Here is a 55266-nt window from a genome sequence, read left to right on the forward strand (position 1 = left end):
GCCCTCGGCGAATGCTTACGGATCATCCACCCCAGCATCACCGCATTCACCAGATGCCACATGAAATGCGTGCCTATGGGGAAGATTGCGCAAACCGCATCATCCGCCATTCGAAAGCCCAGCGACACGACCAGCAGCCCTGCCCCGATCAGCAAACCCTTGCCGGTATCGCGGTCATTCAGCCACAAGCCATAACCCGCAATCAACACAGCCACGCTAAGATATAACGCATTTGCCCCCATACCGGGCAGGACCAGACTGACAGCCCAGCCAAAGCCCGCCGCGTATGGGAAAAACAGCAGCGTCACGCCCAAGGCTGCCAGACCAGAGACGCGAAAATAATCCCGCGTCGCGGCAAAGAGGTATAGCAGGATAAACCCCAAGATCGGCAGCACATCCGCCAGCCCCGCCCACTGTGTCGCATGGGTGTGCCACAGGAATGATCCCAGCCCGATCGCCGCCAGCACAACGGCCATTGCACGCGCCAAGGGCAAGCCGGCAGTCTGCCGCCAGACAAGTGCAGCCGCAATCACGAAGGCGGCGTTTGTCACAGCATTGACCGGCTCGCCCCAATACGCAAAGTCTGTGCGTTCACAATAGGCGATAACCTGTTCCTGAAGCATGCTCTCACCTTAAGCGCGCGAAGAAATCCTGTAGCAGGGCTTGCGCATCCTCTGCATCTATACCGTCATACACCTCGGGCGCGTGATGGCATTGCGCATGCGCAAAGATGCGCGGTCCCTGCGTTATGCCCCCCGATTTAGGGTCAGCGGCACCGAAATACAGCCGCCTGATGCGCGCATATGAAATCGCCATCGCGCACATCGGGCAGGGTTCCAGCGTGACATACAGATCATGGCCTGTAAGCCGCTCTTGCCCAAGGGCGGCGCAGGCCGCGCGGATGGCCAGCATTTCAGCATGGGCGGTTGGGTCGCTCAATTCGCGGGTGCGGTTGCCCGCAGCCGCCACAACCGCGCCCCGCTCTGAGACGATAACCGCGCCCACAGGCACTTCGCCCCGCAAGCCTGCGGCGCGGGCCTGCTCAAGGGCCAAAGGCATATATGTTCGAAAGCGGGTCATCTTGTGGCAGTCTTTGCGCTTGGGGGCAGTATATGCAAGCCCTCAATCAGCCTGCGCGCCATCACGGTGTCACGCTGTGCCGCGCGTCCAGATATGGACGATATCCGCACCGACCTGCCGGACGGCGTCCAGCTTGAACTGCGGGGCATCGTGCAAATGCGCCAGTTTCAGCGGCCCCAAAGCGGCGCGCCCCTCTGCGCCGATCATCTTGCCTGCCGAGAAGACGACCAGCTCATCAACCAGCCCCGCGCGCAGCAGGCTGGCTGCCAGATGGCCGCCGCCCTCGCAAAACACCCGCGTGATCCCGCGCTGGCCCAGTATTTGCAGCGTCTCGTCCGGCATCAACCCATCCGGATTGGCAGGGCATTCCAGCAATTCCGCGCCCGCATCGCGCCAGCGCTGGCGCGCGCCCGCATCTGCGCCCGCGCCATGCAGCAGCCAGACAGGCACCTCTTGCGCGCTTATGCCCAAGCGGCCGTGCACCGCGATATCCAGCCGAGGCGCGGCGACAATCCGCACAGGCTGATGCGTGATCCCAAGACCGCGCACGCGCAAATCGGGGTCATCCGCGCGGGCCGTGCCTGCGCCCACCAGCACCGCATCATGGCGCGCGCGCATCGCATGCACCATGCGCCGCGCCTCTGGTCCTGTGATCCAGCGGCTTTCGCCTGTGGCTGTGGCAATGCGCCCGTCCAGTGTCAGCGCCAGTTTCAGCGTCACCCAAGGCCGCCCCTGTTCCAGCCGCATCAGAAAGCCCGCGTTCATGGCGCGCGCGGCTGTCGCCTCGACATTCTCGACAACCTCCAGGCCCGCTGCGCGCAGCATCGCATGGCCGCGTCCGGCCACACGCGGGTCAGGATCGGTCAGGGCGGTGACAACACGAACCACGCCCGAGTTGATCAGCGTCTTGGCACAGGGCGGCGTCAGCCCGTGATGCGCGCAGGGTTCCAGACTGACATAGGCTGTGGCACCGCGTGCATCGCATTTGGCAAGCGCGACCGCTTCGGCATGGGGCCGCCCGCCCGGTTGTGTCCAGCCCCGCGCCAAAATGCGCCCATCGCGCACCAGCACGCAGCCGACCGCAGGGTTGGGCCAGACACGCCCAAGCCCGCGCGCGCCCAAGCCTATGGCCTGACGCATGTAGTGAGTGTCGCGCAAGGCGGTCAAGGTCTACTCTGGCTCTTTCGGTTCTGGCCGTAATTCCGAAACGAACTTGTCGAAATCATCAGCTTCCTGAAAATTCTTGTAGACGCTGGCGAAGCGGACATAGGCAACTGTGTCGATCCGCGCGAGGGTTTCCATGACAATCTCGCCGATCATCTTTGATGGGATGTCGGTGTCGCCCTGACTTTCCAGCCGCCGCACAATGCCCGAAATCATCTGGTCAATGCGCTCATGCTCTATGGGACGCTTTTGCATGGCAATACGGATCGAGCGTTCCAGCTTTTCGCGGTCAAAGGCTTCGCGCCGCCCATTGGTCTTGACCACCACAAGGTCACGCAGTTGCACACGCTCATATGTTGTAAAGCGGCCCCCGCAGGCAGGGCAAAAGCGCCGTCTGCGGATCGCGCCGTGATCTTCGGCGGGGCGTGAATCCTTTACTTGCGTATCGGTGTTGCCACAAAATGGACAGCGCATGTCCTCTCCCTCGGGTTTGATTATGCTTGCTCCGCAAACACTATAGGCAAACCCCGAGGGCTTGGGTAGCAACAAACGCACGCCACCAGATCATGGGGCGCGCCTGTTGCGTATCAGACTCAGGTGTGCAGCGCGCGTCAGTTCACGACGATCACGCGCGTCTGCTCCATCCCCTCGCTGCGGACCATGTCGAAAAACACCCGCGCATTGTCAGGATGCAGGCGCACGCAGCCCGCCGAGGCCGGACGACCAAGCCGGCTGATCTGGTCCGTGCCATGAATCGCGTAATGGCCGGAATAGAACACCGAATAGGGCATGGGCGCATTGTTGTAGCGGCTGGAGCGGTGATTGCGCGACAGGAATTGCGGGCGCCAATCGCCGGTCGGAGTGATTTTGCCGGTGCGGGCCGTCGAGACGGGCCATTCGTATAAAAGCTGTCCATGATGGTAGACATGCATCACTTGTTCACTGATGCTGACGCGCGCCACGACCCTGTCGGCCTGCGCAGGCATTGCCGGGGCAACTGCCAGAAAGAGCGCCAAAACCCAAAATGCGAAGCGTTGACTCATCTTCACCCCCATAATCATTGTTGTTCAAAATGCCCCCCAAGGCCATGCCAGTCGGTCGCAGCCAGAGATTCGAGTCAAGCGGATTCTTGCCAGCAAGATACATGTTTGCGAATTTCACGCTTTGCGCATCAACCCTCTTGCCAATTTTCGCATGAGATGGGACTAGAACGCGCATGACAGAACATCATGAAAAAAGACTCGCCCTGATTACAGGGGCATCGCGCGGGCTGGGGGCAGCCCTTGCCGAAACTCTGGCCGCACAGGGCTGGCATGTGGTCGCCGTCGGGCGCACGCTGGGCGCGCTGGAAGAGCTGGATGACCGCATTCAGGCCAAAGGCGGCAGCGCCACGCTTGCGGCGATGGATATCACCAAAGATGACGCCATGCGCCATCTGTGCCGCGATATTCATGACCGTTGGGGCCATGTGGATTTCTGGGCGCATATGGCGATCCATGCCCCCCCCATGTCGCCTGCCGATCATATCGCGCTGAAAGACTGGGAGAAATCCGTGGCGATCAATATGCGCGCCACAGGCTTTCTGATCCCGATGATTGCGCCTTTGCTGCTGGCCGCACCAACACGCGCCACGGCCCTGTTTGTGGATGACCCAGCCAGCACACAGAAATTCATGGGTGCTTACGGGGCCTCCAAGGCTGCGCAAATGGCGCTTGCACGCGCATGGGCGGCGGAATGCACCAAAACCGGCCCGCGCGTGCTGGTGGAAGCCTGCGCGCCCATGCCAACGGCCACCCGCGCAAGGTTCTTCCCCGGCGAAGACCGCAGCAAACTGACCCCGTGTCTGACCGAAGCCGAACGGCTGGCCGCGCTGATCTGATTGCGCAACAGGGGGCGTCGTGCGCGAATGCCCAGAGGCCCCGGATCAAGTCCGGGGCTATGTCCGCGCAAGCACATCAAAGCCCTGACCTGAATTCCACCATCAGGGCGCGCACCACCTCGCGCAGCCCCTCGTCATGATCCGCGCCCGCTTCGCGCGCGTCAGCATAGGTCGCGCGCTGGCGGTCTGCACTGGTGCCCTGTGCCAGAATATCCTGCGCCCCGCGCAGTTCATTCAGGCACCCCAGCACCATTGCATCTGCCTCCAGCAGCTCGATGAGTTCGGTGACCAGTTGCCCCATCGGAACCACCGCCCCCTTGCCGATGTCCAAAAGCCCCTCGCGCGGGCCATAGCGCTGCGCGCGCCAGCGGTTTTCGGCAATCAGGAACCTGTCATAGATACGCCAGCGCTGGTTGCGGCGGCGCAACTCTACCAGCATCCGCGTGATCGACTGGACCAGCGCGGCAATGGTCAGCGCATGTTCCATGACCGGCATCACATCGCAGATGCGCGCCTCCAGCGTTGGAAACCGGGCCGAGGGGCGGATGTCCCACCAGATCTTCGTTGTATCCTCGATCAGGCCTGCATTGATGATCATATCGACCGAGCGGCGATATTCGGCATGGCTGACAAAATCCGGCGGCAGGCCCGTGCGCGGCAGATTGTCAAAAATCGTCAGACGGTAGCTGTTCAACCCTGTATCCTGCCCGCCCCAAAACGGGGAAGAGGTGGACAGCGCCAGAAGATGCGGCAAAAAATATGTCATCTGGCGCATGATGTCGATGCGCAGATCATCATCGGGCAGGCCCACATGCACATGTGTCCCGCTGATCAGCATGCGGCGCACAACGCCTGCCAGATCGCGCGCAAGGTCATTATAGCGCTGCTTTTCTGTATGTTTGCGGCTGTGCCAATCGGCAAAAGGGTGGCAGGACACGGCCAGCGGGGCCATCCCGTATTGCGCGGCGCAATCAGCAATCGTGCGGCGCAAATGGCCCAGATCGGCGCGCGCCTCTGAAATGTCAGCGCACACCCCTGTGCCCACCTCGATCTGGCAGGCCAGAAACTCGGGCGATACCTTGTCGCCCAAGGCGCGCACACAATCGCGCATCAGCGCATCGGGTACATCGACCAACGCGCCGCTTTGGGCATCGACCAGAAGATACTCTTCTTCAATGCCAAGGGTGTATTCGGGCAGTCCATCTGACATGCGCCAAGCGTATCGCGGTTTTCAAACCTCGCAAGATATAATTGACGCGTCATATCCGGCGGCCTAGCACTATGGCATGACGATCCTGCATGAAGCCCTGCCCTTCGCCCCATGGACCAAACCCGCCGGTCAGCGCCTGCCCGGTGTTATGCCGCTGGCGCGCGCAGACTGGTTATATTGCGATGCACTTTATGCCCGGCAAATGGCCGAACGTGCCGCCCTGCTGGCATCGCGCCCGGATGATGTGCTGGCACTTAGGCCAGAGGCACAGCCCGCGGCCCTTGAAATGCTGGGTGAGGTTTTGCACGATCTGCCCATGCTGGGTTTCTCTGTCGGGCCGGACAGCGTTATGCGCCCCGATGGCGTGGCCATCCCACTTGATGAAACCCGCCCGCTCTGGACTTTGGGGCACTTGCTGCAAGCGGATTTCTGTTTGCTGCAAAAACCTGACGGCGCGCGCGAGCATGTGCTGACAGGGGCGGTTTTGTGCTTCCCCTCCAGCTGGACCTTGTCCGAGAAGATGGGCAAGCCCATGATGCGCATCCATCTGCCGGTGGACAGCTACGACACCCAGATGGGCGCACGGGTGCAGCGCATGTTTGACGCCATGCGCCCCGAACAGCCGCTATGGCGCGCCAATCTTCTGCGCTATACCAACCCCGCGCTGTATCAGCCCAAAGCGGAATTCGCCCCGAAAGAAAAACGCGATGGCGGTGCCTATATCCGGTCAGAGCGTCAATGCCTGTTGAAACTGCCGAAAACCGGCGCGGTGGTGTTTTCAATCCATACTGTCATCGTGCATCGTGACAGCCTGACGAAAGAGCAGCGCGCAGCGCTGGCGCAGATCGAAGGCCTAGCGTAGCCGCGCGCCAGAGCCTTGCATGCGCTGGCGCTGGTCAGGGGCGATCACAGGCCCCCGCAACCGCGCCGCGCGCGCCTGCAAGGCTGCGACACGGGCATCCGGTGCGGCCGTCAGGCGGGCTGTATTCGGCCCGTCGTCAACCTGCCCAAGGATGGCGCTTAGCGGCAGAAGGTGGGGCGTCTCGCCCTGCATGGCCGCTTGGCGCGGCGGCAGGTCACTGGGCGCAAAGCAGGCCGCCAGAACAAAGGGCGCAAGCCATGCGATGCGCCTTGCGCGCAGAGGCTGAAACGGCAAATTCTGAAACATCGCATCCCTGACAAAACCTGCGCGCACGATAGCGCGAGAGGTGCCTCAGGCGCAAGCGGGCTTGCGTCGGGGGCCGTTTCGCGCACAAATGCGCAGATATGGCGCGCAAGAAAAACTCCTCTGCCGATGTGACCGGCCCCCGCATTCGCGCAGCCGCGCTGCGACTGTTCGCGCGTCATGGCTATGCAGCGGTGTCCATGCGCCAGATCGCAACAGACGTGGGCGTGCAGGCGGGCACGCTGTATCTGTACACCGCCGACAAGCAATCCTTGCTGTTTGATCTGATGCACAAGCATATGCAGGACTTGCTGGCGGAACTGGACGCATTGCCACAGGCGCACAACCCGCTGGACGGTCTGGAGCAATTCACACGCTTCCACATCCGCTTTCACCGCGCGCGTAGCGATGCGGTGTTCATTTCCTACATGGAATTGCGCAATCTGGAGCCTGAGAATTTCGAGCGGATCGAGGCAATGCGCAGGCAGTATGAAGCCCATCTGGGCAGCCTGCTTGCGCGCGGCAAGGCCGAAAGGGTGTTTGACATATCCGACACCAAACTTGCTGCATTCGCCGTCATTGCAATGCTGACTGGCGTCAATACATGGTTCCGCGAAAGCGGGCGGCTGAGCCTTGCGGCGGTCGAAGATATCTATTGGCACATGGTGCGCAAAGCCGTGGGCGCGTGACGCGGCCCACCGGCAAACACCCGCCGGATTAAGACTCTGGTCACCTTGCCGGTGTAGTATGTGGCAAAACGCCCTGTCATTCATGCCGCGATTCGATATCATGTGACCGAGTTTGCGAAGCAATTTTCAAAAGCAGGCTCGATCAAAGGGAGAACCAAAATGCTGGACACCAAAGAGCCAGGCTTTCGTGAAAATGTTGATCTGATGTTCCGGCGCGCAGTGTCGCATCTGGACCTGCCGCCGGGGCTGGCTGCGAAAATCCAGATCTGCAATTCCACCTATACAGTGCGATTCGGGGTGCGGTTGCGTGGCAAGATCGAAACCTTTGTCGGATACCGCTCTGTCCATTCGGAACATATGGAACCCGTCAAGGGTGGCATCCGCTACGCGCCCGAAGTGCACCAGAACGAGGTTGAAGCGCTGGCCGCGCTGATGACCTATAAATGCGCGCTGGTCGAAACGCCCTTTGGCGGGGCCAAGGGCGGCTTGTGCATCGATCCGCGCAAATATGAAGAACACGAGTTGGAACAGATCACCCGCCGCTTTGCCTATGAGCTGGCCAAACGCGACCTGATCCACCCGGCCCAGAACGTCCCCGCCCCCGATATGGGCACGGGAGAGCGCGAGATGGCTTGGATCGCCGACCAATATGCGCGCATGAACACCACCGATATTAACGCGCGCGCCTGTGTGACGGGCAAGCCGCTGAATTCAGGCGGGATCAAGGGCCGGGTCGAGGCGACGGGACGCGGCGTGCAATATGCGTTGCAGGAATTCTTCCGCCACCCAGATGATGTGGCTAAGACCGGCCTGACAGGCAGCCTTGCAGGCAAACGGATCATTGTGCAGGGCTTGGGCAATGTGGGCTATCACGCCGCCAAATTCCTGCGCGATGAAGATGACGCCATCATCACCACGATTATCGAGCGCGATGGCGCGGTCAGCAATGCCAACGGGCTGGACCCGGACGCGTTGCGCGACTGGATCGTTCAAACCGGCGGGGTCAAAGGGTTCGAGGGGGCAGAATATACCGCTGATGGCGCCGCAATGCTTGAAGCAGACTGTGACATCCTTATCCCTGCCGCACTGGAAGGGGTGATCAATATCAACAATGCCGAACGCATCAGCGCGCCGCTGATTATCGAAGCGGCCAATGGCCCGATCACAGCCAATGCAGATGATATCTTGCGCGAGAAAGGCATTGTCATCATCCCCGATCTTTATGCCAATGCGGGCGGTGTGACTGTGTCATATTTTGAATGGGTCAAGAACCTAAGCCATATCCGCTTTGGCCGCATGCAACGCCGCAATGAGGAAGCGCATGCCATGACATTGGTGCGCGAGTTGGAACGGCTGTCTGCCGACAAGAATCTGGGCTGGGAATTGTCCCCCAACTTCAAACGCCGCTATCTTCAGGGCGCGGATGAATTGCAACTCGTGCGGTCTGGCCTGGATGACACGATGCGCACCGCCTACCAGTCCATCTCGGAAGAATGGCACCGCAGACCGGACGTCAAGGATTTGCGCACAGCCGCCTTTATCGTGGCCATCGAACGTGTGGCGGCAAGCTACCGCGCCAAAGGGCTTTGATCTGTTTTTTCGGCCTTGCGCGCCTGCACCTGCTGGCGCGCAAAGGCTGAATCGCGGTCGCGCAGCCCCAACAGGTTCGAAACAAGACGCATCAAACCGTCTTCCTGTTCATGGCGTTTGCCATCGGCCAGAATAACCTGCCACAAATCCAGCAGATATTCCGGCCTGTCCTCATAAGGGATCACATCCTTGATCACACGGGTCAGGTGGACGCTGTCGCCAGTCGCCGCTTCCAGCGCCTCGGCCTTGGTGCGCAGGGCTGCCACATCCCAAGGGCCAAGCCCGAAACGGCGCGCCAGCACCGCATCAACTGCATCCACCTGAAGCGCGTTGTAATCATCATTCGCGCGCGCGGCGCGCACCAACAGTGCGGCAAGCGCAACCTCTCCCGCCATAACAGGCTGGGGCGCGGGGGGGCCAAGGGGCGCAAAAAGCCCCTGTATCCATTTGAGTGCTTTTTCTGACATGCCCCTCATATAGACGGTGCTGCAAGAAACCCCAACCCAGCACGATCACAGTTGCTTCAAGCGCCGACAGGGTGCCCTTCAACCTCGCCTGTATCATCAGGGGTAAAGGTCAGGGCCAACCCGTTGATGCAATGGCGCTGGCCCGTGGGGGCTGGCCCGTCATCGAAAACATGCCCCTGATGGCCGCCGCAATTCGCGCAATGCACCTCGGTGCGGACCATGAAGAAGAAAGTACGGTCAATCTGCGTGCCAACCGCCCCCTCGATCGCATCCCAGAAACTGGGCCAGCCTGTCCGGCTGTCATATTTGGTTTCCGACCGATACAGCGCCTGCCCGCAGCCCGCGCAATTATAGCTGCCCACGCGCGCCTCGTTCAGCAGGGGCGAGCGTTCCCCTTTCAGGCTGTTCGAGAACGCAGCTTCTGTCGCATGGTCGCGCAACACTGCATATTGGGCAGGTGTCAGGCGCGCGCGCCATTCCGCCTCTGACAATGTGAAAGGAAATTCCCCGCCAGACGCCGCAGCACGCGCGCCGAACAGCGAAAGCCCCGTCGCCGCCAGAAATGACCGTCGTTTCATCATGCTATCCTTTCCCAATCTGTGGGTGTTACGCATCAAAGCCCATCTTGGTTTAACAAATAGCGCAAGCGGCGATCATGCCTTCAACAACCCTCTGTGATCTGTCATTATAACACCCATGAGTCTTCCCCCCGGTTTTCTGGATGAACTGCGCAACCGTGTTTCGATCTCGTCCATTGTCGGGCGCAAGGTCACATGGGACATGCGCAAATCCAATCAGGCCAAGGGCGATTTCTGGGCACCCTGCCCGTTCCATCAGGAAAAATCAGCATCCTTCCATGTGGATGATCGTAAAGGGTTTTATTACTGCTTTGGCTGCCACGCCAAGGGCGACACCCTGAAATTCCTGTGTGAGACAGAAAACATGGGCTTCATGGAAGCGGTCGAGGTGCTGGCGCGCGAGGCAGGTATGACAATGCCCGCCCGCGACCCGCGCGCCGCCGAAAAAGCCGACCGCCTGACCGAACTGGCAGAGGTGATGGAAGGGGCGGTGCGGTTTTTCAGAACACAGCTGAATTCCGGCGCAGCCAGTGCCGCGCGCGACTATCTGCGCGGACGCGGGCTGGACGCAAAAACGCTGGAGCGCTTCGAGATCGGCTTTGCCCCGGATACGCGCCACGCGCTTTGGGCGCATCTGACAGGCGCAGGCGTCAGCGCCGACAGAATTATTGACGCGGGCCTTGCCATTGCGCCCGATGATGGAGGCAAACCTTATGACAGGTTTCGCGGCCGCATCATCTTTCCCATCCGCGACACGCGCGGGCGGTGCATTGCCTTTGGCGGGCGCGCGATGGACCCGAATGCACGCGCCAAATACCTGAACTCGCCCGAGACAGAGCTGTTTGACAAGGGCCGCTCGCTTTATAATGCGGGGCCTGCGCGGGCGGCTTGCGGCAAGGACCAGCCCCTTGTTGTGGCCGAAGGCTATATGGATGTCATCGCGCTGGTCGAAGCGGGGTTCGCAGCCGCTGTCGCCCCGTTGGGAACCGCGATCACAGAAGACCAGCTGCGCATGATCTGGCGCATCTCACCCGAGCCGGTGATTGCCCTTGATGGCGACACTGCCGGTTTGCGCGCGGGCTACCGGCTGATGGATCTGGCACTGCCGCTGCTAAGCGCCGAGCAATCCTTGCGCTTTTGCCTGCTGCCCGAGAAGATGGACCCCGATGATGTGCTGCGCGCGGGCGGCCCAGGCGCGATGCAAAAACTGCTTGATGGTGCGGTTCCGCTGGTGCAGTTGCTGTGGCAGCGCGAAACCGAGGGGCAGGTTTTTGACAGCCCCGAACGCCGCGCCGCCCTTGATAAGCGGTTGCGCAATGCATTGGCGCATATATCGGACCAAAGCCTGCGCAGCCATTACGCGGAAGAATTGCGCCGCCTGCAATTTGCGTTTTTCAAACCACCGCGCGCCCGACAGGCCCCATGGACGCCCAAAGCGCGCGGCGCAAAAGGGTTTACGCCCCCCCCTGCCCATGCGCTTCAGGCCACACGGGCCACATTGCTGGCCAATGGCGACAGCGGCGATATTGCCGAGAGGATGCGCGAAGAGATCATTCTTGCCATCTTGCTGGCCCATCCTGCCTTGCTTGATCTGTTTATGGCGGATCTGGAACGCGCAGAAATGCGCGCCAGCGGGCATGAAGTCTTGCGCCAAGCCCTGCTTGCCCTGCCCGCCACAAAACCCGCACCCGGCGATGTGTCACCGCTTCTGCCCGACCCTGCCCGCCTAGAGGCGACACGCATTCTGGAACTGGGGCATGTCAGGATTGCGCCGCCTGTGCGCAATCGCAGCGACGACGAATTTGCACGCAAATGCCTGAAGGAAGAATTCGCCAAGCTGTTCTCGCGGCGCGGTGTTGCGCTGGAATTGCGCGAAGCCACCGAGGACATGGCAGAGCTGGCCGATGAAGGGCTGACATGGCGGTTACGTCAGGCCGCAGAATCGCGCAATCGGGCGGAAAGATCACAACTGTCCGATTCCGCCGATCTGGGCGAGGACCGCGCTGCTTTATCAGGTGAATTGCAGCGTCTGATCGAATCAGAAGTCTGGGTAAAACGGAAAAAGTAACCGAATCACGCCACCACCGTGCGGAACTCTGCGCAAAAATGCAGTCGGGAACTAGAAAATCACCTTCGTCTTGCCTAGATAGCACAGTGTAGGGCCGAGATTCGGGGCGATTCGTCGTACCGATTCGTGCATTGTCCTGCCCAAGCAGTTTCGGGAGCTTCCATGGCCGCTAAAGACACTGACGACACTCGCATTGAAGATCAGGAAAATGAAGCTGGGCAGACCGTAAGCCAAGCCTCGATCAAAAAGATGATCGCACAGGCGAAAGAGCGTGGTTTTATTACCTATGAACAACTCAATCAGGCCCTTCCGCCTGATCAGGTTGCCTCCGAGCAGATCGAGGATGTGATGTCGATGCTCTCGGAAATGGGCATCAACATCATTGAAGATGACGACGATTCGGATGAACCCGAAGCCAAATCCGGCGAGTTGGTCGAGATAATCGGCGCGCGCGATGTCACCGTGGCAACCAGCGCGGGCGAAGAGAAGCTGGACCGCACAGATGACCCTGTGCGCATGTATCTGCGCGAAATGGGCTCGGTCGAGCTGTTGTCGCGCGAAGGTGAGATCGCCATCGCCAAGCGGATCGAGGCCGGGCGCAACACGATGATTCTGGGCTTGTGCGAAAGCCCGCTGACCTTTCAGGCGATCACCATCTGGCGCGACGAACTTCTGAACGAAGATGTGCTGTTGCGCGATGTCATCGACCTTGAGACGACATTCGGCAATGCCATGGAAGATGACGAGGATGGCATTCCTGTCACCGAAGGGCTGGCAAATGCCGGTCCCGTCGCCAAGCCCGAACGCCACCATGCGGAACCGGAACTGGATGCCGATGGTAACCCCATCCACAAGGCCGATGATGACGAGGAAGATGACGACCAGTCAAACCTGTCGCTGGCGGCAATGGAAGCGGCACTAAAGCCGCGCGTGCTGGAAACTCTGGACCGGATCGCGCATGATTTCGACCTGCTCTCTCAGATGCAGGAACAGCGCATGAATGCCACCTTGCTGGAAGAGGGCCGTTTTTCGGACGCGCAGGAACAGCAATACCAGAAATTGCGGGCCGAAATTGTGCAATTGGTGAATTCGCTGCATCTGCATAACAACCGTATCGAAGCGCTGGTTGACCAGCTTTACGGGATCAACAAGCGGATCATGTCGATCGACAGCGCAATGGTGAAACTGGCCGATCAGGCGCGGATCAACCGGCGTGAATTCATCGATTCCTATCGTGGCTCGGAACTGGACCCGACATGGTGCGACCGCATGACGGACAAACCCGGTCGCGGCTGGCAGGCCCTGATGGACCGCTCGCGCGACAAGGTCGAGGAATTGCGCGCCGATATGGCACAGGTCGGCCAATATATCGGGGTGGATATCAATGAATTCCGCCGCTTTGTCGGTCAAGTCCAGAAGGGCGAGAAAGAAGCCCGTCAGGCCAAGAAGGAAATGATCGAAGCCAACCTGCGTCTGGTCATCTCGATTGCCAAGAAATACACCAATCGCGGGCTGCAATTCCTTGACCTTATTCAGGAAGGCAATATCGGCCTGATGAAGGCCGTGGACAAGTTTGAATACCGGCGCGGCTACAAGTTCAGCACCTATGCGACATGGTGGATCAGGCAGGCGATCACGCGCTCTATCGCGGATCAGGCCCGCACGATCCGTATTCCGGTGCATATGATCGAGACGATCAATAAACTGGTGCGCACGGGGCGGCAGATGCTGCATGAAATCGGGCGCGAGCCGACCTCGGAAGAACTGGCCGAAAAGCTGCAAATGCCGCTGGATAAAGTGCGCAAGGTGATGAAAATCGCCAAAGAGCCGATTTCGCTGGAAACCCCGATTGGGGACGAAGAAGACAGCCAATTGGGCGACTTCATCGAAGACAAGAACGCGCTTTTGCCGCTGGATTCGGCCATTCAGGACAATCTGCGCGAAACGACAACGCGCGTGCTCTCCTCGCTCACCCCGCGGGAAGAACGGGTGTTGCGCATGCGGTTCGGGATCGGAATGAATACAGACCACACCCTGGAAGAGGTTGGCCAGCAATTCAGCGTGACCCGCGAACGCATCCGCCAGATCGAAGCCAAAGCGCTGCGCAAACTTAAACATCCTTCGCGCTCGCGCAAATTGCGCAGTTTTCTCGACCAATAGTGCCGGTTTGGGGTTGTCGCAGGCTGCGGTGACCCCAAGACGCGCCATCGGGATGATGTATTGCTGGACCAAAGCAAAAAGATTCGTTAACCTATAGCCCTTGGGATGCGAAATTTCGTCGCTCTCCCGCACAATCACAATAGGTTGTAAGATTTTTTGACGATCGTAGTTTTTTTAACCAGCACATCCAAATGAGAGATGATTGTGGACGTTTCAGAGATTTTCAGAGCAAATTTATTGCAAGTGTTAAAAGATAGAAAGATTTCAGCCGCTTCAGTTTCTCGTAAGGCTGGACTCAACATCAGAGCTGTTAAAGACATAGAAGAACGGCGCGCCAAAAGCCCGCGTATTCTGACAGTGTTCAAGTTGGCAGAGGCGCTTGAAGTGCCCCCGCAAGATTTGCTTGGACTGACAAAATGCCCTTGCGCCTCGGCCACGGAAATAAGCGACGCGGTAGAATTCTTCTCGTCCATCCCGGCAGAACAGCGCGACTCAGTTCTATCTGCAATTCGCCAACTGGTCACAGCGGTGAAATAGCGACCTGTCTAAAGCGCGGCAGAAAACATCGCCCATCGCAACGCGTTGGGCAGCTGTCGCCTATGCCATTTTCAATTCTGCGGGCATATTACCGCTTTGCCCTTGGCAACCCTGTGCCTTTGGGCATTTGACGCAACACTCGTGCCAGTTGCAATCGCACACCTTCGCTTGCACAGTCATTCGAGAAGCATACTCCCGTGAATGGGAAATCGGACGCGCACAGATTGCGTGACAGCGCCCCGCAAAAGTCACACGAAACCTGAAAACACTTCGGAATTGTCACAGTTATCCCCAGCAATCTGGGCATGAGACACGATTTTCCTTTACAGATTGATTGTTTCAGCACACCATATTTAGTAGGTGCTCAAAGTAGCGCGTAGATTTGTTGCGGTCTTATCTGTGGCTTGCGGTGCAAGTGACAGTCAACACAAAGAGGTGGGTATGTCAGCAGCAGAGTTCTATTATTCGTCAGACAGCCTTAATCCGATCGACATGGTCGAAACGCTGGCCGAGCATCACGCCTGGGATTTCGACCGTATGAACGAAGACCAGATCGCCATGGCGGTCGAAGGGCAGTGGCGGACATATTCCATCAGCCTGGCGCTTTCTCCGCGTGACAATATGCTGCGCCTTGTCTGCACCTTTGAAATGGACCCGCCGCAAGAGGCGATGCCTGCCCTTTATGAGACCCTCAGCCGTGCCAATGATATGGTCTGGTCGGGCGCATTCAGCTTTTGGGAAACGCAGCGGCTAATGGTATGGCGCTATGGTCTGTTTCTGGCCGAAGACCAGCCCGCCGATATGGACCAGATCGAGCGGATGATCACCGCCGCGCTGACCGCCGCAGAGCGGTTTTACCCTGCCTTCCAACTTGTCGCATGGGCCGATCACAGCCCAGAGGCGGCATTGGACATGGCCCTTGCCGAAGCAGTCGGCCGCGCATAACCCCTGACGCCCCCTTGACCCCCTGACCTGCCGGCGTAACAAAGGGACAAAGCAGGACAGGGATGGCGCGAATGGAATTTGACCGGATTGCCCGCGACGGCATGGTTCTTCTGGGATGTGGGAAAATGGGGTCGGCCATGCTGGCAGGCTGGCTGGCGCGCGGGGTGCCCGCCCAATCTGTTCATGTGATTGATCCCGCGCCATCGGAATGGTTGGTCAAGACAGGCGTACACCTGAACGGCACAATGCCCGATGCGCCTGCGGTGGCAATTGTTGCCGTAAAACCCCAGATGATGGGCGACGCCCTGCCCCGCTTGCAAGCGTTTGGCAATGGCGGGACTCTGTTCATCTCGATTGCTGCGGGAACACCTTTGGCCCGCTTCGCGGAAGCTTTGGGCGAAAAAACCCCCATCATCCGCGCCATGCCCAACACACCCGCCGCTGTGGGCTGCGGGATTACCGCGCTGATCGGGAACATGCATGTGTCCGAGGGGGATATGACGCTGGCCGAATCCCTGCTTGCAGCAGTGGGTGCCACTGTCCGGCTGGAAGACGAGGCGCAGATGGATGCTGTTACAGCGCTGTCAGGCTCTGGCCCTGCCTATGTGTTTCATCTGATCGAGGCGATGGCGCAGGCCGGTGCATCGGCAGGTCTGGCCCCGGATCTGGCCATGCAACTTGCGCGCGCAACCGTTATTGGCGCAGGCCAGCTTGCCGCAGGCGCGGATGAGACAGCAGAGCAGTTGCGCATCAATGTCACCAGTCCCAAGGGAACCACCGCCGCCGCGCTGGAAGTATTGATGGATGCCGAGACCGGCCTTCCACCTTTGATGGAACGCGCCGTCGCCGCCGCCGCCGCGCGCTCTCGGGAATTGGCACAATGAGCGCGCAGATCAGTTTCGACGATTTTCTCAAGGTCGATATCCGCGCAGGCAAAGTTACCCGCGCCGAACCGTTCCCAGAGGCGCGAAAACCTGCAATCAAGCTTTGGATAGATTTCGGGCCCGATATCGGCATCAAGAAATCTTCTGCCCAGATTGCGGCGCTTTATACCCCTGATGACTTGATTGGCCGCACGGTCATGGCCGTGGTAAACTTCCCCCCGCGCCAGATCGGGCCTTTCATGTCCGAAGTGCTGGTTGTGGGCGCCAGCGATTCCATGGGGCAGATCAGTCTGCTGACCCCCGACCATGACGTGCCCACCGGCGCGCGTCTGCATTAAGGCAAAAGCACATGAGCGAACTCTACATCACCCGCACCCTGCCCCAGAAAGTGCTGCGCGCAGCCGAGGCGCATTTCAACGTCACCCTGCGCGCACAGACAACACCGCTAAAAAAGGGCGAGATGCGCGCGGCCCTTGTCCTGTATGATGTGGTGATCCCGACCTTGGGCGACATGTTCACAGCAGATGTGTTTGAAGGCATGGACGATGCGCGCTGCCGTTTGCTGGCAAATTTTGGCGTGGGCTATAACCATATCGATGTGGCAGCGGCCCGCGCCGCAGGCATTGCCGTCACCAATACCCCCGGCGCGGTCACCGAAGCGACGGCCGACATAGCGCTGATGCTGATGCTGATGAGCGCGCGCCGCGCCGCCGAGGGCGAACGGCTGGTGCGCACCGGCCAATGGACAGGCTGGCACCCGACGCAAATGCTGGGCCTGCATCTGGGGGGCAAGACCTGCGGCATTATCGGCATGGGCAGGATCGGTCAGGCCATCGCGCGCCGGGCGCATTTCGGGCTTGGCATGAATGTGATTTATCACAATCGTTCTGCCAAAACGCTGGATATGCCCGCGCGACAGGTCGATTCTTTGGAAGAGCTGTTGAGTGCTGCGGATTGTGTGGTTCTGGCTGTGCCGGGAGGGGGCGAGACGCGCCATCTTATCAGCAAGAAAGAGCTTGCCGCCATGCGCCCGCATGCGCATCTGATCAACATCTCGCGCGGCGATGTGGTGGACGAGGCCGCCTTGATCGCGGCGCTTGAAGGGGGCCAGATCGGGGGTGCGGGCTTGGATGTCTATGAAAAGGAACCGCTTGTGCCAGAGGCGCTGCGCACATTGCAAAATGTGACGCTGCTGCCGCATCTGGGAACCGCCGCGCTGGATGTGCGCGAGGAGATGGGTTTAATGGCGGTTGAAAATGCCATCGCCCATATTGAAGGGCGCGCGCTGATCAATCCGGTTTGACAACCAGCCACGCAGGCTTTCCGAGTTGAAGAAAAAGGGGGCAAACGCCCCCTTTTCCAATTGCGCATCAAGCCCTTGTCACTCCATCGCTTCCAATTCGTCGATGAAGCCCGCGATCATTTCCAAGCCCTTGTCCCAGAACGCAGGATCAGAGGCATCGAGGCCAAAGGGGGCCAGCAATTCCTTATGGTGCTTGGACCCACCCGCCGAGAGCATCTCGAAATACTTGTCTTCAAACCCTTCCGGCGCATCCTCGTAAGCGGCATATAACGCGTTTACCAACCCGTCACCAAAGGCATAGGCGTAAACGTAAAACGGTGAATGCACGAAATGCGGGATATAGGCCCAGAACGACTCGTAGCCGTCCATGTAATCGAACACTGGCCCCAGACTTTCAGCCTGCACACTCATCCATAGCGCGTTGATATCTTCTGGCGTCAACTCGCCCCCGCGCCGCGCGTCGTGCAATTTGCACTCGAAATCATAAAACGCGATCTGGCGCACGACTGTGTTGATCATGTCCTCGACCTTGCCTGCCAGCAAGACCTTGCGTTCGGCCTGTGATTTGGCATTTGCCAGCATCCGGCGGAAGGTCAGCATCTCGCCAAAGACAGACGCGGTTTCCGCAAGTGTCAGCGGGGTAGAGGACAGCAGTTCCCCCTGCCCTGCGGCCAACCGCTGGTGCACACCATGCCCCAGTTCATGCGCCAATGTCATTACATCGCGCGGTTTGCCCAAGTAATTGAGCATCACAAACGGGTGCGCATCGGTCACAGTGGGGTGGGCGAATGCGCCCGGTGCCTTGCCGGGTTTCACGGCAGCATCGATCCAGCCTTGGGTAAAGAATGGCTCTGTCAGCTCTGCCAGCTTGGGCGAAAAGCCTGCATAGGCTTCCATCACAGTGCTGCGCGCCTCGTCCCAGCCGATCTGGCGGGGTGCTTCCAGTGGCAGGGGGGCGTTGCGGTCCCACACCTCCAATGTGTCCAGCCCCAGCCATTTGGCTTTCAGCGCGTAATAGCGGTGGCTTAGGCGTGGATAGGCGGCCACGACCGAGTTGCGCAGCGCTTCAACCACTTCCGGCTCTACATGGTTGGCCAGATGGCGCGCGGTTTGTGGCGTGGGCATCTTGCGCCAGCGATCCTCGATTTCCTTTTCCTTGGCCAATGTGTTGTGCACGCGTGCAAAGAGTTTGACATTCTTGGTGAACACCTCGGCCAAGGCCCGCGCGCCCGCTTCGCGGCGCGCGCGGTCAGTGTCAGTCAGCAGGTTCAGCGTGGCTTCCACCCCCAGCGGTTCTTCCTCGCCCGCGACCTCGAATTCCAGACCGGCCATGGTTTCATCAAACAGCCGGTTCCATGCTGCGGCCCCGACTGTGGACTGGTCATGCAGGAATTTTTCCAGGTCGTCGGACAACTGATAAGGGCGCATGGCGCGCATACGTTCAAACACTGTGCGGTAGCGTGCCAGTTCCGCATTGGCCCCCAGCAACGCATCAAAAGCCGCGTCTTCGATGCGGTTCATCTCCAGCGAGAAGAAGACCAAGGGCGTGGTGGCAACTGTCACCTTGTCTTGCGCATCTGACAGGAATTTCGCACGCTCGGGATCGATCGAGTTCTGGTAGTAGCGCAGCCCCGCAAAAGACATCAGCCGGCCTGCGACGATATCGATCTTTTCATAGCGGCGCACACAATCCAGCATTGCGGCTGCATCCAGTTGCGCAAGCTGGCCTTCATAGGTTTTCGCAAAATCCGCGCATTCTGTTTCCAGAAAGGCGAAATCGCGGGCAACCTCCGGGGCATCGGGCGCGGCATAAAGCGCGCTAAGATCCCAGTCGGGCAAATCGCCAAATTCGGTGGTCGTGCAGCTTTGCTGGTCAAGGGCCATGGACATTCTCCGCTAAGGTTATGCGCTAACACTTAGGTCGCATCTGCCCCGCCCGCAACTGCTCTAACCCATCTCCTTGAAGGGCCACGGCTTGGTATCGGTGGAAACCGACAGATACCGCGCGGCATTGGCCACCCAATCGCCCACCAGACAGCCAAATTCCGCCAGACGCGGATTGGGGGTGCGGTTGTCGATCAGGATAATGATGAACTGGATACAGGCAATCAGGAACAGGACCGATTGCGCGATAGAAACCATCGCAGCAAGGATCAACATATAGATCAGGCGCTTCCACAACTTTTCTTCAGGAAGAAACTGGGGAAGAGCATGGTCAGTATCAATTTCAGGCATGGTCACCTCCATCAATAAATCACGGCGCGCTGATCTGCCCCCCACCGACCGAAGCCGCCACGCCTGTGGTGGTCGGGCAGGATGTGGGAAGCCCACGCGCCACGCGCATGGCCAGATAAGCGAAAGCCTGCGCCTCGATCATGTCGCCGTCAAGCCCTACAGCTTCGACCGGATCAACCGGACAGGGCAGATGGGCGGCAATGCGGGCCATCAGGTCGGTATTGTGCCGCCCGCCGCCACAGACCAGCACCCGCGCAGGCGGCTGCGGCAGATAATCAACCCCTGCTGCGACCGAAGCCGCGCAGCATTCGGCCAGCGTGGCCAGTGCATCGACATCGGACAGATGCGCCACACGGTCCTGCATCGCCGCAAAACTGCGGTCGAGGGATTTGGGCGGCACGCGAAAGAAATACGGGTCATCTAAAAACGCATCCACAATGGCGCGGTCCACTGTGCCTGTTGCGGCCATCGCCCCCCCCTTATCGCACGCAAGGCCCAGTCTTGTGTGACACAGATCATCCATCGGCGCATTGGCAGGGCCAGTGTCAAAGGCCAGCAGCGCGCCCGGCGCGTCCGGTTTGGCCTTGCGCGGGTCTACCCATGTCAGGTTGCCCACACCCCCAAGGTTCAGAAAGACCAGCGGCGCATCGGCCCCGATATGCTGCGCCAGTGCGAAATGATAAAACGGGGCCAGCGGCGCGCCCTGTCCGCCCAGCCTCACATCCGCGCTGCGGAAATCCCACACCACCGGATAGCCAGCGACCATTGCCAGCACCGCACCCGACCCCGCCTGATGCGTGCCGCGCCCGCGCGGGTCATGCGCAAGGGTCTGGCCATGAAACCCTGCAAGCTCGACCCCGTCAAACTGCGCCATGACTTCGGCATGGGCGGACTCGATAATTTCCGCCGCCTCCTCAACCTCGGGCGCATCCGGCCAGCAGCCCATAACCGCGCGCAAAGCCGCGCGTTCGGCATTCGAATAGGGGCGAAAGGCGGTTTGGCCGAACGCATGGATCACCTCGCCATCCGTCTCTAACACAGCGGCATCAACCCCGTCGAAAGACGTGCCAGACATCAACCCCAACACACGCTTGATCTCACTTTTCAACATGGGCTTTCCCTTGGCACGTTGCAGCGATATAGAACGCGCATTCTGCCAGCAGGGACAAGTGCAAATGACCTACACGCCGAAATCAGATTTCATCCTAACGATGCGCGCGCGCGGCTTTCTTGCCGATTGCACCGATCTGCAAGGTCTGGACGAGGCGCTGATCAAGGGCGTTGTGCCTGCCTATATCGGCTATGACGCTACCGCGAAATCGCTGCATGTGGGCCATTTGCTGAATATCATGGTGCTGCGCTGGTTCCAGAAATGCGGTCACAAGCCGATCACGCTGATGGGCGGCGGCACGACCAAAGTGGGCGACCCTTCTTTCCGGTCCGAAGAACGCCCGCTTCTGGATGCAACCGCGATTGACAGCAATATCAACGGCATGCAGCAGGTGTTTGCCAAATATCTGCGCTATGACGACAGCGCCGATGGCGCGATCATGCTCAATAATGCCGAATGGCTGGACGGGTTGAACTACCTCGATTTCCTGCGCGATGTGGGGCGCCATTTCAGCGTCAACCGGATGCTGAGTTTTGAATCGGTCAAATCACGGCTGGACCGCGAACAATCGCTAAGCTTTCTTGAATTCAACTACATGATCCTGCAAGCCTATGATTTTGTAGAAATCTACCGCCGTCATGGCTGCCTGTTGCAGATGGGCGGGTCGGACCAGTGGGGCAATATCGTCAACGGGATCGACCTTGCCCGCCGGATCGCGGATGCTGAAATTTACGGAATGACAACGCCGCTGCTGACCACATCGGACGGGCGCAAGATGGGCAAAAGTCAGGGAGGGGCCATCTGGCTGAATGCCGATATGCTCTCACCCTATGAATTCTGGCAGTTCTGGCGCAACACCACCGATGCCGATGTGGGCCGTTTCCTGAAGCTTTACACCGAACTGCCGGTCGAGGAATGCGACCGCCTTGGCGCGCTCGAAGGGTCCGAGATCAACGCGGCCAAGATCATTCTGGCCAATGAAGTCACAACGCTGTGCCACGGGGCGGCGGCCGCGCAAGCCGCCGAGGCGACAGCCCGCGATGTGTTCGAGCAAGGCGGCGTGGGCGAGGAATTGCCGACATCCGCATTGACCGAACAGGACCTGGCCCAAGGCATCTCGATGGCGCAGTTATTTGTGCGCACAGGCTTGGCGAAATCAGGCAAAGATGCCAAACGCCTGATCATGGAAGGCGGCGCACGGGTGAATGATGCGCCGGTCACAGATGCCGGACAAATGGTCACGCATGCCGATCTGGATGCGCCTTTGAAACTGACAGCAGGCAAAAAACGCCACGCATTGGTGACACGCGCCTAAGCAAACTACTGAAAAACCGGCAGAATTGTCGCATATGGACGATGCGCACGGCCTCGTGACTTGTGTTCCTGCACCGACACAGGGGATACCTGCATCATATTCATATAATATGGAGTGTGAAATAATGTCCAAAAGCGATCAATCGCGCCGCGCGATACTGGTATCGGGTCTAACGGCACTCGGCGGGCTTGCCATGCCCTCGATCCTGAGGGCGCAGGCCGTGCCGGACTATGACAGCGAACCGAGTATCGCCACAACGCGCCGCAATGTGATGGGCTTTCGCAACCATGACTGGCGCGATCATTTCTCGAATCTGCGGCGCGGGGCGATTTTATGCGACACAGATTCGCGCGCGGTGCATTTCTGGTCAGAGGATGAGAGCACCTATCTCGCCTACCCCACCTCTGTGCCCATGACCGAGGAATTCACGCGGCGCGGCCTGACAGAAGTGACCTTGAAGCGCTACCAACCCACATGGGTTCCCACACCCAATATGCGCGCGCGCGACCCATCCCTGCCTGCGCGCGTCGAAGGGGGCGACCCCAAAAACCCGATGGGCACGCGCGCAATGAATCTCAGCTGGCAATATTACCGCGTTCACGGAATTGACGACCCCGCCAAAGTCGGGCGGCGCGCGTCGAATGGCTGTTTCGGGCTGATCAACGCGCATGTTGAAGCGCTGTATGAACTGGTCGAAGTGGGAACACAGGTGCGCGTGATCTGACCTGACGTCCAGTATTCACGCCGCACCACAAAAATCCGGGCATTTTGTAACCGCCCGGCAACACGAAGGCCGTTCCCACGGCCTCGTGACTTGATTATACCATGCCATATAACACATAATTCACAAGAATAATAATTCGGAGATTACAACCATGGCCGATTCCAGACTGTCCCGCCGTATGATTCTCTCGACAGGCGCGGCAACATTGGGGATGCTGGCAATGCCATCTGTGCTGCGGGCACAATCCCTGCCAGATTACGAGCCTGACAATAACGCAGGCACAACACGCCGCAACATCATGGGGTTTCGCAACCATGGCTGGCGCGACCATTTCTCGAACCTGCGGCGCGGGGCGATTTTATGCGACACATATTCGCGTGCGCTGCATTACTGGTCAGAGGATGAAAGCATCTATCTGGCCTATCCTTGTTCGGTCCCGATGACCGAAGAATTCACCCGCCGCGGCCTGACAGAAATCACCCTCAAGCGTTTTGAACCCACATGGATCCCCACACCCAACATGCGCCAGCGTGATCCATCGCTGCCAGAGCGCGTGGAGGGGGGTGATCCCACCAACCCGCTGGGAACACGCGCGCTGAACCTCAGCTGGCAATATTACCGCATCCATGGAATCGACAACCCCGCCAAGATCGGGCGCCGCGCGTCCAACGGGTGTTTCGGCATGTTGAACCAGCATGCCGAGCGGCTGTATGATCTGGCAGTCGTGGGCACTCAGGTCCGCGTGATCTAAAGGATAAGGGGAACACCCCCCGTGCACCGCAGGCCCCGGACTTGATCCGGGGCCTCTTGCTTTGGCATGCCGCCCGAGCAAGGCCCGGCCACTACCCGCGAGAGCGGATCAAACCCACGATCTCGCGGGTCTGCATCAGAATAGGCTCTGCCAGCGCATTGGCGCGCTCTGCGCCCTGCCCCAAAATGCGGTCAATCTCGGCCACATCCTGCATCAGGCGGCCCATCTCGGCGCTGATGGGCGAAAGTTTCGAAACCGCCAGATCGGCCAATGCGGGCTTGAAGGCCCCAAAGCCCTGCCCGCCAAATTCAGCCACCACCTCTTCAGGCGCAATATCTGCAAGGGCTGCGTAGATATTAATCAGATTGCGCGCCTCGGCCCGCCCCTCCAGCCCCTCCAGCGTTTCTGGCAGCGGCTCGGGGTCGGTGCGCGCCTTGCGGATTTTGGATGCAATCGCATCGGCATCATCGGTCAGATTGATGCGCGACTGGTCCGACGGGTCGGATTTCGACATTTTCTTCGTGCCATCGCGCAGCGACATGACGCGCGTGGCCGCCCCCTCGATCACCGGCTCGACCACCGGAAAGAAATCGACCCCGTAATCATGGTTGAATTTGATGGCAATGTCGCGCGTCAGTTCCAGATGCTGCTTCTGATCCTCGCCCACGGGCACATGGGTGGCGTGATAGGCCAGAATATCCGCCGCCATCAGGTTGGGATAGGCGAACAGCCCGACCGATGCCTCTTCCGCATGCTTGCCTGCCTTGTCCTTGAACTGCGTCATGCGCCGCAACCAGCCCATGCGCGCCACACAGTTGAAGATCCACGCAAGCTCTGCATGCGCGGGCACTTGTGACTGGTTGAACAGAATTGAACGCGCGGGGTCGATACCCGAGGCGATGAAGCCCGCCGCCAGTTCGCGTGTCGCGTGGCGCAAATTGGCAGGGTCTTGCCAGACCGTGATCGCATGCAGATCGACAATGCAATAGACTGTCTCGATCCCTTCATCCTGCGCAACAGCAAACCGCTTGAGCGCGCCCAGATAATTCCCCAGCGTCAACCCGCCCGATGGCTGGATACCTGAAAAGATGCGCTGCGCAAAAGCCTTGGTGGGGGCGTCGGACATATGAAAACTCCTGGCTGGAAAAGGCGCCTGCGCTGCATTAGCCTTGGGGGCATGCAACGTCAACCAAAGGCCCCGCGCCCATGACGCAAGACCCACGCGACATGTCCCCTTTCAACCCTTTGCCCTGTGCGGTCTGGGTGCTGGTTCTGGCCATCGCAGGGGTGGAGCTGGTGTTATGGGCGGGCGCGCATGGGCTGGTCAACTGGACCGGCAGTGCGGAATGGCGCGCGCAGGCACTGGTGGCCTTTGGCATCAGCCCGGAATTGCAGGGCTGGATGCTGGAGTCGCGCCAAGCGCCGCCGGAACACCTGCTGCGCTATCTGGGCTATGGTTTCGTGCATCTTGGGCCATTGCAGGCGGGGCTGGTGGTGGTGATTACTGCTGCCCTTGGCAAATACTGCGCCGAGGCGCTGGGGTCTTGGCGGGTGCTACTGGTGCTGGCGCTGGCGCAAGCCATGGGCGGCTTCGCCTTCGGTCTGATCGCACAACCAGGGACATGGTTAATCGGGGGCTATCCGCTGATCTTTGCGCTGGCGGGCTGTTATGCAGGGCTGGTCTGGGCCAGTGCGGATGCGCGCGGCGCGCGCATCAAGGCGCTTGCACTGGTCGGGGTCTTGCTGTCAGGCCGTCTGGCGCTGGCAGCCTTTCTGGGGGGCGGTGCAGACTGGGTGGCCGATCTGGTGGCCTGTGTTGCGGGCTGCGCACTCGGCCACATGCTGCGCCCCGGTCTGGTCGCGCGCCTAAGACGCGTCTGAGCGACGCGCGCGGCTGACCGAGGCGCGCAATTCGCCAAGGCTGAACGCGCCAATCACCTGGGCAACGGTGAAATAGACAGCACCACCGCCCAGAATCAAAGCCAGCAAGGCCAGATAGCGCTTGCCCGATTGCATCAGCCAGTCCGCAAGCAAAATGTTCAGCCCGTATAGCGCCAGCCCCATTGCCAAAGCCGCAACCACAATGCGCCACAACCGCCGTTGCATCTGCGCGTCCAACTGCGCCGCCTGCCCCATCCCGCGCGAGCCATACCAAAGCTGCACAACCATCACCCAAGCCGCCAGCGTCGTAGCCAGCGCCGCGGCCGCAAAGCCCAGGACGGGCATCAGCCCCACCGCGATTGCCGCATTCACAAACATAGACACCACTGCATATTGAAAGGGGCGTTTGGTGTCGTGGCGCGCATAATATAGCGGTTGCAGCACTTTATGCAGAACGAATGCAGGCAGGCCCAAAGCATAGATCGCCAATGCCAGCGCCGTGGCGGCCGTGTCCGCCTCTGTCCAGGCACCGCGCCCATAAAGAACCGACACAATCGGCGCGGCAATGACAACCAGTGCCACCGCAGAGGGCAGTGTCAGAAACAGCGAAAACTCCAACCCGCGATTGAAGCTGTGCTGCCCCGCGCCTTCGTCACCTGCGCGCAGGCGGCGCGACAGTTCAGGCAGCAGAACCACGCCTACAGCAATGCCCACAACCCCCAGCGGCAGTTGATACAGCCTGTCCGCATAAGACAGCCACGACACGGCATTTTCCGTGAAACTTGCCACCTGCCGCCCCACGATCAGGTTGATCTGCACCACCCCGCCCGCCAGCACGGCAGGTGCCGCAATGATGGCCAGCCGCTTCAGTTCCGGCGTCAGCCTTGGGCGGCGGAAGCGCATGGCAAACCCCGCGCGCCGAACCGCAATCCACAGCATTGCAAGCTGTGCCACCCCTGCAACGGGCACCGCATAGGACAAAGTCAGCCCCATCGGCCAGCCCGCGCGGTCAGCCAAGATCATGGCGCAGACAAACACCACATTCAGCAACACAGGTGCTGCGGCGGCGGCAGTAAAGCGGCCCACCGCATTCAGCATGCCCGACAAAAGCGCCACAAGCGAGATGAAGAAGATATAGGGAAACGCCACGCGCCCGAAAACCACGGCCATGTCAAAGCGTTCATCGCGCGCAAATCCCGCAGCCATGCCCCAGACCAGAAACGGCATGGCAATCACCGCAAGGGTCGAGAAGACCAGCAACACCGCCGCCATGCCCCAGAACGCATCGCGCGCGAAACTCTCGGCATCTTCGCCCGCTTCGTGTTTTTTGGCGAATAGCGGCACAAAGGCAAAGTTGAACGCCCCTTCGGCAAAGAACCGGCGGAACATATTGGGCAGCGAGAAGGCCACGAAGAACGCATCTGTCACTGGCCCTGCGCCCAAATATGACGCCATCATTACATCGCGCACAAACCCGAACACCCGGCTAAGCAGCGTCCACAGCCCGACCGTCAGGAACCCCGCCACCAACCGGATGCGTGCCATCAGTCCTGCTTTCCCGAACGGGCGGGACGCCATGCCATGCCCATATACCCCTCGCCTGCGCGCAGTTCCGCCAGCATTTCGGCAATGCGTTTGCTGCGCGTTTCAGCGCGCTTGGCCGCATTTATCCAGATCAGCCAGTCATTGCGCTGGTAAGGCGGGCGCGCATCATAGGCGGCGCGCAATGCCTGCGCCTCCAGTGCCTCGGCCACATCCTGCGGCATGGGTTCGCGGGGACGCGCCATCAGCTGACGGCCCGTTCAGCACCGGCTGCGATGGCGGCACGCAACTTGCGCTCCAGCGCGTCTTGCTTGGGTCTTGCGTGCAGTTTCAAACCGAACATGTCTTTCACATAAAATGTATCGACGGCCTGCACGCCATAGGTGGCAATAACCGCGCTGGCAATATAGATATTGGCATCCGCCAATGTGCGCGCCAGATCAAATAGCAGGCCCGGCCTGTCGCGTGTGTCAACTTCGATAATTGTATATATTTCAGAGCCTTCGTTGTCGAAGCTAATGTTCGTTGGCACACGGAAGGCGCGTTCGCGTTTCTTGACCTTGTCACGATCTGCCAGCGCTTCGCCCGCGACAACCTCGCCCGCAAGTGTTCTCTCGATCATCTTGCGCAGGCGTGGCAGGCGGGCCGAGTCGTAAGGGTGCCCATCGGCATCCTGAATCCAGAACACCGCTGTGGCATAGCCGTCTTTGGTGGTATAGGTGCGCGCATCGACAATATTCGCCCCCACCAGCGCCAGCGCACCTGCAAACCGCGCAAAAATGCCGGGATGGTCGGACAGGACAAAGCAGGTGCGGGTTGCATCGCGGTCAGGGTCGGGGTGCAGATCGACACGGATTTCATCAGCCCCCACGCCTTGCAGCATTCGCGCAAAAATAAGGTGGGTATCGGTTGGCAAGCCTTGCCAGTAAGGCGGGTAATGGCGGGCAATTTCGGCTCGCAGATCGGCGCGCGGCCAGCCTTCAAGCGCCTCGCGCAGGGCACGTTTGGCTTCATCCGCGCGGTTCTCGCGGTTGATCGCCTCTAGCCCGTTTTCAAGCGCATTGGCAGTTTCGCGGTAAAGCGTCCGCAACAGCTGCGCTTTCCAGTTGTTCCAAGTGCCCGGCCCCACGCCGCGAATGTCGCAAACCGTCAGCACAGTCAGCAGATCCAGCCTTTCGCGGGTTTTCACCAGTTTGGCGAAATCGCGCACAGTGCGCGGGTCTGAAATGTCGCGCTTCTGCGCTGTGTCGGCCATCAGCAGGTGATAGCGCACCAACCATTCGACAGTTTCGCATTCCACTTTCTTCAAGCCCAGACGCGGGGCCACACGCCGCGCGATCTGTGCGCCCAAAACCGAGTGATCTTCTGGCCGCCCCTTTCCAATGTCATGCAGCAGCATCGCCACATACAGCACGCGCCGGTTGATACCCTGTTCCAGAATGCGCGAGACGACAGGCAGTTCTTCGCGCAACTCCTTACGCTCGATCTGGGAGAGGTGACTGATACACTGGATCGTATGCTCATCGACAGTGTAATGGTGATACACGTTGAACTGCATCATCGCCACGATCGGCTCGAACTCGGGGATCAGAGCGCCCAGAACACCCAGTTCATTCATCCGCCGCAAGGCCCGTTCGGGGTTGGCGTGCTTCAGCAGCATCCGCAGAAAAATCTTTTTAGCTTCTAGGGTTGTGCGCACATTTTCATCTATCAGATGAAGATTGGCCGCGACCAGCCGCATGGCATTCGGATGCAGCAGAAACCCTGTGACCAATCCTTCTTCAAACAGGCGCAACAGGTTCAGCGGGTCCGCGATAAAGGTTTGCGCGTCTTCTATGTCCAGCCGGTTCTGCACCACTTTCAGGCCATAGCGCATGGTTTTGCGCCGGTTAAAGAAATGCCGCAACAAGGGTTCGCGCTTGACATGGCGCGCTTCCAGCTCGGTCAGGAAAATGCGCGTCAGATCACCCACATGGGTGGCATGGCGGAAATAGTCCTGCATGAAATGCTCGACCCCGCGCCGCCCGCCGTGATCGCTATAGCCCATGCGTTCGGCAACGCCGACTTGCAGATCGAAAGTCAACTGCTCGACCGGGCGACCCGCAAGATGGTGCAGATGACAGCGCACCGCCCAAAGGAAGGTTTCAGCCGCGCGAAATGTCTCGTATTCCTCGGCCCTGAAGAAGCCAAGCCCCACCAGTTCTTCGGCCTGATCCACCTCGTGGATGTATTTTGCAATCCAGTAAAGTGTTTGCAGGTCGCGCAGCCCGCCCTTGCCCTCTTTGACATTCGGCTCCAGCATGTAGCGTTGGTTGCCGATCTTGCTGTGGCGCTCCGCGCGCTCGGCCAGTTTCGCCTCGACGAAATCAGCATGGGTTTTGGCGAACAGCTCAGTCCACAGGCGTGCGCGCAAGGTCTGGGCCAGTTCGGCATTCCCACACAGAAAACGCTGTTCCAGCAAAGCGGTGCGAATGGTCACATCCTCGCGCCCCAGCCGCAAACATTCATTCACAGTGCGGCTGGCATGGCCCACTTTCAGGCGCATATCCCACAGCACATATAAGGTCGATTCGATGACTTTCTCGACCCAGCCTGTCACTTTCCACGGCACCAGAAACAACAGGTCAATGTCGGAATGCGGCGCCATCTCGGCGCGGCCATAGCCGCCCACAGCCAGCACCGCGATCCGTTCGCCCTCGGACGGGGTAGGGTTGGGATGCAGCCGTGTTTGCACCAGATCCAGCACCATTTTCACGATTTCATCGGTCAGCCAGCTATTGGTCAAAACGAAAGACCGCGCATCCCGCGGATGTTGCGCGAACAGCGCCTCTAGGCGCTGCGCGGCATCTTTCAGCGCGGCTTTCAACTCGACCACGATGGCGCTGCGCAGCAGTTTGCCATCGCAGCTGTCGGCTGCGTCCAGTGCGCTGTCTACCCGCGCGCGCAGGCCCGCCAGATCGAGCAGGTCTTCGCGTGGGAATAACGCAGGCGCATCGCGCCCCTGCCTTGGCTGCGGTGTCGTGTGATGCGGCCCGACTGTCACATGTGGTGCGTTCAGGATCCACCCCCTGCGAAACTGCGCGGCGCGGGGCTAAGAACAGACACGCGCTGGTTGCGGATTTCGGCAATCGCCAAGCCACGCTCGTTGCTGCCATCGGCCCGCAGCCGGAAAACCCCGGTCACACCGGCAAAGCCCGACCCTTGCGTGAGTGAGGCGGCAGAGAATGGCGCATTTCCCCCACGGCTTGCAAGCGCACCCACAGCAGCGATCCCGTCATATGCAAGCGCTGCAACCGCATTTGGGGTTGCGCCATAGGCGGCGCGGTAGCGCGATTCGAATTGCGCGGTCAGTGCGGGATCGGGCAGTGCAAACCAGCCCCCTTGCAAGCCACTAAGCTGCAAGGTCGCAGGCGGAATGTCCCAGCGCGTCAGCCCCATATACTGAAAACTGCTGGGCGAAATTCCGTTTTGTGGCAGCAACTCTGCCAGAAGCGGCAACGCGCCAGCAGAATTTGCAGTCAGGAAAACGCTTTGCGCACCAGACGACCGCGCGGCCGATGAAATGCGCGGCAAGGCATCGACAATGCCCTGTTGGGAAAAGGCATAGGATTCAGAGGCAACAATGCTTGCGCCCGTGCGTTGCGCCGCGCTTTGCATCGCGCGCGCGGCAATCTCGCCTGCCTGACTTTGCTCTGACAGGATCATCACCCGCCCCTTGCCCTGCGCTGCAGCATAGCTCAACAGCCGCATGGCCGTCGGCTCGAACATAGGTCCAAGCAGAAAGACATTGCCGCCCGCAACATCGGGGTTGTTGGAGAAACTCAGCACATTGACCCCTGCCTGCGCGGCAACAGGGCCAACGGCCCGCGCCGAGGCCCCAAACAGCGGGCCGACGATAATCTGCGCCCCGTCATTGACCGCGCGCGCTGCCAGGGATGCCGCACGCTCTGCCGAACCGCCCGTCTGATAAATGCGCAGGTCAATCTCGACCCCCCGCAAATCCGCGACCGCAAGCCGGGCCGCGTTTTCAAGATTGCGCGCAAGGGTGTTGCGCTCCTCGTCATTGCCCCCGCCCGGCAGCATCAGCGCGACCGCCACAGGGCGCGACGGGTCTGCAGCAGGTGCGCCACCCATTGCGCCAATCGCGGGAACATCGCAGGCCGCAACTGCCATGGTGGCCGCCGCAGATAACAGAAGCGAGCGCCTTGACAGGCCTGTACTTTCGCTGGTTTGGGACAGAATACGCATCTCACCTCCACTACAAACTTGAATGAACACCCATTGGGTTGCACATTAAGCAAGGGTGCGCTTGAAGTAAACGCTCTCGATACACACAGCCGCCAAAGCGGCAAAGACCTGAAATGAACCCGCCATGCCCGAAGACGAAGACGACATCCTGCCCCAGCTGGCGGATGACCAGCCTGCGGCAAATTTTGCGCCTGCCCTGTATCTGATTGCAACGCCAATCGGGGCGGCACGCGACATCACATTGCGCGCGCTGGATCTGCTGAAAGGATGCGAAATTCTGGTGGCCGAGGACACGCGCAGCCTGCGCAGGCTGATGGAAATTCACGGCATCGCGCTGAACGGGCGCAAGGTGCTGGCCTATCACGACCATAACGGGGCGCAGATGCGCCCCCGCCTGCTTGCGGCGCTGCAACAAGGCAAATCCGTGCTCTATGCCTCCGAGGCGGGCACGCCCTTGGTGGCGGACCCCGGATTTCAACTTGCGCGTTCTGTCATCTCCGAAGGGCTAAGCGTGATCGCAGCCCCCGGCCCGTCTGCCATGCTCGCCGCATTGACGGTGGCAGGGCTGCCCAGCGACCGCTTTTGCTTCATGGGGTTTGCCCCCGCACAGGCAGGGGCCAGACGCAAATTTCTGGAAGAAGCCGCAAAAATTCCCGCAACGCTGATTTTTTATGAATCGCCCAAACGCGTTCATAGATTCTTAATTGAATTATGCGAGATATTGGGCAAGGACCGAGATGCAGCCTTGTGTCGGGAATTGACGAAAAAGCACGAAGAAATCGTGCGGATGCCTTTGGGCGACATGGCAGAAAGCCTTTCAGACAGAACATTGCGCGGTGAAATCGTGCTGGTTGTGGATCGGGGTGAAAAGCAGGTGGCAGATCAGCAGACGCTGGATGAGGCTTTGAAGATTGCATTGGACCAGATGCGCCTGAAAGATGCCGTGGCGCAGGTCGCAACCGAACTCGATCTTCCCCGCAGGCAGGTTTATCAGGCCGCTCTGGCATTGGATAAAGGACAACAGGAATGAGACAGGAACGGAATTACCACGCGGGGCTGGCGGCCGAAACGTCGGTCCTGCGCCAGTATCTTGCAGCAGGATATGCACTACTGGCCCAACGGTTTCGCGGGGACCAAGGCGAGATAGACCTTATCTTGCAACGTGGCGACGATGTGATCTTTGTGGAGGTCAAGAAAAGTCGCACATTTGAAGCCGCCGCATTGCGGCTGGGGTCGCGGCAGATTGCACGCATCCTAGACACGGCCAGCGAGTTTCTGGGCACACAACCGCGCGGCCAGCTGACACCCACACGCTTTGACGTGGCGCTTGTGAACTCGGTTGGGGAAGTGACGGTACTGGAAAACGCATTGGCGCCGTAAAGCCTGGACCCCATTGCAACCACGCGCTGCATCCGTCATCTAGAACAGGGCGGGCCAAACAGGGCCCCAAAGGATGACAAGAGGATCACATGGTGTTGCGTGTTGCCTTTCAGATGGACCCGATAGACGCTGTCGATATTGACGGTGACAGCAGCTTCCGCATTGCGCTGGAAGCGCAAGAGCGTGGGCACGAACTGTTTGTCTATACCCCCGACAAGCTGATCTTCCGCGAAGGCCGCGTGATGGCTTTGGCGCGGTCTGTGACCTTGCAGAAAGTGAAAGGCGCGCATGTCACTTTTGGGCCGGAAGACATGCTTGATCTGGCCGAAATCGATGTGGTCTGGCTGCGCCAAGACCCGCCTTTTGATATGGGCTACATTACCACAACGCATTTGCTGGACATGATCCACCCCAAGACTTTGGTGGTGAATGATCCGTTCTGGGTGCGCAATTACCCCGAAAAACTTCTTGTCCTGCAATTCCCCGATCTGACCCCGCCCACGATGATCGCGCGCGATCTGGCGACAATCCGCACCTTCAAGGCCGAACATGGCGATGTGATCCTGAAGCCGCTTTATGGCAATGGCGGTGCCGGTGTGTTCCGGCTGGACCCGAATGACCGCAACCTTGCCTCGTTGCATGAATTGTTCACAGGCATCAACCGAGAGCCGCTGATCGTGCAGAAATACCTGCCTGCGGTCGCCAAGGGCGACAAGCGCATCATTCTGGTCGATGGCGTGGCCATCGGGGCGATCAACCGCGTCCCTGCTGCGGGCGAGACGCGCTCGAACATGCATGTGGGCGGGCGGCCAGAGGCGGTGAAACTGACCGCGCGCGATGAAGAGATTTGCGCCGCTATCGGCCCGCTCTTGCGTGAGAAGGGCCAGATTTTCGTAGGCATTGACGTGATTGGCGACTACCTGACCGAGATCAATCTGACCTCGCCCACAGGGTTGCAGGAACTGGAGCGGTTTGACGGGGTGAATGGCGCGCGGCTGATCTGGGAAGCCATCGAGGCGCGCCGCGCCACATGAGCTGGCAGCTCAAGGCCCTGCGTGTGGTGATGCGCTACGCTGTCCGCCGGTCATTGGGGCGGCAACGCGACAGCATCGCAGCCCGCGCGTGGTTCGAGCGCGGCGCTTGGCTGAATGCGCGCGGGCGGCCTTATAAGCGCTTCACGTCTGACAGGCTGCACTGCGACGGGCACGACGTGCCCGCATTATGGACTGCCCTGCCCGCCCCTGAACAGCCCTTTTTGCTATATTTCCACGGCGGCGGCTATGTGATGGGCAACCCACGGACCCATGCAGCACTTGCCACCTATCTGACGCGCAAGACCGGGCTGCAAACCTGCCTGCCCGATTACAGGCTTGCACCCGAACACCCTTTCCCTGCGGCCTTTGACGATGCGCTCTGTGTCTGGCGCGCGTTGCTGGCGCGCGGGATTGCACCCCAGTCCATTGCCCTTGGCGGCGATTCGGCAGGGGGCGGGCTGGCGCTGGCCATGCTGGGCCATCTTTGCGCCACAGGCCAACCGCGCCCGTCTTGTGTTTTCACCTTCTCGCCCTTCACCGACCTGTCATTGTCAGGCGGCACGATTACCAGCAATGCGCGCAGCGAATTGTTGCTGCCACCACAACGCCTTGAACAGTTGCGCAACCGTGTTCTGGCCGGTGCCGACCCGCGCGACCCGCGCATCTCGCCCTTGTTTGGCAGCTTCAAGGACGCGCCACCTGTGCTGATCCAAGTTGCGCGCAGCGAGATTTTGCTGGACGATTCGCGGCGCATGGCAGAGGTGCTAAAGCGTGATGGCGCAGCGGTTACAGTGCAGGAATGGGGCAATCTGCCCCATGTCTGGCAGTTTTTTCACGGCTGGTTGCCAGAGGCCCGCAAGGCCCTGACTGACGCAGCCACCTTTATCCGGCAGCAGTATCCGCCAGCCCCAACAGGCGGTAGCTGATCGCCTCGGCCATATGGGGCGCGCGGATGTCGGCCGCCCCGTCCAGATCTGCAATCGTGCGCGCCACGCGCAACAGGCGGTGATAGCCGCGCGCGGTCAGGCCAAACCGTTCGGCGGCGCGCGTCAGCAGGGCGCGCCCTTCGGCATCGGGGGCGGCAATCTCTTCCAGCAGCGCGCCTTCCGCATCGGCATTGACGCGCACCCCCTCATAGGCCGCAAACCGTGCTGTCTGAACAGCGCGGGCTTTGGCCACACGCGCGGCGACACTGGCCGAACTGTCCCCAGAGGGCGGCAGGTCGAGGTCGGAAAAGGCCACCGGCGGTACTTCGACCCGCAGATCGAAACGGTCCATCAGCGGGCCGGAAATACGGCCCATGTAATCCTCGCCGCAGGCAGGCGCGCGGGCGCAGGCGCGGGCAGGTTCGGACAGATAGCCGCATTTGCAGGGATTTGCTGCCGCAACCAGCAAGAACCGGCACGGGTAGCGAATATGCGCATTGGCCCGCGCCACCACAACTTCGCCGGTTTCAATTGGCTGGCGCAGGGTTTCCAGCACCATGCGGGGGAATTCGGGCAATTCATCCAAAAACAGCACACCATTATGCGCCAACGAAATCTCGCCCGGTTTGGCCCCTTTGCCGCCCCCCACAATCGCTGCGACCGACGCTGTGTGATGCGGTTCGCGAAACGGGCGCGCGCGAGAGATACCGCCCTGTTCCAACAGGCCAGAGATGGAATGCACCATCGATGTCTCCAATGCCTCGGCCGCGCTCAGGTCGGGCAAGATGCCGGGCATACGCGCGGCCAGCATGGATTTGCCTGATCCCGGTGTTCCGACCATCAGCATATGGTGGCGCCCCGCTGCTGCAATTTCCAAAGCGCGTTTGGCGCGCTCCTGGCCTTTCACATCGAACAGGTCGCGCGCGGCCATGTCGCGCACCACCTCTCCCGGTGCGGCGGGGGCAAGCGGGGCTTGCCCTGTATAATGGCGGATCACCTGCGCCAATGTGGCAGGGGCAAAAACGCGGGTATCCGCGACCCATGCGGCCTCTGGCCCGCAGGCGGCGGGGCAGAACAGGGTATGCGCCCCTTCGGCGGCGGTCATGGCCGCAGGCAGCGCGCCAGTGACCGCGACCAAGGCACCATCCAGCGACAATTCGCCCAAGGCGACCGTATCGGCCACGTCTTCTGCCGGTATGATCTCCAGCGCGGCCAGAAGCGACATGGCGATGGGCAGGTCGAAATGCGACCCTTCCTTGGGCATATCGGCAGGCGACAGGTTAATCGTGATCCGCTTTGACGGCAGCGCCACAGACAGCGCAGACAGCGCGGCGCGCACACGCTCTCGCGCCTCGGACACGGCTTTGTCGGGCAGGCCCACGATCTGGAACGCAGGCAGACCGGGCGACAGCGCGCATTGCACTTCGACCAAGCGCGCCTCGATCCCAACGAATGCTACAGTCAACGCCCGAGCGACCATCTTGCGTCCCACTAAACCCGAACACATGGTTAACGCATCAACCCTTTCAAAAGGGTTAACGACTACATCTGGGTGCCCCACAAAAGAAAAACACATCGCATGTGAACCAATCGGCGTTTTGCTGCGTAGACAAGACAAACAAACCTGCAGGGGAAAAAATATGGCACTGGATTTTTCCGACGACCGCAGAATGTCACGCAAAGCCATGAAAGCGGAGTTACTGGACGCCGAGACAGAGCTGACACTGGCACGCGCATGGCGCGACCACCGCGATGAACAAGCGCTCCACAGGTTGATCAACGCATATATGCGTCTTGCCATTTCGATGGCGGGCAAGTTCCGCCGCTATGGCGCGCCGATGAATGACCTTATTCAGGAAGCGGGTTTGGGGCTGATGAAAGCCGCCGAGAAATTCGACCCAGAGCGCGGCGTGCGGTTTTCAACCTACGCCGTTTGGTGGATCAGGGCCAGTATTCAGGACTATGTGATGCGCAACTGGTCGATGGTACGCACCGGGTCCACCTCCAGCCAGAAAACGCTGTTTTTCAACCTGCGCCGTGTGCAGGCCAAATTTGAACGCGAAGCAATGGCGCGGGGCGAACGTTTGGACCCGCACCAGCTGCGCGAGATGATCTCGCGCGAAGTGGGCGTGCCGTTGCACGATGTCGAAATGATGGAAGGGCGGTTGTCGGGTTCCGATTTCTCGCTCAACGCCATGCAATCGTCAGATGAAGACGGGCGCGAATGGATTGACGCGCTGGAAGACGACTCGCCACAGGCTGGCGCGGAAGTTGAACAAGCCCATGATACCGCGCAACTGCGCGACTGGCTGATGGTGGCGATGAACGGCCTGAGTGACCGCGAGCGTTTCATCGTGCGCGAACGCAAATTGCGCGAAGAGCCGCGCACATTGGAATCGCTGGGCGAGGAATTGGGCTTGTCCAAGGAACGCATCCGTCAGGTCGAGGCGGCCGCCTTCCAGAAGATGCGCAAAAGCCTTGAGACGCAATCGAAGGAAGTGTTCCACTTTCTCGCATGAAGCATATTTTTGCCTGTGCCGCGCTGGCAGCATTGCCAGCCCATGCCGATATGATCGCGGGCGATCATATCGGCAATTTGCCACCCGCCGATGTCGTCTTTCTGGGCGAGGTGCATGACAACCCCGCGCATCACGACATTCAGGCGCAGGCGATAGCTGCGATTGGCCCCAAAGCACTGGTGTTTGAAATGCTGACGGCCCAGCAGGCTGCGGCCATGCCGGACAGCCTGCCCCTGAAGGATGATTTGCGCATACTTCTGGATTGGGACAGTTCCGGCTGGCCCGATTTCGCCATGTATTACCCGTTATTCACGGCAGCCCCCGATGCGGCCGTGTTCGGCGCAGGCTTGCCCCGAGATGTGGCGCGCGCGGCAATGGGTCAACCGCTGGATCAGGTGTTTGCAGGCGATGCCGCGCGGTTCGGGCTGACCGCCGATTTGCCGGCAGATCAGCAAGAGGCCCGCGAGGAATTGCAGGCGCGCGCGCATTGCGATGCGCTGCCGCAAGACCTGCTGCCCGCCATGGTGGCCATACAGCGCCTGCGCGATGCGATGCTGGCCGACGCGGCCCTGCGCGCGGTTGAACAGACCGGCGGCCCTGTGGTTGTCATAACCGGAACAGGGCATGCGCGCACAGATTGGGGCGCGCCGCATCTTCTGGCGCAGGCCGCGCCGGACCTGGGCATCCTGTCGGTCGGACAGTTTGAAATCGCGGTCGAAGACACACCGCCTTATGACTACTGGACGGTCACCGACCCCCACCCCCGCCCCGACCCTTGCGCGGCGTTTCGCTAACTGCACTGGGGCTTTTGTTTCCTGCGCCAAGCGCGTAAGTCTTGGGCGAAGTTCATCATGCAAGAGGCAGTGCCATGCTGGCCGGAAAACGCGTCACGCTGATTATTGGTGGGGGGATTGCGGCATATAAATGCCTTGATCTGATCCGCCAGTTGCGCCGTGCAGGGGCCGAGGTGATCCCTGTCATAACGCGCGCGGGCACAGAATTCGTGACGCCGCTTTCAGTGGCGGCCTTGGCGGGAACACAGGTGTATCAGAACCTCTTTGACCTGAAGGATGAGGCAGAGATGGGCCATATCCAACTGTCGCGCGCCGCTGACCTGCTGGTGGTTGCCCCCGCAACTGCGGATATGATGGCGAAAATGGCAGGCGGTCATGCCGATGATCTGGCGACAACGCTGCTTCTGGCCACAGACAAACCCGTCCTGATTGCACCGGCCATGAACCTGCGCATGTGGACCCATGCGGCCACGCAGCGCAATCTGGCGCAGTTGCGCGCCGATGGGGTGGCGGTTGTTGGCCCCAATAGCGGCGATATGGCATGCGGCGAATATGGGCCGGGGCGGATGGCGGAACCTGACGAGATTTTGGCCGCCATCGCTGCGCGCCTTGGGACAGGGCCGCTGGCAGGCAAGCGCGTGCTGGTCACATCTGGCCCGACACATGAACCGATTGACCCCGTGCGCTACATCGCCAACCGGTCATCAGGGGCGCAGGGTACGGCCTTGGCCGCAGCACTGCGCGATCTGGGGGCAGAGGTGGTGTTTGTGACTGGTCCCGCCACAGTGCCCCCGCCGGACGGTGTGCACCTGCACCGCGTTGAAACCGCAGGCGAGATGTTATTGGCGGTCGAAGCGGCATTGCCTGTCGATGCTGCCGTGTTTGCGGCGGCGGTGGCCGATTGGCGGGTGGAAAACGATGTCGCGCAGAAGATCAAGAAAAACGCGCACGCCCTTCCAGAAATAAAACTTTCTGAAAACCCTGACATTCTGAAAACTGTTTGCGCCCATGCCAAGCGGCCAAGACTGGTTGTGGGCTTCGCCGCAGAGACAGAAAATGTCATCGCCCATGCCACCGCAAAGCGGCAGCGCAAAGGGTGCGACTGGATCGTGGCCAATGACGTCTCGCCCGCGACGGGCATCATGGGCGGTGCCAACAACACTGTGCACCTGATTTCCGAGGCAGGACACGAAGATTGGCCCTCGCTGCCCAAACAGGAAGTCGCGCGCAGGCTTGCCGCGCGCATTGCCGAGGCTTTGGCATGAGCGTGATCGTGAACTTCCTGCGCCTGCCCGACAGTGACCCGGCAGTGCCCTTGCCCGAATATGCCACTGCGGGGGCTGCGGGCGCGGATATCCGCGCCAATCTGCCGCGAGAGACGCGCATTGACGGCATGACAATTGCGCCAATGGGGCGTGTCGTGGTGCCCACAGGGCTGGCGGTCGAGATTCCGCACGGGTTCGAGATGCAGATCCGCGCGCGCTCTGGTCTGGCGTTGCGCGACGGGATTGCCCTGCCCAACGCGCCTGCCACTATAGACAGCGACTATCGCGGCCCCATCGGGGTGATCCTGATCAATCTGGGCGCAGAGCCGTTTTTGGTGGAACATGGCGCGCGGATTGCGCAAATCATTATCGCCCCTGTCGTGCAGGCCAGATTTCAGGTGGTGGGCACACTGGACGAGACGCCGCGCGGTACAGGCGGCTACGGCTCTACAGGGTTGAAATAAATGGGGTTTGTTCTGTTTCTGATGGCCGCGCTTTGGGCGCTGGGCTGGGTGATGAAAACGCCTGTGCGCGCGCGTCTGGTCATGATCGGATTGGTTTATGTCGCGGTGGTACTGGCGCAGCTGGTCTTGCCAGAAAGCGCCGAGATCCGACAGGCGACAGGCGGCGATGCGCGGCCATGGCTGGTTCTGGGCGGTGTGGCAGGTCTGGGCTACGGCTATTCGCATTTTGTAGCACGTCTGCGCAGGCGCACGGCACAGGCCCCAGCGTCGGCCACAGCGGCGCCAACCGCCTTTCGAGAGGCAGAGTTGAACCGCTATGCCCGCCACATCATCCTGCGCGAAATCGGCGGAACTGGGCAGCGGAAACTGAAGGCCGCAAAGGTGCTGGTGATCGGCGCGGGGGGCTTGGGCTCTCCGGCTTTGCTGTATCTGGCCGCCTCTGGTGTGGGTACGATTGGGGTTATTGACGATGATCTGGTCGATGGGTCAAACCTGCAACGCCAGATCATCCACCGGGATGAGACGATCGACACGCCCAAGGTCTTTTCTGCGCAATCGGCGATGATGGCGCTGAACCCGTTTATCACAGTGCGCCCCTATCAGCGCAGACTGACGCCAGAAATTGCGGCGGACTTGTTTGCCGAATATGATCTTATCCTAGATGGGACTGATAATTTCGACACGCGCTATCTGGTCAACCGCGCCGCTGTCGCGGCAGGCACGCCCCTGATTTCAGCAGCGATCACACAGTGGGAAGGGCAGATCAGCCTATATGACCCCGCAAATAATGCCCCTTGTTTCGAGTGCCTGTTTCCAAACCGCCCTGCCCCCGGTCTGGCCCCGTCTTGCGCTGAAGCGGGTGTAATTTCACCCCTGCCCGGTGTGCTGGGCGCGATGATGGCGCTAGAGGCGATCAAGGAAATTACGGGTGCAGGCACAGGGCTGCGGGGGCGCTTGCTGATATATGACGCGCTCTATGCAGAAACGCGCAGCGTGAGGATCACGCGGCGCGCAGAGTGCAATTGCTGTCAGAAAAAGGTCGATCACCCCGAGGCTACCCCGATCGAATAATTCGGGGGGCGTGCGGGGGGCTGCCTTCAGGCAGGTTCTATCCGGTAGCTTTCGATCACGGTATTTGCCAGCAGCTTGTCGCACATGTTGCGCGCCTGCTCGTTGGCTTTATCCGCGTCCCCTTCGGTCAGGTCCAGTTCGATCATCTTGCCCTGACGCACGCCATTCACCCCCTCAAAGCCCAATGCCGCCAAGGCGTGGCGGATCGCCTCGCCCTGCGGGTCCAATACACCGGGTTTCAGGGTTACAAATACACGCAGTTTCATGGGTACGCCTCTCAATTCATCAACTTGGGTTTTACAATAGGGGTGGGCGATTTGGGCATAACCCCCAAACGGCGCGCAACTTCGGAATAGGCATCTGTCAGGCTGCCAAGGTCGCGGCGGAACACATCCTTGTCCAGCTTCTGGCCGGTTTTCATGTCCCACAGGCGACACGAATCGGGGCTGATTTCATCTGCCACGATCAGGCGCTGCATCTCGCCGTCAAACTGGCGGCCAATCTCGATCTTGAAATCGACCAGCTTGATTCCCACAGCCATCATCACGCCCGACATGAAATCGTTGACGCGCACGGCCAGACCGACCATGTCGTCCAGATCCTGATGGCTGGCCCAGTTGAAGGCAAGAATCTGGTCTTCGGTCACCAGCGGGTCGCCAAGCGCGTCATCCTTGAAATAAAATTCAATGATTGGGCGCGGCAGCGGCGTGCCTTCCTCAATCCCCAGACGCTTGGACATTGATCCCGCAGCGATATTGCGCACCACCACTTCCAGCGGAATAATCTCGACTGCGCGGATCAGTTGCTCGCGCATGTTGATGCGCTTCAAGAAATGCGTTGGCACGCCGATCTGGCCAAGGCCGGTCATGAAGAATTCGGAAAGCAGGTTGTTCAACACGCCCTTGCCTTCGATCACGTCACGCTTCTCGGCATTGAAGGCGGTGGCATCATCCTTGAAATACTGCACCATCGTCCCCGGCTCTGGGCCTTCATACAGGATCTTGGCTTTGCCTTCGTAAATTTTGGTGCGGCGTGCCATCAAGCTCTCCGGTTCTGCTGGGGGTGACGCAATGCTGTGCTGCCCTATAGCCCAGCCGTGTCAACACCGCAAGGACAGCTGTTTGCATGCGGGAGGCGGGATTTAACCTTGCAGCGCAGGGCGGCAAGGGCCATATTTCAACAAACCTTTTGACCATAGCGAGGCAGGATATGAGCACCTTCAACGAGCGTGAACGCGCATTCGAAAACAAATATGCCCATGATCAGGAAATGATGTTCAAGGCAGTTGCGCGCCGCAACAAGAAACTTGGCCTTTGGGCCGCGGGCCTGTTGGGCAAAACCGCGCAAGATGCAGAAGATTACGCGATGGAGGTGATCCGCTCGGATTTTGAGGAAGCGGGGCACGAAGATGTGGTGCGCAAAGTCTCTGCCGATCTGGGCGCACATGCTGACGAGGCGTTGATCCGCGCCAAGATGGACGAATTCTTGTCCGAGGCGAAAGCGGAACTGTCCGAGGGGTGAACCTGCGGTGCTCTCGCACCATCAGACAAAACCAGCGCACTTGCGTTCGTAGATGAAGCTTTCTCATGATCCTTATGCAGAATATGAATTTGCTTCACCCTTAAGGCTGTGACAGGTAACAGGGAAATCGACGCAAGGCCGCAGCCTTGCGTTAGATGACCGTGAAAGGCATGAGATGAGCAACGCATTCACAGAACTGCTGGCACAGCGTGACTGGCTTTTGGCCGATGGCGCGACAGGAACCAATCTGTTCAATATGGGGCTGGCCTCTGGCGATGCGCCGGAATTGTGGAATGTCGATGCACAGGACAAAATCCTTACCCTCTATCGTAACGCGGTCGAGGCCGGTTCGGACCTGTTTCTGACCAATACATTCGGCGGCAATGCCAGCCGCTTGAAGTTGCATGACGCGCAAAGCCGCGTGCATGAATTGAACAAGGCCGGCGCGGAACTGGGGCGCGAGATTGCGGATAAATCCGGGCGTCGGGTGATTGTCGCAGGCTCTGTCGGGCCTACGGGTGACATAATGGCCCCGATGGGGTCGCTGACGCATGAACTGGCTGTCGAGATGTTCCACGAACAGGCCGAAGGGCTGAAGGCAGGCGGGGCGGATGTGCTATGGGTCGAGACGATCTCGGCCCCCGAAGAATACAAAGCGGCTGCCGAAGCCGCCGCTTTGGCAGGCATGCCATGGTGCGGCACGATGAGTTTCGACACGGCCGGGCGCACGATGATGGGTGTCACCTCTGCCGCGATGTCGCAGATGGTGCATAAGCTGAAACACAAGCCATTGGCATTTGGCGCAAATTGCGGGGTCGGCGCGTCTGACCTGCTGCGCACAGTGCTGGGCTTTGTCGAGGCGGACAGCGAGCTGCCCATCATCGCCAAGGGCAATGCAGGCATTCCGAAATACCATGACGGGCATATCCATTATGACGGCACGCCCGCGCTTATGGCCGATTATGCGGTGCTGGCCCGCGATTGCGGCGCGCGCATTATTGGCGGATGCTGTGGCACCATGCCCAACCACCTGCGCGCCATGCGCGAGGCGTTGGAAACCCGCGCCCCCGGCCCGCGCCCGTCGCTAGAGGCGATTACGCAGGCGCTTGGCGGGTTCTCCTCGGCGGTTGATGGCACCGAAGAGGGCGGCGACACCACAGCACGCGCCGCGCGCACAAGCGGACGGCGCCGCCGCAGCGATGCGTAACTTGACCGACGTTTCGTCATAATTCTGTGGGCACGCGTCGTCTGAACGCAGGCCCATGTCGCAATTGGGACAGTGCCATGCGGCATTTTGTCCGAAAGCGGATGCAGTCCATAGTTTAACCGCCCCTACCGGCATGCCTTGAAAGGTTGCTTTCATGTCTGAAGAAGACGACATCATCCTCGCTGATCTGTCTGACGAAGAACTTGTCGAACAGATGATGGATGACCTGTATGATGGTCTGAAAGAAGAGATTGAGGAGAGTGTGAACATTCTTCTCGAACGCGGCTGGACGCCCTATGATATTCTGACCAAAGCGCTGGTGGCGGGCATGACGATTGTCGGCCACGACTTCCGCGATGGCATTCTGTTTGTGCCCGAAGTGCTGCTGGCCGCCAATGCAATGAAGGGCGGCATGTTCATCCTCAAGCCGCTGCTGGTCGAAACCGGCGCGCCGCGCATGGGCAAGATGGTGATCGGCACTGTGAAGGGCGATATTCATGATATCGGCAAAAACCTTGTCGCCATGATGATGGAAGGCGCAGGGTTTGAGGTTGTTGATCTGGGGATCAACAACTCGGTTGAAAGCTATCTGGATGCGCTGGAAAAGGAACAGCCCGACATTCTGGGCATGTCCGCACTTCTGACCACAACCATGCCCTATATGAAGGTCGTGATCGACACGCTGATCGCACAGAAAAAGCGCGATGATTACATCGTCTTGGTGGGTGGCGCGCCCCTGAACGAAGAGTTTGGCCGCGCAATCGGGGCAGATGCCTATTGCCGCGATGCCGCAGTCGCGGTCGAGACGGCCAAAGAATTCGTGCAGCGCAAGCATAACCAGATGGCGGCTGGCTGAATTCTGGCTGGTGGTTTTGAAATTGAAAGCGGGCTGACCGATGGTCAGCCCGCTTTTTTGAGTATTTTTGGCAAGAAAATGAAGCTGTCGTTCAGTCCACAAAGGCTTTTTCGACGACATATTCGGCAGGCGACGAATTCGCCCCCTCATTCAGGCCCGCATCTTCAAGGATTTTCTTGATATCTAGGTTGAAGCCAAGCGAGCCGCAGACCATCGCGCGGTCTATGCTTGGGTCAAGGGGCGGGATGTTCAGGTCGGTGAACACTTTGCCAGAAGACAGATTGTCAGTCACACGCCCCATGCGCACGCTGTCTTCGCGCGTGGTGGTGGGGTAATACAGCAGCTTGTCGCCCACCAATTCGCCAATCAGCGGGTCATCCGGCAGCGCTTCGATCAGATCGCGGCCATAGGTCAGTTCGGCCACCTCGCGGCAGGTATGCATGACGATGACCTGCTCATATTTCTCCCATGTCTCTGGGTCGCGCAGCAGCGAGGCGAAAGGCGCGATGCCCGTGCCTGTGGCCAGCATCCACAACCGCTTGCCCGGCAGCAGCGCATCAAGCACCAGCGTGCCCACGGGCTTGGGCCGCAAGATCAGGTCATCCCCGGGCTGGATGTGCTGCAAGCGCGATGTCAGCGGGCCGTCAGGCACTTTGATGGAATAGAATTCCAACTCCTCATCCCAAGACGGCGATGCGATGGAATAGGCGCGCAAGAGGGGTTTGCCATTGTCGCCCAGCAATCCGATCATGACAAACTCCCCCGAGCGGAACCGCAAAGACCGGGGCCGTGTACAGCGAAAGGCAAACAGATGGTCGGTGTAATGGGTCACCGATGTGACGGTTTGCGCATCTGGCAAAGTGGGGGTCGGTTTGGGGGCGATTGCGCTATGTTCGGTCATTCGGTCTGCTTTCCCTTGAAAGGTGGCGCATCATCCTGCGCGGGGCATTTGGCCTTGGCTATCTGTCACGGCGTATTTACGCCTTGATTCACATCAAGATCAAGTCAGGGCTTTTTCATAAATCGCCGCGCATGTAAAATATAATTCCACAACCCTTGCAGTCACCTTGCAAATATCAGAATAATTTTCTATCCACCTGCGAAATGATAGAAAGGATTACGCAAGTGGCCCATGATCTGGATGAATTGGATCGCCGGATTCTGATAGAATTGCAACAAGATGCCAGCCAGTCACTGGATGATATCGCGCGCAAGGTCAGTTCCAGCAAGACACCTGTGTGGAATCGCATCCGAAAATTGCGCAAGGCGGGCATTATCACGCGCGACACTGTGCTGCTGGACCCGGAGGCGCTGGGGCTGGAGGCCTGTTTCTTCGTTCTGGTGCGCACCTCGGCGCATGAGGCCGACTGGCAGGCGCGGTTTCTGCATGCCGTGCGCGCCCGACCAGAGGTGATGGAGGCCCACAGGCTTGCAGGTGATATCGACTATTTGCTGAAAGTGCGCGTGCCCAATGCACGGGCCTATGACCGCTTCTATCAGGCGCTGATCTCAGAGGTGACGATTCACAATGTCACCGCATTGCTGTCGATGGAAGAGATCAAATTCACAACCGAATTGCCGCTTGAGCACACGAAAAGCTGATCGGCGCGGCGCATAAACCCGATGGCAGATTGCATGATCTGGCCTATGCTGAGGGCGTTTAAACATGCAGGAGGGCGCGATGCGCTATTTTTTGGCCCCTTTCATTTTCATGGCCACATTGGGCGCCGCACAGGCCCAACCGTTTCCGCAATTGTATGATGTGCAGGATGTGGCCGCCAGTGATGCGCTGAACATCCGCGCAGAGCCATCAGCCAGCGCCGCGATTATCGGCACATTGGCGCATGATGCGCAAAGCATCGAAGTCGTGGAAGGCAACGAAACTGGCAATTGGGGGCGTGTGAACAGTGGCGAAGGAGCGGGCTGGGTCAATCTGCGCTATATGAGCGCGCGCGGGGTACATATTGACAATTACAACCTGCCCGACGGGCTGTTTTGCTTTGGCACCGAGCCGTTCTGGTCTGCCTCGAACATTGGTGGTGCCTTGCATTATGACACGCCAGATGCGCCCGGTCAGGATATGCCCGTGTGGATTGCACAAGATAGCGGCATTGCAGATGATCTGCGGCGCATGGTGCATATGGGCGGGATCGGCGGGCAGGCAACGGCCTTTATCTACCCCGCAAGCTGCAATGACGGGATGAGCGACCGCTCATACGGGCTGGCGATCAGCCTGATGACCGCGCCCGACGCGCCCCTGCGCAGCGGGTGTTGCACGCTTAGTCGCTAAGCGCGGGACGGTCCAGCGCGGCGATCCACCGCTCTAACCGCGCGCGGTTATTGCCCATGTCGGAATGGCCAAAGCGCGCCCGCGCAAAGCCCAGCAGCATGGCCCCCTCGCCTGCCGGTTCGATCAGGATCGAGGTGTAATCGGGAAAGCCCATCAGGGGGGTGCGCGTGACATAGGTCATGTGATGCGCCTCCACAGACCCTGCAAGTAGCGTAGCCCCGTCTGCGCGCGCCACTTCATCCAGCCGCGCGGCCAAGGCGTCGGGGGGCATCTGAAACACTTGTGGCATGGCGTCGCCCCCCACCATGCGGATCAGGTGAAAATTCGGCGTGCCGGGCCGCGACACAAGGCGCGGGTCTTCGTGCCAGCGCGCAGGGTCTGACGGGGCAAGGCGGATATAAGCCGCAAGCGCCACAGCGGCCACCACAGCCCCCAGAAGTATAAGCTTGATCATGCGCAGCCCTTTTCCTGCAAACCCCGACAATAGAGGCAAATCAACTCCATGCCCACATGCGCGCCCATAATCGCGGTCACGCCCGCAGGGTCATGGCCGGGTGACACTTCGACCACGTCGCCACCCTTCATGTTGATCCCTGACAATTCGCGCAGGATGACGGCCACCTGATTGGGGGTCAAGCCGTTCCAGACAGGGGTGCCGGTTCCGGGCGCAAAGGCGGGATCGAGTGCGTCAATATCGAAACTCAGGTAGCATGGCGTCTGCCCCACGATGGCGCGCAGCTTTGCCGCCACCGCCTTTGGCCCGATCTCATGCGCCTCGAACGCGTCGATCACATGCAGGCCCAGATAATCCGCGCATTCGGTGCGAATCCCGATCTGGACCGACGTGGCCGGATTGACCAGCCCTTCGCGCACCGCCTTATACATCATCGTGCCATGGTCGATGCGCGCGGGGTCATCATCGGGCCAGAGGTCGGAATGGGCATCGAACTGGATCACACTAAGCGGGCCGAACTTTGCCGCATGGGCGCGCAGAATGGGCAGGGTGATGTAATGATCCCCCCCCAGCACAAGCGTGCCCGCGCCCCCGTCAAGGATCGTGGCAATATGCGCGCGCAGGGTTTCGGGGAAGTCCTGAATGCGGGCAAAGTCAAAGGCCAGATCACCGTAATCGATGATGCTATACTCTGTCAGCGGGTCGAACCCCCAGCCATAGGGCGGGTAGCAGGGTTGCAGGCTGCTGGCCTCTCGGATCGCGCGCGGCCCCATGCGTGTGCCGGGACGGTGCGACGTGGCCTGATCGAAAGGCACGCCGGTGACCGCCAAATGAACGCCTGTCAAATCCTTGGTATATCTGCGCCGCAAGAAGCTGGTCGCGCCGCCAAATGTGTTTTCAAAGGCCAGCCCTTGCAACGCTTGCCGCTGAAACGCGCCGTCAACTTCGGTGCCGGGTTTTTCGAATGCCATTTTGTTTTCCTCTGCCCTGACTTCAGTTATCTCTGCCAAAAGGCCGAAGGACAAGCAAATGCTGTATGAAGCGACAGGGTATGAGCCCACGACATGGCCAGACAGCTATTGGCGTGCATCCAGCGCCCGCCTGCCCGGTTTTCCGCCGCTGGACGGCCAGACGCGCGCGGATGTGGCCATAATCGGCGCAGGCTATGCGGGGCTGAATGCCGCGCTGGAACTGGTCGAGGACCACAGCGCAAATGTCGTCGTGCTGGAAGCCGCCCAACCCGGCTGGGGTGCCTCGGGGCGCAATGGGGGGTTTTGCTGCCTTGGCGGCGCGCGGCTGGATGCGGGCCAGATCACGCGGCGCATGGGGCGGGATGCAGCGCAGGATTGGGACAGGTTTGAACATGCCGCCATCGCACGGGTGAAGGGCAATCTGGCGCGCTACCAGATTGACGCGCAAACGACCGAGCCGGGCGAGATGTTGCTTGCCGCAACCCCCCGCGCATGGGCGCAGATGCGAACACAGCCACTGCCACAGGGCGGCGCGCTGCTGGACCGCGATGATCTGTGCGCGCAAGGACTGAACACCGGCACCTACTTGGGCGGTCGATATGTTCCGCAGGGCTTTGGCCTGCACCCGTATGCCTATGCCACAGGGCTGGCACGCGCGGCGCAACAGGCGGGCGTGCGGCTGCATGGCGAAAGCCGCGTGACGCAGATTGCGCCAAATCCCGAGGGTTGGCGGCTGAGCACTGCGACAGGGGCGGTTGTTGCGCGGCAAGTGCTGATTGCCAGCAACGGCTATAGCGACGAGCGCCTTGTCCCGTGGCTTGCGCGGCGCATTCTGCCTGCCATCTCGAACATATTGGTAACACGCCCCCTGACAAAGGCAGAGCTTCAGGCACAGGGCTGGACGCGGCATCTGATGGCCTATGACGACCGCATCCTGCTGCATTACTTCCGCCTGTTGCCGGATAACCGCCTGATGTTCGGCGCGCGCGGGGGGCTGTCGTTTGAACCGGCCTCTGTCGCGCGCTTTGGCCAGCGCGCGCGGGCAGAGTTTGACCTGATCTTCCCGCAGTTCCGTCAGGCGGAAACCGAATTTGCATGGAACGGGCTGGTCTGCCTGACGGCCTCTCGCGCGCCCTATATCGGCCCGGTGCCGGGGGCAGAGGGGCTTTGGCTGGCGCTTGGCTGGCATGGCAACGGGGTGGCGGCGGCATCCGAAGGGGGGCGCTGTGCGGCGCGCGCCATTATGGGCGATGCGGGCGCACCCCCTGCCCTTGTGCGCCGCCCGCCCCCGCGCTTTGTGGCCCCGCGCAAATGGGCACTGGCTGCGGACATGGCCCTAGCTGGGCTGGTCGATGGCCCGATGCGCGCGCGCCCGAATTAAGCTGCGGCTTGCAACATCCCCTCGCGCTGCAAATGCGCATGGGTCTGGTCCAGCGTCTTGCGCGCCCGTGCGACCAATGCATCCATGTCATCTGTCGAGATCACCAAGGGCGGCGCGATGATCAATCGGTCCCCCACATGGCGCATGACCAGATTGTTGCCAAAGGAATATTCGCGCGCAATATATCCCACAGTCCCTGCCTCTGCAGCAAAGCGCGCGCGGCTGGCCTTGTCCGGCGTCAGCGCAAGGCTGGCCATCATCCCGCGCGAGACAGCCTCGCCCACCAGCGGGTGATCCGCCAGCGCCCCCCATGCCTGCGCCAGATAGGGTGCCGCCTCGGCCCGCACGCGCGCAATAATTCCTTCCTCTTCCAATATGCGCAGATTTTCCAGCGCGACCGCGGCCGCAACAGGATGGCCGGAATAGGTATAGCCGTGGTTGAACTCGTCTTGCGCAATGGTATGCGCCACCTCGTCACACACGATCGAGCCGCCGATGGGCTGGTAGCCCGAACTTAGCCCCTTGGCGATGGTCATGATATGCGGGCGGATACCATAGCTTTGCGACCCGAACCAATGGCCCAGGCGGCCAAAGCCGGTGATCACCTCATCCGCGATCAGCAAGATGCCGTATTTGTCCACAATACGCTGGATTTCGGGCCAGTAGCTGTCGGGCGGGATGATGACCCCCCCTGCCCCTTGCACCGGCTCGGCAATAAAGGCGGCGACGTTTTCGGCGCCCAGCTCAAGGATTTTCTCCTCCAGCTGGCGCGCGCGGGCCAGACCAAAAGCCTCGGGCGTCATCTCGCCTCCCTCACCCCACCAATAGGGCTGGTCGATATGCACGATGCCCGGAATTGGCAGCCCGCCTTGCGCATGCATGCCCGCCATACCGCCCAGACTGCCCCCCCCCATGGTCGAGCCGTGATATCCGTTATGGCGCGCAATGATCGTGCGGCGCGCGGGCTGGCCTTTCAGCGCCCAATACTGGCGCACCATGCGGATATTGGTGTCATTCGCCTCTGAACCGGAGCAGGCGAAAAACACATGGTTCAGATCGCCCGGCGCAAGCTCTGCCAGTTTGGCCGCCAGCGTCAGGGCGGGCACATGGCTGGTCTGGAAGAAAGTGTTGTAATAGGGCAGCTCGCGCATCTGGCGCGCCGCCGCCTCGGCCAGTTCCTCGCGCCCATAGCCGATATTGACACACCACAGGCCTGCCATACCGTCAATCAGCTCGGCCCCGTCGCTATCTGTCAGGCGCACGCCCTTGGCGCGTGTGATGATCCGCGCGCCCTTCGCGCCCAAAGCCCCGTTTGCGGTGAAAGGGTGCATGTGATGGGCCGCATCCAGCGCCTGCAATTCAGCAGTCGGCGCAGTGTTGCTTAATGTCATGTGAATTTACCTTTTCAACGCAGATTTACGCGACAGGATACGCCGCGCCAAAGTCGCGTCAAGCAATTTGATCAAATTATTGCGGCGCGCCGAACAGCCCCGCATCCAGCCCTGCGCGAATATTGGCCACCCCTTGCGCGATATCGGCAGAAATCGCATCCGACAATGCCGCGCCATCGCCCGCTTCAATCGCCGCCAGCGCGCGTTTGTGGTTGTCGGGCTGGCGCAATGGCGCGCCCAGACACACCACACGCAATGACGGGCCAAAGCGCAGCCACAAAGACGCCGCCAGCGCCTCCAGCACCTGCGCGCCTGCACAGGCATAGAGGGTGAAATGAAACCCGTGGTTTTCGCGCAAATAGGCTGGTATATCCCCGCGCGCAATCGCGCGGTCCAGACGCGCATCAATCGCACGCAATTGCCCCAGAACCGCCATATCACAGTCCAATAGCGCCTTTTGCGCAAGCCTCACCTCGACCGCCTCGCGCGCATAACCCAGATCTTCCAGCGCGCCCATATCCAGACGCGGCACGCAAACCCGACGATTGCCCAACAGGTGCAGCGCGCCTTCGGCGATCAAGCGCCGGATTGCCTCGCGCACAGGGGTCATCCCCAAGCCCAACTGGCCTACCAACCCTTCAATCGTCACTGCGGCACCGGGTGCAAGGTCGCCAAACAACACCATGTCACGCAACCGCTCATATGCGATCTGATGCGCGGGCAGACGGTCATTCATGCGTCACGGCCCCAAAATCCCCAGATGCCACAGTATTCATTTTCTTGCTCCAAATACTCAAAAAACGCCGGACACAGGCCCGGCGCTTCCATATTGCCCCGTCCTGCAAATGCATTCAGAAAAACGCCTGCAACCCGGTCTGCGCGCGGCCCAAAATCAGCGCGTGAATATCATGTGTGCCTTCATATGTGTTCACGGTCTCCAGATTCATCATGTGGCGGATAACCTGATATTCCTCCGCGATGCCATTGCCGCCATGCATGTCGCGGGCCATGCGCGCAATCTCCAGCGCCTTGCCGCAATTGTTGCGCTTGATCAGACTGATCATTTCGGGCGCGCCCTGCGCCTCGTCCATCAGCCGCCCCACTTGCAAGGCCGCTTGCAGGCCAAGGGTAATTTCTGTCTGCATATCGGCCAGCTTTTTCTGGAAAAGCTGGGTCTGTGCGATGGGCTTGTCGAATTGCTTGCGGTCCAGCCCGTATTGGCGCGCGGCGTGCCAGCAGAACTCTGCCGCCCCCATCACCCCCCATGCAATGCCATAACGCGCGCGGTTCAGACAGCCAAATGGCCCTTTCAGCCCTTCGACATAGGGCAGCAGCGCATCCTCGCCCACCTCAACCCCGTCCATCACAATCTCGCCGGTGGTCGAGGCGCGAAGCGACAGTTTGCCCTCGATCTTGGGCGCAGACAGCCCTTTCGTGCCTTTTTCCAGCACAAAGCCGCGGATTTTGCCGCCATGTGCGTCGGATTTGGCCCAGACCACAAAAACATCGGCAAAGGGGCTGTTCGAGATCCACATCTTGGCGCCGGTCAGCCGGTAGCCGGTCGCGGTTTTTTCGGCGCGGGTTTTCATGCCTGCGGGGTCCGAGCCTGCATCGGGTTCGGTCAGCCCGAAACAGCCAATCAGCGCCCCCGAGGCCAGTCCGGGCAGGTATTTCTGGCGCTGCTCTTCCGACCCGTAGGCATAGATCGGATAGATCACCAAAGACGATTGCACCGACATCATCGACCGGTAGCCCGAATCCACGCGCTCAATCTCGCGCGCGATCAGGCCATAGGTGACATAGGACGCGCCAAGCCCGCCATATTCTTCGGGCAAGGTTGCGCCCAGCAAGCCCGCCTCGCCCATCAGGGCGAACAATTCGGGGGCCGATGTCTCATTGCGGTATGCTGCGATGACGCGCGGTTGCAGGGTGGATTGCGCAAAACCGGCGGCCGCATCGCGCAGCATGCGTTCATCCTCGGTCAGCTGGCTTTCCAGACGCAGCGCATCTTCCCAGACGAATTTGCCCAGATCGGGGGCATCTTTGGCCTTCAGGGCGGGTTTATCGAGTGGCATGGCAACCTCCTTGCGTCGCGTATCGGTCAGGAAGAGATATATAGAAGCTTGCCCCCATAAGAAAGGTGATGGCGTGTGATTTCGTGCAGGCGCGATGGTGCTTGCGATGGCGCGCAACGATTGTAATAACGCGCCATGGTCAAAGCACTTCCCCAATTCTCTTGCACCGCCTGTGGCGCAACCCACCGCAAATGGGCGGGGCGTTGCGAAGCTTGCGGCGCATGGAACAGCATTGTCGAGGATCAGCCCCTGTCCAAAGGGCCGGGCACACGGGTGGGCAAGGGGCGCAGCATCGCACTCAGCACGCTTGCCGACTCGGAAGCACCCCCCCCGCGCAGCGCGTCCAATATCGCCGAGCTGGACCGCGTGTTGGGCGGCGGGCTGGTTGCAGCATCGGCCATTCTGGTGGGCGGTGACCCCGGTATCGGCAAATCCACACTTTTGCTGCAAGCGGTGGCCGCTTTCGCCAATTCCGGCCTGAACTGCATGTATATCTCGGGCGAGGAGGCGGCGGCGCAAGTCCGGCTGCGGGCCGCGCGGCTGGGGTTGTCGCAGGCCAAGGTGCAACTGGGGGCCGAAACCAGCCTGCGCGATATCCTGTCTACGCTGGACGCAGAACGCCCCGATCTGGTGGTGATCGATTCGATCCAGACAATGTGGCTGGATACGGTCGATTCGGCACCCGGTTCCGTCTCTCAGGTGCGGGCGGCAGCGCATGAGCTGGTCAGTTTCGCCAAACGGCGCGGCGTGTCGGTGGTGCTGGTGGGCCATGTCACCAAGGAAGGCCAGATCGCAGGGCCGCGCGTGGTTGAACATATGGTCGATACGGTCTTGTATTTCGAGGGCGAGCGCGGGCACCAGTTCCGAATCTTGCGCGCGGTCAAGAACCGTTTTGGCCCTGCCGATGAAATTGGCGTATTCGAGATGACGGGCGCGGGGCTGGCCGAGGTTGCCAACCCGTCGGCGCTGTTTTTGTCCGAACGCGGCACCCCTGCCCCCGGTTCTGTTGTTTTTGCCGGAATCGAGGGCACGCGCCCCTTGCTGACCGAAATTCAGGCGCTGGTTGCCCCTTCTACCCTTGGCACGCCGCGCCGGACTGTGGTGGGGCTGGATTCGGCGCGCCTGTCCACCATTCTGGCAGTGTTGGAGGCGCGTTGCGGCATTCCTTTTGCGGGGATGGATGTGTTTTTGAATGTCGCGGGCGGTATCCGCGTGCATGAACCTGCCGCCGATCTGGCAATTGCCTGCGCGCTGTTATCGGCGCGCGAAGACATCGCAGTGCCAGCCGACACAGTGGTTTTTGGTGAAATCAGCCTGTCTGGCGCTCTCAGACCCGTTAACCAGACCGAAAACAGGTTGAAAGAAGCGCAAAAACTTGGTTTCTGCGCAGCTATTGCGCCCCGGCTACTGAAACCTGCCTCAACACCGGGAATTGTTTTGAAGGAAATGCCCGATCTGGCAGAAGTTGTCGGGCAGATTTTTGGCGCCGGTTGAGTGTGGCGCAAGGTATAGGAGACGGGCATGGAAGGCTTTAATATCGTCGATGCAGGCGTTGCGGTGGTGATAATCGTATCGGGCATTCTGGCCTATTCGCGCGGCTTCATGCGAGAGGCGATGGCGATTCTGGGGTGGGTCGCAGCCGCAGTGCTGGCATATATCCTGGCCCCTGCGGTGCAGCCCCTTGTGCGCGAAATCCCCTATTTGGGCAGCTTTCTGGGCGATAGCTGCGAATTGACGGTCATTGCCTCTTTTGCGGTGGTCTTCGCAGTGGTGTTGGTGCTTGCCTCGCTGTTCACGCCGTTGTTTTCATCTTTTGTACGCAATTCCGCGCTTGGCGGCATTGATCAGGGTGCGGGCTTCCTGTTTGGCATCGCGCGCGGAATTTTGCTTGTGGCCATTGCCCTGCTGGTCTTTGACCGCGCGGTTCCAGCGGGATCGGTTGAACAGGTTGAACAATCGCGCTCTGCATCCGTGTTTGCGCAGCTTTCGGGCAACCTGAACGAGGCCGTGCCAGATGACGCCCCGAACTGGCTGGTTCAGAAATATGAAGATTTGGTTGCCAATTGTCGGTGATCCCTTGCGTTCGGCGCGTGACAGTGCCTGCCAGATGCGTTAGGAGGGCCGCATCTGCAAATGACATG

58 protein-coding genes are annotated in these 55266 nt (G+C 60.2%); 32 read left to right on the plus strand and 26 right to left on the minus strand.

Annotation, left to right across the window (positions count from 1 at the left end):
- From BG455_RS12255 to BG455_RS12275, 5 genes are all read right to left on the minus strand, one after another.
- The coding region (locus tag BG455_RS12255; protein WP_071470296.1) for a hypothetical protein at positions 1 to 623 on the minus strand (623 nt) is incomplete at its 3' end.
- 4 nt (positions 624 to 627) lie between these two features.
- Positions 628 to 1059 (minus strand): nucleoside deaminase, encoded by a 432-nt coding sequence (locus BG455_RS12260; protein WP_245735544.1) that lies wholly within the window; start codon positions 1057 to 1059, stop codon positions 628 to 630.
- Positions 1060 to 1149: 90 nt separating this feature from the next.
- Positions 1150 to 2220 carry a bifunctional diaminohydroxyphosphoribosylaminopyrimidine deaminase/5-amino-6-(5-phosphoribosylamino)uracil reductase RibD gene (ribD, locus tag BG455_RS12265; RefSeq protein ID WP_071470298.1) on the minus strand — a complete coding sequence of 357 codons (1071 nt, stop codon included), beginning with the start codon at positions 2218 to 2220 and terminating at the stop codon, positions 1150 to 1152.
- A gap of 30 nt (positions 2221 to 2250) precedes the next feature.
- The gene (nrdR, locus tag BG455_RS12270; RefSeq protein ID WP_071470299.1) at positions 2251 to 2718 is read right to left on the minus strand and encodes a transcriptional regulator NrdR; all 468 of its coding nucleotides are present in this window, start codon (positions 2716 to 2718) and stop codon (positions 2251 to 2253) included.
- Between the two features lie 137 nt (positions 2719 to 2855).
- On the minus strand, positions 2856 to 3287 hold the full coding sequence (locus BG455_RS12275; protein ID WP_071470576.1) for a L,D-transpeptidase: 432 nt from the start codon (positions 3285 to 3287) through the stop codon (positions 2856 to 2858).
- Between the two features lie 173 nt (positions 3288 to 3460).
- Here BG455_RS12275 and BG455_RS12280 point away from each other — a divergent pair, with 173 nt between their 5' ends.
- Positions 3461 to 4123 carry an SDR family NAD(P)-dependent oxidoreductase gene (locus BG455_RS12280; protein ID WP_071470300.1) on the plus strand — a complete coding sequence of 221 codons (663 nt, stop codon included), beginning with the start codon at positions 3461 to 3463 and terminating at the stop codon, positions 4121 to 4123.
- A gap of 76 nt (positions 4124 to 4199) precedes the next feature.
- Here BG455_RS12280 and BG455_RS12285 read toward each other — a convergent pair whose 3' ends face one another.
- On the minus strand, positions 4200 to 5333 hold the full coding sequence (locus tag BG455_RS12285; protein ID WP_071470301.1) for a carboxylate-amine ligase: 1134 nt from the start codon (positions 5331 to 5333) through the stop codon (positions 4200 to 4202).
- Positions 5334 to 5409: 76 nt separating this feature from the next.
- On the opposite strand from BG455_RS12285, the gene BG455_RS12290 reads away from it, so the two are divergent.
- Positions 5410 to 6195 carry a heme-dependent oxidative N-demethylase family protein gene (locus BG455_RS12290; RefSeq protein ID WP_071470302.1) on the plus strand — a complete coding sequence of 262 codons (786 nt, stop codon included), beginning with the start codon at positions 5410 to 5412 and terminating at the stop codon, positions 6193 to 6195.
- Here BG455_RS12290 and BG455_RS12295 read toward each other — a convergent pair.
- Positions 6187 to 6501 (minus strand): hypothetical protein, encoded by a 315-nt coding sequence (locus BG455_RS12295; protein WP_111361128.1) that lies wholly within the window; start codon positions 6499 to 6501, stop codon positions 6187 to 6189. The genes BG455_RS12290 and BG455_RS12295 overlap by 9 nt on opposite strands.
- Before the next feature lie 98 nt (positions 6502 to 6599).
- Here BG455_RS12295 and BG455_RS12300 point away from each other — a divergent pair, with 98 nt between their 5' ends.
- Both BG455_RS12300 and BG455_RS12305 read left to right on the plus strand, forming a co-directional pair.
- On the plus strand, positions 6600 to 7187 hold the full coding sequence (locus BG455_RS12300; protein WP_071470304.1) for a TetR/AcrR family transcriptional regulator: 588 nt from the start codon (positions 6600 to 6602) through the stop codon (positions 7185 to 7187).
- A gap of 159 nt (positions 7188 to 7346) precedes the next feature.
- The gene (locus BG455_RS12305; protein WP_071470577.1) at positions 7347 to 8777 is read left to right on the plus strand and encodes a Glu/Leu/Phe/Val family dehydrogenase; all 1431 of its coding nucleotides are present in this window, start codon (positions 7347 to 7349) and stop codon (positions 8775 to 8777) included.
- Here the strand turns inward: BG455_RS12305 and BG455_RS12310 are convergent.
- Entirely contained in the window at positions 8756 to 9244 is a 489-nt protein-coding gene (locus tag BG455_RS12310) for a tellurite resistance TerB family protein (RefSeq protein WP_071470305.1), read from the minus strand. The genes BG455_RS12305 and BG455_RS12310 overlap by 22 nt on opposite strands.
- A gap of 56 nt (positions 9245 to 9300) precedes the next feature.
- Positions 9301 to 9822, minus strand: a complete 522-nt coding sequence (gene msrB, locus BG455_RS12315) for a peptide-methionine (R)-S-oxide reductase MsrB (RefSeq protein WP_071470578.1) — start codon at positions 9820 to 9822, stop codon at positions 9301 to 9303.
- Between the two features lie 118 nt (positions 9823 to 9940).
- Here msrB and dnaG point away from each other — a divergent pair, with 118 nt between their 5' ends.
- The 7 genes from dnaG (at position 9941) to BG455_RS12350 (ending at position 17719) form a co-directional block, all read left to right on the plus strand.
- Entirely contained in the window at positions 9941 to 11890 is a 1950-nt protein-coding gene (gene dnaG, locus BG455_RS12320; protein ID WP_071470306.1) for a DNA primase, read from the plus strand.
- A gap of 162 nt (positions 11891 to 12052) precedes the next feature.
- The gene (gene rpoD, locus BG455_RS12325; protein ID WP_071470307.1) at positions 12053 to 14050 is read left to right on the plus strand and encodes an RNA polymerase sigma factor RpoD; all 1998 of its coding nucleotides are present in this window, start codon (positions 12053 to 12055) and stop codon (positions 14048 to 14050) included.
- A 198-nt stretch (positions 14051 to 14248) separates the two neighbouring features.
- Positions 14249 to 14587: a helix-turn-helix domain-containing protein gene (locus tag BG455_RS16965; protein ID WP_084386369.1), complete on the plus strand. Its 339-nt coding sequence runs from the start codon at positions 14249 to 14251 to the stop codon at positions 14585 to 14587.
- A gap of 441 nt (positions 14588 to 15028) precedes the next feature.
- Complete coding sequence (locus BG455_RS12335; protein ID WP_071470309.1) at positions 15029 to 15532, plus strand: type III secretion system chaperone family protein; 504 nt, start codon at positions 15029 to 15031, stop codon at positions 15530 to 15532.
- Between the two features lie 71 nt (positions 15533 to 15603).
- Positions 15604 to 16416, plus strand: coding sequence for a pyrroline-5-carboxylate reductase (gene proC, locus BG455_RS12340; RefSeq protein WP_071470310.1), 813 nt, complete (start codon positions 15604 to 15606; stop codon positions 16414 to 16416).
- Entirely contained in the window at positions 16413 to 16754 is a 342-nt protein-coding gene (locus BG455_RS12345; RefSeq protein WP_071470311.1) for a tRNA-binding protein, read from the plus strand. Before proC ends, BG455_RS12345 begins: the two co-directional genes overlap by 4 nt.
- Positions 16755 to 16765: 11 nt before the next feature.
- On the plus strand, positions 16766 to 17719 hold the full coding sequence (locus tag BG455_RS12350; RefSeq protein ID WP_071470312.1) for a 2-hydroxyacid dehydrogenase: 954 nt from the start codon (positions 16766 to 16768) through the stop codon (positions 17717 to 17719).
- A 78-nt stretch (positions 17720 to 17797) separates the two neighbouring features.
- Here the strand turns inward: BG455_RS12350 and BG455_RS12355 are convergent, their stop codons facing one another.
- From BG455_RS12355 to BG455_RS12365, 3 genes are all read right to left on the minus strand, one after another.
- The gene (locus BG455_RS12355; RefSeq protein ID WP_245735545.1) at positions 17798 to 19603 is read right to left on the minus strand and encodes a M3 family oligoendopeptidase; all 1806 of its coding nucleotides are present in this window, start codon (positions 19601 to 19603) and stop codon (positions 17798 to 17800) included.
- Between the two features lie 63 nt (positions 19604 to 19666).
- Positions 19667 to 19954 carry a DUF4389 domain-containing protein gene (locus BG455_RS12360; protein WP_245735546.1) on the minus strand — a complete coding sequence of 96 codons (288 nt, stop codon included), beginning with the start codon at positions 19952 to 19954 and terminating at the stop codon, positions 19667 to 19669.
- A 19-nt stretch (positions 19955 to 19973) separates the two neighbouring features.
- Positions 19974 to 21065, minus strand: coding sequence for an anhydro-N-acetylmuramic acid kinase (locus BG455_RS12365; RefSeq protein WP_071470315.1), 1092 nt, complete (start codon positions 21063 to 21065; stop codon positions 19974 to 19976).
- Positions 21066 to 21129: 64 nt separating this feature from the next.
- Between BG455_RS12365 and tyrS the strand changes: the two genes are divergently transcribed.
- From tyrS to BG455_RS12380, 3 genes are all read left to right on the plus strand, one after another.
- The gene (gene tyrS / locus BG455_RS12370) at positions 21130 to 22380 is read left to right on the plus strand and encodes a tyrosine--tRNA ligase (RefSeq protein WP_071470316.1); all 1251 of its coding nucleotides are present in this window, start codon (positions 21130 to 21132) and stop codon (positions 22378 to 22380) included.
- Between the two features lie 124 nt (positions 22381 to 22504).
- The gene (locus BG455_RS12375) at positions 22505 to 23104 is read left to right on the plus strand and encodes a L,D-transpeptidase (RefSeq protein WP_071470317.1); all 600 of its coding nucleotides are present in this window, start codon (positions 22505 to 22507) and stop codon (positions 23102 to 23104) included.
- Between the two features lie 151 nt (positions 23105 to 23255).
- Positions 23256 to 23855, plus strand: coding sequence for a L,D-transpeptidase (locus BG455_RS12380; RefSeq protein WP_071470318.1), 600 nt, complete (start codon positions 23256 to 23258; stop codon positions 23853 to 23855).
- A 91-nt stretch (positions 23856 to 23946) separates the two neighbouring features.
- On the opposite strand, the gene trpS is transcribed toward BG455_RS12380, so the two are convergent.
- Entirely contained in the window at positions 23947 to 24981 is a 1035-nt protein-coding gene (gene trpS / locus BG455_RS12385; RefSeq protein WP_071470319.1) for a tryptophan--tRNA ligase, read from the minus strand.
- Positions 24982 to 25061: 80 nt separating this feature from the next.
- On the opposite strand from trpS, the gene BG455_RS12390 reads away from it, so the two are divergent.
- Positions 25062 to 25736 carry a rhomboid family intramembrane serine protease gene (locus BG455_RS12390; RefSeq protein ID WP_084386371.1) on the plus strand — a complete coding sequence of 225 codons (675 nt, stop codon included), beginning with the start codon at positions 25062 to 25064 and terminating at the stop codon, positions 25734 to 25736.
- Here BG455_RS12390 and murJ read toward each other — a convergent pair.
- From murJ to BG455_RS12410, 4 genes are read right to left on the minus strand one after another with little or no spacing between them, the layout of a single operon-like run.
- Positions 25722 to 27281 (minus strand): murein biosynthesis integral membrane protein MurJ, encoded by a 1560-nt coding sequence (murJ, locus tag BG455_RS12395; RefSeq protein ID WP_071470321.1) that lies wholly within the window; start codon positions 27279 to 27281, stop codon positions 25722 to 25724. The two genes, BG455_RS12390 and murJ, sit on opposite strands and share 15 nt — an antisense overlap.
- The gene (locus BG455_RS12400; RefSeq protein ID WP_071470322.1) at positions 27281 to 27523 is read right to left on the minus strand and encodes a YdeI/OmpD-associated family protein; all 243 of its coding nucleotides are present in this window, start codon (positions 27521 to 27523) and stop codon (positions 27281 to 27283) included. Before BG455_RS12400 ends, murJ begins: the two co-directional genes overlap by 1 nt.
- A complete protein-coding gene (locus BG455_RS12405) occupies positions 27523 to 30321 on the minus strand; it encodes a [protein-PII] uridylyltransferase (protein WP_084386372.1) in 2799 nt (932 codons plus the stop codon). The genes BG455_RS12400 and BG455_RS12405 overlap by 1 nt, the downstream gene beginning before the upstream one ends.
- 11 nt (positions 30322 to 30332) lie before the next feature.
- Positions 30333 to 31526, minus strand: a complete 1194-nt coding sequence (locus BG455_RS12410; RefSeq protein ID WP_071470323.1) for a penicillin-binding protein activator — start codon at positions 31524 to 31526, stop codon at positions 30333 to 30335.
- Positions 31527 to 31650: 124 nt separating this feature from the next.
- On the opposite strand from BG455_RS12410, the gene rsmI reads away from it, so the two are divergent.
- The 4 genes from rsmI to BG455_RS12430 all read left to right on the plus strand — a co-directional run bounded on the left by rsmI (position 31651) and on the right by BG455_RS12430 (position 34866).
- Positions 31651 to 32556, plus strand: a complete 906-nt coding sequence (gene rsmI, locus BG455_RS12415; RefSeq protein WP_084386374.1) for a 16S rRNA (cytidine(1402)-2'-O)-methyltransferase — start codon at positions 31651 to 31653, stop codon at positions 32554 to 32556.
- Positions 32553 to 32906 carry a YraN family protein gene (locus BG455_RS12420; RefSeq protein WP_071470324.1) on the plus strand — a complete coding sequence of 118 codons (354 nt, stop codon included), beginning with the start codon at positions 32553 to 32555 and terminating at the stop codon, positions 32904 to 32906. Before rsmI ends, BG455_RS12420 begins: the two co-directional genes overlap by 4 nt.
- Positions 32907 to 32995: 89 nt before the next feature.
- The gene (gene gshB, locus BG455_RS12425) at positions 32996 to 33940 is read left to right on the plus strand and encodes a glutathione synthase (protein ID WP_071470325.1); all 945 of its coding nucleotides are present in this window, start codon (positions 32996 to 32998) and stop codon (positions 33938 to 33940) included.
- Positions 33937 to 34866: an alpha/beta hydrolase gene (locus BG455_RS12430; RefSeq protein WP_071470326.1), complete on the plus strand. Its 930-nt coding sequence runs from the start codon at positions 33937 to 33939 to the stop codon at positions 34864 to 34866. Before gshB ends, BG455_RS12430 begins: the two co-directional genes overlap by 4 nt.
- On the opposite strand, the gene BG455_RS12435 is transcribed toward BG455_RS12430, so the two are convergent.
- Positions 34823 to 36346: a YifB family Mg chelatase-like AAA ATPase gene (locus BG455_RS12435; protein WP_071470581.1), complete on the minus strand. Its 1524-nt coding sequence runs from the start codon at positions 36344 to 36346 to the stop codon at positions 34823 to 34825. The two genes, BG455_RS12430 and BG455_RS12435, sit on opposite strands and share 44 nt — an antisense overlap.
- Before the next feature lie 160 nt (positions 36347 to 36506).
- Here BG455_RS12435 and BG455_RS12440 point away from each other — a divergent pair, with 160 nt between their 5' ends.
- The 5 genes from BG455_RS12440 to BG455_RS12460 all read left to right on the plus strand — a co-directional run bounded on the left by BG455_RS12440 (position 36507) and on the right by BG455_RS12460 (position 40979).
- Positions 36507 to 37385 (plus strand): RNA polymerase factor sigma-32, encoded by an 879-nt coding sequence (locus BG455_RS12440; protein ID WP_071470327.1) that lies wholly within the window; start codon positions 36507 to 36509, stop codon positions 37383 to 37385.
- Positions 37382 to 38179, plus strand: coding sequence for a ChaN family lipoprotein (locus BG455_RS12445; protein WP_071470328.1), 798 nt, complete (start codon positions 37382 to 37384; stop codon positions 38177 to 38179). The genes BG455_RS12440 and BG455_RS12445 overlap by 4 nt, the downstream gene beginning before the upstream one ends.
- A 74-nt stretch (positions 38180 to 38253) precedes the next feature.
- Positions 38254 to 39444, plus strand: a complete 1191-nt coding sequence (gene coaBC / locus BG455_RS12450) for a bifunctional phosphopantothenoylcysteine decarboxylase/phosphopantothenate--cysteine ligase CoaBC (RefSeq protein ID WP_071470329.1) — start codon at positions 38254 to 38256, stop codon at positions 39442 to 39444.
- A complete protein-coding gene (dut, locus tag BG455_RS12455; RefSeq protein ID WP_071470330.1) occupies positions 39441 to 39908 on the plus strand; it encodes a dUTP diphosphatase in 468 nt (155 codons plus the stop codon). The genes coaBC and dut overlap by 4 nt, the downstream gene beginning before the upstream one ends.
- Complete coding sequence (locus tag BG455_RS12460; RefSeq protein WP_071470331.1) at positions 39909 to 40979, plus strand: HesA/MoeB/ThiF family protein; 1071 nt, start codon at positions 39909 to 39911, stop codon at positions 40977 to 40979. It abuts the gene before it with no gap.
- A 26-nt stretch (positions 40980 to 41005) separates the two neighbouring features.
- On the opposite strand, the gene purS is transcribed toward BG455_RS12460, so the two are convergent.
- The gene (purS, locus tag BG455_RS12465) at positions 41006 to 41245 is read right to left on the minus strand and encodes a phosphoribosylformylglycinamidine synthase subunit PurS (protein ID WP_071470332.1); all 240 of its coding nucleotides are present in this window, start codon (positions 41243 to 41245) and stop codon (positions 41006 to 41008) included.
- Between the two features lie 11 nt (positions 41246 to 41256).
- Positions 41257 to 42018 carry a phosphoribosylaminoimidazolesuccinocarboxamide synthase gene (gene purC, locus BG455_RS12470; RefSeq protein ID WP_071470333.1) on the minus strand — a complete coding sequence of 254 codons (762 nt, stop codon included), beginning with the start codon at positions 42016 to 42018 and terminating at the stop codon, positions 41257 to 41259.
- 170 nt (positions 42019 to 42188) lie between these two features.
- On the opposite strand from purC, the gene BG455_RS12475 reads away from it, so the two are divergent.
- The 3 genes from BG455_RS12475 (at position 42189) to BG455_RS12485 (ending at position 44563) form a co-directional block, all read left to right on the plus strand.
- Positions 42189 to 42500, plus strand: a complete 312-nt coding sequence (locus BG455_RS12475; protein WP_071470582.1) for a DUF1476 domain-containing protein — start codon at positions 42189 to 42191, stop codon at positions 42498 to 42500.
- Between the two features lie 175 nt (positions 42501 to 42675).
- On the plus strand, positions 42676 to 43707 hold the full coding sequence (gene bmt / locus BG455_RS12480; RefSeq protein WP_071470334.1) for a betaine--homocysteine S-methyltransferase: 1032 nt from the start codon (positions 42676 to 42678) through the stop codon (positions 43705 to 43707).
- 154 nt (positions 43708 to 43861) lie between these two features.
- Complete coding sequence (locus BG455_RS12485; protein WP_071470335.1) at positions 43862 to 44563, plus strand: corrinoid protein; 702 nt, start codon at positions 43862 to 43864, stop codon at positions 44561 to 44563.
- A 91-nt stretch (positions 44564 to 44654) separates the two neighbouring features.
- On the opposite strand, the gene BG455_RS12490 is transcribed toward BG455_RS12485, so the two are convergent.
- On the minus strand, positions 44655 to 45464 hold the full coding sequence (locus tag BG455_RS12490; RefSeq protein ID WP_071470336.1) for a ferredoxin--NADP reductase: 810 nt from the start codon (positions 45462 to 45464) through the stop codon (positions 44655 to 44657).
- A 203-nt stretch (positions 45465 to 45667) separates the two neighbouring features.
- Between BG455_RS12490 and BG455_RS12495 the strand changes: the two genes are divergently transcribed.
- On the plus strand, positions 45668 to 46165 hold the full coding sequence (locus tag BG455_RS12495) for an Lrp/AsnC family transcriptional regulator (RefSeq protein WP_071470337.1): 498 nt from the start codon (positions 45668 to 45670) through the stop codon (positions 46163 to 46165).
- Positions 46166 to 46244: 79 nt separating this feature from the next.
- Positions 46245 to 46853: a COG3650 family protein gene (locus BG455_RS12500; protein ID WP_071470583.1), complete on the plus strand. Its 609-nt coding sequence runs from the start codon at positions 46245 to 46247 to the stop codon at positions 46851 to 46853.
- On the opposite strand, the gene BG455_RS12505 is transcribed toward BG455_RS12500, so the two are convergent.
- Together BG455_RS12505 and speB are read right to left on the minus strand one after the other, a co-directional pair.
- Complete coding sequence (locus tag BG455_RS12505) at positions 46843 to 47307, minus strand: DUF1499 domain-containing protein (RefSeq protein WP_084386378.1); 465 nt, start codon at positions 47305 to 47307, stop codon at positions 46843 to 46845. The genes BG455_RS12500 and BG455_RS12505 overlap by 11 nt on opposite strands.
- Positions 47304 to 48278: an agmatinase gene (gene speB, locus BG455_RS12510; protein WP_071470338.1), complete on the minus strand. Its 975-nt coding sequence runs from the start codon at positions 48276 to 48278 to the stop codon at positions 47304 to 47306. Before speB ends, BG455_RS12505 begins: the two co-directional genes overlap by 4 nt.
- 58 nt (positions 48279 to 48336) lie before the next feature.
- Between speB and BG455_RS12515 the strand changes: the two genes are divergently transcribed.
- Entirely contained in the window at positions 48337 to 49659 is a 1323-nt protein-coding gene (locus BG455_RS12515) for an NAD(P)/FAD-dependent oxidoreductase (RefSeq protein WP_071470339.1), read from the plus strand.
- On the opposite strand, the gene BG455_RS12520 is transcribed toward BG455_RS12515, so the two are convergent.
- From BG455_RS12520 to BG455_RS12530, 3 genes are all read right to left on the minus strand, one after another.
- Entirely contained in the window at positions 49656 to 51050 is a 1395-nt protein-coding gene (locus BG455_RS12520) for an aspartate aminotransferase family protein (protein WP_071470340.1), read from the minus strand. The two genes, BG455_RS12515 and BG455_RS12520, sit on opposite strands and share 4 nt — an antisense overlap.
- A gap of 76 nt (positions 51051 to 51126) precedes the next feature.
- The gene (locus BG455_RS12525) at positions 51127 to 51786 is read right to left on the minus strand and encodes a GntR family transcriptional regulator (protein WP_071470341.1); all 660 of its coding nucleotides are present in this window, start codon (positions 51784 to 51786) and stop codon (positions 51127 to 51129) included.
- A gap of 115 nt (positions 51787 to 51901) precedes the next feature.
- On the minus strand, positions 51902 to 53125 hold the full coding sequence (locus BG455_RS12530) for an acyl-CoA dehydrogenase (protein ID WP_071470342.1): 1224 nt from the start codon (positions 53123 to 53125) through the stop codon (positions 51902 to 51904).
- 135 nt (positions 53126 to 53260) lie between these two features.
- Between BG455_RS12530 and radA the strand changes: the two genes are divergently transcribed.
- A complete protein-coding gene (gene radA, locus BG455_RS12535) occupies positions 53261 to 54619 on the plus strand; it encodes a DNA repair protein RadA (protein WP_071470343.1) in 1359 nt (452 codons plus the stop codon).
- A gap of 27 nt (positions 54620 to 54646) precedes the next feature.
- Positions 54647 to 55198 (plus strand): CvpA family protein, encoded by a 552-nt coding sequence (locus BG455_RS12540; RefSeq protein ID WP_071470344.1) that lies wholly within the window; start codon positions 54647 to 54649, stop codon positions 55196 to 55198.
- Positions 55199 to 55266 lie beyond the last annotated feature (68 nt).

Origin of the sequence: Roseinatronobacter thiooxidans (assembly GCF_001870675.1) — a bacterium.
Lineage (GTDB): Bacteria > Pseudomonadota > Alphaproteobacteria > Rhodobacterales > Rhodobacteraceae > Roseinatronobacter > Roseinatronobacter thiooxidans.

Excerpts from the sequence above, each read along its gene's own strand:
- BG455_RS12260 (WP_245735544.1), bottom strand. The coding sequence starts at position 1,059 with ATGCCTTTGGCCCTTGAGCAGGCCCGCGCCGCAGGCTTGCGGGGCGAA.
- ribD (WP_071470298.1), bottom strand. The coding sequence starts at position 2,220 with ATGCGTCAGGCCATAGGCTTGGGCGCGCGCGGGCTTGGGCGTGTCTGG.
- nrdR (WP_071470299.1), bottom strand. The coding sequence starts at position 2,718 with ATGCGCTGTCCATTTTGTGGCAACACCGATACGCAAGTAAAGGATTCA.
- BG455_RS12275 (WP_071470576.1), bottom strand. The coding sequence starts at position 3,287 with ATGAGTCAACGCTTCGCATTTTGGGTTTTGGCGCTCTTTCTGGCAGTT.
- BG455_RS12280 (WP_071470300.1), top strand. The coding sequence starts at position 3,461 with ATGACAGAACATCATGAAAAAAGACTCGCCCTGATTACAGGGGCATCG.
- BG455_RS12285 (WP_071470301.1), bottom strand. The coding sequence starts at position 5,333 with ATGTCAGATGGACTGCCCGAATACACCCTTGGCATTGAAGAAGAGTAT.
- BG455_RS12290 (WP_071470302.1), top strand. The coding sequence starts at position 5,410 with ATGACGATCCTGCATGAAGCCCTGCCCTTCGCCCCATGGACCAAACCC.
- BG455_RS12295 (WP_111361128.1), bottom strand. The coding sequence starts at position 6,501 with ATGTTTCAGAATTTGCCGTTTCAGCCTCTGCGCGCAAGGCGCATCGCA.
- BG455_RS12300 (WP_071470304.1), top strand. The coding sequence starts at position 6,600 with ATGGCGCGCAAGAAAAACTCCTCTGCCGATGTGACCGGCCCCCGCATT.
- BG455_RS12305 (WP_071470577.1), top strand. The coding sequence starts at position 7,347 with ATGCTGGACACCAAAGAGCCAGGCTTTCGTGAAAATGTTGATCTGATG.
- BG455_RS12310 (WP_071470305.1), bottom strand. The coding sequence starts at position 9,244 with ATGTCAGAAAAAGCACTCAAATGGATACAGGGGCTTTTTGCGCCCCTT.
- msrB (WP_071470578.1), bottom strand. The coding sequence starts at position 9,822 with ATGAAACGACGGTCATTTCTGGCGGCGACGGGGCTTTCGCTGTTCGGC.
- dnaG (WP_071470306.1), top strand. The coding sequence starts at position 9,941 with ATGAGTCTTCCCCCCGGTTTTCTGGATGAACTGCGCAACCGTGTTTCG.
- rpoD (WP_071470307.1), top strand. The coding sequence starts at position 12,053 with ATGGCCGCTAAAGACACTGACGACACTCGCATTGAAGATCAGGAAAAT.
- BG455_RS16965 (WP_084386369.1), top strand. The coding sequence starts at position 14,249 with ATGATTGTGGACGTTTCAGAGATTTTCAGAGCAAATTTATTGCAAGTG.
- BG455_RS12335 (WP_071470309.1), top strand. The coding sequence starts at position 15,029 with ATGTCAGCAGCAGAGTTCTATTATTCGTCAGACAGCCTTAATCCGATC.
- proC (WP_071470310.1), top strand. The coding sequence starts at position 15,604 with ATGGAATTTGACCGGATTGCCCGCGACGGCATGGTTCTTCTGGGATGT.
- BG455_RS12345 (WP_071470311.1), top strand. The coding sequence starts at position 16,413 with ATGAGCGCGCAGATCAGTTTCGACGATTTTCTCAAGGTCGATATCCGC.
- BG455_RS12350 (WP_071470312.1), top strand. The coding sequence starts at position 16,766 with ATGAGCGAACTCTACATCACCCGCACCCTGCCCCAGAAAGTGCTGCGC.
- BG455_RS12355 (WP_245735545.1), bottom strand. The coding sequence starts at position 19,603 with ATGGCCCTTGACCAGCAAAGCTGCACGACCACCGAATTTGGCGATTTG.
- BG455_RS12360 (WP_245735546.1), bottom strand. The coding sequence starts at position 19,954 with ATGCCTGAAATTGATACTGACCATGCTCTTCCCCAGTTTCTTCCTGAA.
- BG455_RS12365 (WP_071470315.1), bottom strand. The coding sequence starts at position 21,065 with ATGTTGAAAAGTGAGATCAAGCGTGTGTTGGGGTTGATGTCTGGCACG.
- tyrS (WP_071470316.1), top strand. The coding sequence starts at position 21,130 with ATGACCTACACGCCGAAATCAGATTTCATCCTAACGATGCGCGCGCGC.
- BG455_RS12375 (WP_071470317.1), top strand. The coding sequence starts at position 22,505 with ATGTCCAAAAGCGATCAATCGCGCCGCGCGATACTGGTATCGGGTCTA.
- BG455_RS12380 (WP_071470318.1), top strand. The coding sequence starts at position 23,256 with ATGGCCGATTCCAGACTGTCCCGCCGTATGATTCTCTCGACAGGCGCG.
- trpS (WP_071470319.1), bottom strand. The coding sequence starts at position 24,981 with ATGTCCGACGCCCCCACCAAGGCTTTTGCGCAGCGCATCTTTTCAGGT.
- BG455_RS12390 (WP_084386371.1), top strand. The coding sequence starts at position 25,062 with ATGACGCAAGACCCACGCGACATGTCCCCTTTCAACCCTTTGCCCTGT.
- murJ (WP_071470321.1), bottom strand. The coding sequence starts at position 27,281 with ATGGCACGCATCCGGTTGGTGGCGGGGTTCCTGACGGTCGGGCTGTGG.
- BG455_RS12400 (WP_071470322.1), bottom strand. The coding sequence starts at position 27,523 with ATGGCGCGTCCCCGCGAACCCATGCCGCAGGATGTGGCCGAGGCACTG.
- BG455_RS12410 (WP_071470323.1), bottom strand. The coding sequence starts at position 31,526 with ATGCGTATTCTGTCCCAAACCAGCGAAAGTACAGGCCTGTCAAGGCGC.
- rsmI (WP_084386374.1), top strand. The coding sequence starts at position 31,651 with ATGCCCGAAGACGAAGACGACATCCTGCCCCAGCTGGCGGATGACCAG.
- BG455_RS12420 (WP_071470324.1), top strand. The coding sequence starts at position 32,553 with ATGAGACAGGAACGGAATTACCACGCGGGGCTGGCGGCCGAAACGTCG.
- gshB (WP_071470325.1), top strand. The coding sequence starts at position 32,996 with ATGGTGTTGCGTGTTGCCTTTCAGATGGACCCGATAGACGCTGTCGAT.
- BG455_RS12430 (WP_071470326.1), top strand. The coding sequence starts at position 33,937 with ATGAGCTGGCAGCTCAAGGCCCTGCGTGTGGTGATGCGCTACGCTGTC.
- BG455_RS12435 (WP_071470581.1), bottom strand. The coding sequence starts at position 36,346 with ATGGTCGCTCGGGCGTTGACTGTAGCATTCGTTGGGATCGAGGCGCGC.
- BG455_RS12440 (WP_071470327.1), top strand. The coding sequence starts at position 36,507 with ATGGCACTGGATTTTTCCGACGACCGCAGAATGTCACGCAAAGCCATG.
- BG455_RS12445 (WP_071470328.1), top strand. The coding sequence starts at position 37,382 with ATGAAGCATATTTTTGCCTGTGCCGCGCTGGCAGCATTGCCAGCCCAT.
- coaBC (WP_071470329.1), top strand. The coding sequence starts at position 38,254 with ATGCTGGCCGGAAAACGCGTCACGCTGATTATTGGTGGGGGGATTGCG.
- dut (WP_071470330.1), top strand. The coding sequence starts at position 39,441 with ATGAGCGTGATCGTGAACTTCCTGCGCCTGCCCGACAGTGACCCGGCA.
- BG455_RS12460 (WP_071470331.1), top strand. The coding sequence starts at position 39,909 with ATGGGGTTTGTTCTGTTTCTGATGGCCGCGCTTTGGGCGCTGGGCTGG.
- purS (WP_071470332.1), bottom strand. The coding sequence starts at position 41,245 with ATGAAACTGCGTGTATTTGTAACCCTGAAACCCGGTGTATTGGACCCG.
- purC (WP_071470333.1), bottom strand. The coding sequence starts at position 42,018 with ATGGCACGCCGCACCAAAATTTACGAAGGCAAAGCCAAGATCCTGTAT.
- BG455_RS12475 (WP_071470582.1), top strand. The coding sequence starts at position 42,189 with ATGAGCACCTTCAACGAGCGTGAACGCGCATTCGAAAACAAATATGCC.
- bmt (WP_071470334.1), top strand. The coding sequence starts at position 42,676 with ATGAGCAACGCATTCACAGAACTGCTGGCACAGCGTGACTGGCTTTTG.
- BG455_RS12485 (WP_071470335.1), top strand. The coding sequence starts at position 43,862 with ATGTCTGAAGAAGACGACATCATCCTCGCTGATCTGTCTGACGAAGAA.
- BG455_RS12490 (WP_071470336.1), bottom strand. The coding sequence starts at position 45,464 with ATGACCGAACATAGCGCAATCGCCCCCAAACCGACCCCCACTTTGCCA.
- BG455_RS12495 (WP_071470337.1), top strand. The coding sequence starts at position 45,668 with ATGATAGAAAGGATTACGCAAGTGGCCCATGATCTGGATGAATTGGAT.
- BG455_RS12500 (WP_071470583.1), top strand. The coding sequence starts at position 46,245 with ATGCGCTATTTTTTGGCCCCTTTCATTTTCATGGCCACATTGGGCGCC.
- BG455_RS12505 (WP_084386378.1), bottom strand. The coding sequence starts at position 47,307 with ATGATCAAGCTTATACTTCTGGGGGCTGTGGTGGCCGCTGTGGCGCTT.
- speB (WP_071470338.1), bottom strand. The coding sequence starts at position 48,278 with ATGGCATTCGAAAAACCCGGCACCGAAGTTGACGGCGCGTTTCAGCGG.
- BG455_RS12515 (WP_071470339.1), top strand. The coding sequence starts at position 48,337 with ATGCTGTATGAAGCGACAGGGTATGAGCCCACGACATGGCCAGACAGC.
- BG455_RS12520 (WP_071470340.1), bottom strand. The coding sequence starts at position 51,050 with ATGACATTAAGCAACACTGCGCCGACTGCTGAATTGCAGGCGCTGGAT.
- BG455_RS12525 (WP_071470341.1), bottom strand. The coding sequence starts at position 51,786 with ATGAATGACCGTCTGCCCGCGCATCAGATCGCATATGAGCGGTTGCGT.
- BG455_RS12530 (WP_071470342.1), bottom strand. The coding sequence starts at position 53,125 with ATGCCACTCGATAAACCCGCCCTGAAGGCCAAAGATGCCCCCGATCTG.
- radA (WP_071470343.1), top strand. The coding sequence starts at position 53,261 with ATGGTCAAAGCACTTCCCCAATTCTCTTGCACCGCCTGTGGCGCAACC.
- BG455_RS12540 (WP_071470344.1), top strand. The coding sequence starts at position 54,647 with ATGGAAGGCTTTAATATCGTCGATGCAGGCGTTGCGGTGGTGATAATC.